General features: G+C 64.9%; 46 protein-coding genes and 3 tRNA genes (2 of these 49 cut by a window edge). 10 read left to right on the forward strand and 39 right to left on the reverse strand.

The annotated features are described in order from the left end of the window. The 6 genes from HLH29_RS08540 to glmU all read right to left on the reverse strand — a co-directional run. Positions 1–30: the 5' end (the start) of a thiamine phosphate synthase gene (locus HLH29_RS08540; RefSeq protein ID WP_182965787.1), read on the reverse strand. The gene continues 603 nt to the left of window position 1, outside the view; 30 of the gene's 633 nt are visible here — the first part of the coding sequence; its start codon is at positions 28–30; its stop codon lies beyond the left edge, outside the window. Continuing rightward, complete coding sequence (locus HLH29_RS08545) at positions 27–797, reverse strand: thiazole synthase (protein WP_182965788.1); 771 nt, start codon at positions 795–797, stop codon at positions 27–29. Before HLH29_RS08545 ends, HLH29_RS08540 begins: the two co-directional genes overlap by 4 nt. 4 nt (positions 798–801) lie before the next feature. Continuing rightward, positions 802–999 carry a sulfur carrier protein ThiS gene (thiS, locus tag HLH29_RS08550; RefSeq protein ID WP_182965790.1) on the reverse strand — a complete coding sequence of 66 codons (198 nt, stop codon included), beginning with the start codon at positions 997–999 and terminating at the stop codon, positions 802–804. A 48-nt stretch (positions 1,000–1,047) separates the two neighbouring features. After that, a complete protein-coding gene (locus tag HLH29_RS08555; RefSeq protein WP_408871953.1) occupies positions 1,048–2,064 on the reverse strand; it encodes an FAD-dependent oxidoreductase in 1,017 nt (338 codons plus the stop codon). Between the two features lie 119 nt (positions 2,065–2,183). Beyond that, a complete protein-coding gene (glmS, locus tag HLH29_RS08560) occupies positions 2,184–4,007 on the reverse strand; it encodes a glutamine--fructose-6-phosphate transaminase (isomerizing) (protein WP_182965794.1) in 1,824 nt (607 codons plus the stop codon). Next, positions 4,007–5,380 (reverse strand): bifunctional UDP-N-acetylglucosamine diphosphorylase/glucosamine-1-phosphate N-acetyltransferase GlmU, encoded by a 1,374-nt coding sequence (gene glmU / locus HLH29_RS08565; protein ID WP_182965922.1) that lies wholly within the window; start codon positions 5,378–5,380, stop codon positions 4,007–4,009. The genes glmS and glmU overlap by 1 nt, the downstream gene beginning before the upstream one ends. Positions 5,381–5,497: 117 nt before the next feature. Between glmU and gph the strand changes: the two genes are divergently transcribed. After that, entirely contained in the window at positions 5,498–6,178 is a 681-nt protein-coding gene (gene gph, locus HLH29_RS08570; RefSeq protein ID WP_182965796.1) for a phosphoglycolate phosphatase, read from the forward strand. Positions 6,179–6,252: 74 nt separating this feature from the next. Here the strand turns inward: gph and HLH29_RS08575 are convergent, their stop codons facing one another. The 7 genes from HLH29_RS08575 to mutM form a co-directional block, all read right to left on the reverse strand. Continuing rightward, complete coding sequence (locus HLH29_RS08575) at positions 6,253–7,062, reverse strand: DUF3108 domain-containing protein (RefSeq protein WP_182965799.1); 810 nt, start codon at positions 7,060–7,062, stop codon at positions 6,253–6,255. 110 nt (positions 7,063–7,172) lie between these two features. Beyond that, positions 7,173–9,602, reverse strand: a complete 2,430-nt coding sequence (gyrB, locus tag HLH29_RS08580) for a DNA topoisomerase (ATP-hydrolyzing) subunit B (protein ID WP_182965924.1) — start codon at positions 9,600–9,602, stop codon at positions 7,173–7,175. Between the two features lie 86 nt (positions 9,603–9,688). Further along, positions 9,689–10,852, reverse strand: a complete 1,164-nt coding sequence (recF, locus tag HLH29_RS08585) for a DNA replication/repair protein RecF (protein WP_182965801.1) — start codon at positions 10,850–10,852, stop codon at positions 9,689–9,691. Between the two features lie 22 nt (positions 10,853–10,874). Beyond that, the gene (gene dnaN / locus HLH29_RS08590; RefSeq protein WP_182965803.1) at positions 10,875–11,999 is read right to left on the reverse strand and encodes a DNA polymerase III subunit beta; all 1,125 of its coding nucleotides are present in this window, start codon (positions 11,997–11,999) and stop codon (positions 10,875–10,877) included. A gap of 169 nt (positions 12,000–12,168) precedes the next feature. Beyond that, on the reverse strand, positions 12,169–13,614 hold the full coding sequence (gene dnaA / locus HLH29_RS08595) for a chromosomal replication initiator protein DnaA (RefSeq protein WP_182965805.1): 1,446 nt from the start codon (positions 13,612–13,614) through the stop codon (positions 12,169–12,171). 432 nt (positions 13,615–14,046) lie between these two features. Then, the gene (gene rpsT, locus HLH29_RS08600; RefSeq protein WP_114728253.1) at positions 14,047–14,316 is read right to left on the reverse strand and encodes a 30S ribosomal protein S20; all 270 of its coding nucleotides are present in this window, start codon (positions 14,314–14,316) and stop codon (positions 14,047–14,049) included. Positions 14,317–14,457: 141 nt separating this feature from the next. Further along, on the reverse strand, positions 14,458–15,330 hold the full coding sequence (gene mutM / locus HLH29_RS08605) for a bifunctional DNA-formamidopyrimidine glycosylase/DNA-(apurinic or apyrimidinic site) lyase (protein ID WP_182965807.1): 873 nt from the start codon (positions 15,328–15,330) through the stop codon (positions 14,458–14,460). Positions 15,331–15,359: 29 nt separating this feature from the next. Between mutM and HLH29_RS08610 the strand changes: the two genes are divergently transcribed. From HLH29_RS08610 to HLH29_RS08630, 5 genes are read left to right on the forward strand one after another with little or no spacing between them, the layout of a single operon-like run. Further along, positions 15,360–16,154 carry a class I SAM-dependent methyltransferase gene (locus HLH29_RS08610; RefSeq protein WP_182965809.1) on the forward strand — a complete coding sequence of 265 codons (795 nt, stop codon included), beginning with the start codon at positions 15,360–15,362 and terminating at the stop codon, positions 16,152–16,154. A 2-nt stretch (positions 16,155–16,156) separates the two neighbouring features. Further along, a complete protein-coding gene (coaBC, locus tag HLH29_RS08615) occupies positions 16,157–17,413 on the forward strand; it encodes a bifunctional phosphopantothenoylcysteine decarboxylase/phosphopantothenate--cysteine ligase CoaBC (protein WP_182965811.1) in 1,257 nt (418 codons plus the stop codon). Further along, complete coding sequence (gene dut, locus HLH29_RS08620) at positions 17,410–17,868, forward strand: dUTP diphosphatase (RefSeq protein WP_182965813.1); 459 nt, start codon at positions 17,410–17,412, stop codon at positions 17,866–17,868. The genes coaBC and dut overlap by 4 nt, the downstream gene beginning before the upstream one ends. Positions 17,869–17,904: 36 nt before the next feature. Beyond that, positions 17,905–19,632 (forward strand): ABC transporter permease, encoded by a 1,728-nt coding sequence (locus HLH29_RS08625; RefSeq protein WP_182965815.1) that lies wholly within the window; start codon positions 17,905–17,907, stop codon positions 19,630–19,632. A gap of 20 nt (positions 19,633–19,652) precedes the next feature. Beyond that, entirely contained in the window at positions 19,653–20,999 is a 1,347-nt protein-coding gene (locus HLH29_RS08630) for an ABC transporter ATP-binding protein (protein WP_182965817.1), read from the forward strand. Positions 21,000–21,006: 7 nt separating this feature from the next. Here the strand turns inward: HLH29_RS08630 and msrA are convergent, their stop codons facing one another. From msrA to HLH29_RS08655, 5 genes are all read right to left on the reverse strand, one after another. Beyond that, entirely contained in the window at positions 21,007–21,579 is a 573-nt protein-coding gene (gene msrA, locus HLH29_RS08635; protein ID WP_182965819.1) for a peptide-methionine (S)-S-oxide reductase MsrA, read from the reverse strand. 162 nt (positions 21,580–21,741) lie between these two features. Then, a complete protein-coding gene (locus tag HLH29_RS08640; RefSeq protein ID WP_182965821.1) occupies positions 21,742–24,438 on the reverse strand; it encodes a valine--tRNA ligase in 2,697 nt (898 codons plus the stop codon). Between the two features lie 114 nt (positions 24,439–24,552). Beyond that, entirely contained in the window at positions 24,553–24,945 is a 393-nt protein-coding gene (locus tag HLH29_RS08645) for a hypothetical protein (protein WP_182965823.1), read from the reverse strand. A 67-nt stretch (positions 24,946–25,012) separates the two neighbouring features. Further along, positions 25,013–26,446, reverse strand: a complete 1,434-nt coding sequence (locus HLH29_RS08650; RefSeq protein ID WP_182965825.1) for a TolC family outer membrane protein — start codon at positions 26,444–26,446, stop codon at positions 25,013–25,015. Between the two features lie 77 nt (positions 26,447–26,523). Next, positions 26,524–27,204 carry a protein-L-isoaspartate O-methyltransferase family protein gene (locus HLH29_RS08655; RefSeq protein ID WP_182965827.1) on the reverse strand — a complete coding sequence of 227 codons (681 nt, stop codon included), beginning with the start codon at positions 27,202–27,204 and terminating at the stop codon, positions 26,524–26,526. Positions 27,205–27,381: 177 nt separating this feature from the next. On the opposite strand from HLH29_RS08655, the gene HLH29_RS08660 reads away from it, so the two are divergent. Beyond that, positions 27,382–27,455: transfer RNA gene (locus HLH29_RS08660), tRNA-Cys, on the forward strand. Positions 27,456–27,780: 325 nt separating this feature from the next. Here HLH29_RS08660 and HLH29_RS08665 read toward each other — a convergent pair. The 10 genes from HLH29_RS08665 to HLH29_RS08710 form a co-directional block, all read right to left on the reverse strand. After that, entirely contained in the window at positions 27,781–28,428 is a 648-nt protein-coding gene (locus HLH29_RS08665; RefSeq protein ID WP_182965829.1) for an SGNH/GDSL hydrolase family protein, read from the reverse strand. A 93-nt stretch (positions 28,429–28,521) separates the two neighbouring features. Then, positions 28,522–28,959, reverse strand: a complete 438-nt coding sequence (gene bcsD / locus HLH29_RS08670) for a cellulose biosynthesis protein BcsD (RefSeq protein ID WP_182965831.1) — start codon at positions 28,957–28,959, stop codon at positions 28,522–28,524. Beyond that, entirely contained in the window at positions 28,956–32,558 is a 3,603-nt protein-coding gene (locus HLH29_RS08675) for a cellulose synthase subunit BcsC-related outer membrane protein (protein ID WP_182965833.1), read from the reverse strand. Before HLH29_RS08675 ends, bcsD begins: the two co-directional genes overlap by 4 nt. 167 nt (positions 32,559–32,725) lie before the next feature. Then, positions 32,726–37,360, reverse strand: a complete 4,635-nt coding sequence (gene bcsA / locus HLH29_RS08680; RefSeq protein WP_182965835.1) for a UDP-forming cellulose synthase catalytic subunit — start codon at positions 37,358–37,360, stop codon at positions 32,726–32,728. Positions 37,361–37,365: 5 nt separating this feature from the next. Next, positions 37,366–38,118 carry a cellulose biosynthesis protein BcsQ gene (bcsQ, locus tag HLH29_RS08685; RefSeq protein ID WP_246374025.1) on the reverse strand — a complete coding sequence of 251 codons (753 nt, stop codon included), beginning with the start codon at positions 38,116–38,118 and terminating at the stop codon, positions 37,366–37,368. Between the two features lie 61 nt (positions 38,119–38,179). Further along, on the reverse strand, positions 38,180–38,740 hold the full coding sequence (locus tag HLH29_RS08690; RefSeq protein ID WP_182965839.1) for a hypothetical protein: 561 nt from the start codon (positions 38,738–38,740) through the stop codon (positions 38,180–38,182). 483 nt (positions 38,741–39,223) lie between these two features. Continuing rightward, positions 39,224–40,294 carry a glycosyl hydrolase family 8 gene (locus tag HLH29_RS08695; RefSeq protein WP_182965841.1) on the reverse strand — a complete coding sequence of 357 codons (1,071 nt, stop codon included), beginning with the start codon at positions 40,292–40,294 and terminating at the stop codon, positions 39,224–39,226. Between the two features lie 180 nt (positions 40,295–40,474). Next, positions 40,475–41,605, reverse strand: a complete 1,131-nt coding sequence (locus HLH29_RS08700; RefSeq protein WP_338030206.1) for an acyltransferase family protein — start codon at positions 41,603–41,605, stop codon at positions 40,475–40,477. Positions 41,606–41,710: 105 nt separating this feature from the next. Continuing rightward, a tRNA-Glu gene (locus HLH29_RS08705) sits at positions 41,711–41,786 on the reverse strand. Between the two features lie 107 nt (positions 41,787–41,893). Beyond that, positions 41,894–42,223 (reverse strand): hypothetical protein, encoded by a 330-nt coding sequence (locus tag HLH29_RS08710; protein ID WP_338030209.1) that lies wholly within the window; start codon positions 42,221–42,223, stop codon positions 41,894–41,896. A gap of 132 nt (positions 42,224–42,355) precedes the next feature. On the opposite strand from HLH29_RS08710, the gene HLH29_RS08715 reads away from it, so the two are divergent. Together HLH29_RS08715 and rpoH are read left to right on the forward strand one after the other, a co-directional pair. Continuing rightward, positions 42,356–43,324, forward strand: coding sequence for an RluA family pseudouridine synthase (locus HLH29_RS08715; protein ID WP_182965845.1), 969 nt, complete (start codon positions 42,356–42,358; stop codon positions 43,322–43,324). A gap of 250 nt (positions 43,325–43,574) precedes the next feature. Continuing rightward, the gene (gene rpoH, locus HLH29_RS08720; protein ID WP_182965846.1) at positions 43,575–44,462 is read left to right on the forward strand and encodes an RNA polymerase sigma factor RpoH; all 888 of its coding nucleotides are present in this window, start codon (positions 43,575–43,577) and stop codon (positions 44,460–44,462) included. Between the two features lie 63 nt (positions 44,463–44,525). Here rpoH and HLH29_RS08725 read toward each other — a convergent pair whose 3' ends face one another. The 5 genes from HLH29_RS08725 to argC form a co-directional block, all read right to left on the reverse strand. Beyond that, complete coding sequence (locus tag HLH29_RS08725) at positions 44,526–45,815, reverse strand: adenylosuccinate synthase (RefSeq protein WP_182965847.1); 1,290 nt, start codon at positions 45,813–45,815, stop codon at positions 44,526–44,528. An 87-nt stretch (positions 45,816–45,902) separates the two neighbouring features. Then, the gene (locus tag HLH29_RS08730; RefSeq protein WP_182965849.1) at positions 45,903–47,048 is read right to left on the reverse strand and encodes an ATP phosphoribosyltransferase regulatory subunit; all 1,146 of its coding nucleotides are present in this window, start codon (positions 47,046–47,048) and stop codon (positions 45,903–45,905) included. A 58-nt stretch (positions 47,049–47,106) separates the two neighbouring features. Beyond that, positions 47,107–48,288, reverse strand: coding sequence for a phosphoserine transaminase (locus tag HLH29_RS08735; protein WP_182965928.1), 1,182 nt, complete (start codon positions 48,286–48,288; stop codon positions 47,107–47,109). 17 nt (positions 48,289–48,305) lie between these two features. After that, positions 48,306–48,389: transfer RNA gene (locus tag HLH29_RS08740), tRNA-Leu, on the reverse strand. Positions 48,390–48,450: 61 nt separating this feature from the next. Next, a complete protein-coding gene (gene argC, locus HLH29_RS08745) occupies positions 48,451–49,395 on the reverse strand; it encodes an N-acetyl-gamma-glutamyl-phosphate reductase (protein WP_182965851.1) in 945 nt (314 codons plus the stop codon). Between the two features lie 315 nt (positions 49,396–49,710). Here argC and mazG point away from each other — a divergent pair, with 315 nt between their 5' ends. Continuing rightward, on the forward strand, positions 49,711–50,499 hold the full coding sequence (gene mazG, locus HLH29_RS08750) for a nucleoside triphosphate pyrophosphohydrolase (protein ID WP_182965853.1): 789 nt from the start codon (positions 49,711–49,713) through the stop codon (positions 50,497–50,499). 173 nt (positions 50,500–50,672) lie between these two features. Here mazG and HLH29_RS08755 read toward each other — a convergent pair whose 3' ends face one another. The 6 genes from HLH29_RS08755 to ntrC all read right to left on the reverse strand — a co-directional run. After that, complete coding sequence (locus HLH29_RS08755; protein ID WP_182965855.1) at positions 50,673–51,509, reverse strand: inositol monophosphatase family protein; 837 nt, start codon at positions 51,507–51,509, stop codon at positions 50,673–50,675. A 42-nt stretch (positions 51,510–51,551) separates the two neighbouring features. Further along, on the reverse strand, positions 51,552–52,838 hold the full coding sequence (gene hflX / locus HLH29_RS08760) for a GTPase HflX (RefSeq protein WP_338030207.1): 1,287 nt from the start codon (positions 52,836–52,838) through the stop codon (positions 51,552–51,554). 7 nt (positions 52,839–52,845) lie between these two features. Beyond that, positions 52,846–53,142, reverse strand: coding sequence for an RNA chaperone Hfq (gene hfq, locus HLH29_RS08765; RefSeq protein ID WP_182965857.1), 297 nt, complete (start codon positions 53,140–53,142; stop codon positions 52,846–52,848). Positions 53,143–53,255: 113 nt separating this feature from the next. Beyond that, entirely contained in the window at positions 53,256–54,647 is a 1,392-nt protein-coding gene (gene ntrX, locus HLH29_RS08770) for a nitrogen assimilation response regulator NtrX (RefSeq protein WP_182965859.1), read from the reverse strand. Beyond that, positions 54,637–56,853: a sensor histidine kinase NtrY-like gene (locus HLH29_RS08775; protein WP_182965932.1), complete on the reverse strand. Its 2,217-nt coding sequence runs from the start codon at positions 56,851–56,853 to the stop codon at positions 54,637–54,639. The genes ntrX and HLH29_RS08775 overlap by 11 nt, the downstream gene beginning before the upstream one ends. 94 nt (positions 56,854–56,947) lie before the next feature. Further along, positions 56,948–57,671, reverse strand: partial view of a nitrogen regulation protein NR(I) gene (gene ntrC, locus HLH29_RS08780; protein WP_182965861.1) — the end only. The gene runs 725 nt beyond the window's last position; the window shows 724 of its 1,449 coding nt (coding positions 726–1,449); the start codon falls outside the window, past its right edge — the gene reads right to left on this strand; the stop codon is at positions 56,948–56,950.

The following is a 57,671-nucleotide window of genomic DNA, read 5'->3' on the forward strand; positions in this document are numbered from 1 at the left end:
GACCGGATAGATCCGCGACGGCAGGGTCATGCCAGCACCGCCCGGCCGAGGACGGGGGTGGATGGCACGGCCATGTCGCGCTGTTCCATCGGGTCGGCGGTGCGGGCGATCAGCCCGGCCTCGACCGCCAGGCGAAACGCCGTCGCCATCCGGGCCGGATCGCCCGCCTGCGCCACGGCGGTATTGATCAGCACCGCGTCATAGCCCAGTTCCATCGCCTGCGCCGCGTGGGACGGCAGGCCGATCCCGGCATCCACCACCAGCGGCACATCGGGAAAATGCGCCCGCAATGCCCGCAGGCCGAACACATTGTTCAGCCCCTTGCCGGACCCGATCGGGGCCCCCCAGGGCATCAGCACCTGGCAGCCCGCCCGCAACAGCCGCTCGGCCCCGACCAGATCCTCGGTCATGTAGGGAAAGACCTTGAACCCGTCCTCGCTCAGGATTCGGGCCGCCTCGACCAGCGCGAACATGTCGGGCTGCAGCGTGTCCGATTCCCCGATGACCTCCAGCTTGATCCAGTCGGTCTCGAAGACCTCGCGCGCCATGTGGGCGGTCGTCACCGCCTCCTTCACCGTATGGCAGCCGGCCGTATTGGGCAGCACGGGCACGCCGAGGTCACGAATCAGCGACCAGAAGGCCTGTCCGGCGCGGCTTCCGACCGACTCGCGCCGCAGCGACACCGTTACCACCCCCGCCCGGGCGGCCCGCACGGAATCGGCCAGGATTTCGGGCGACGGATACTGGGCAGTGCCCAGCATCAGCCGGGATGACAGTTCGCTACCATAGAACAGCATGGGTCTATCCCCCCTGCATCGGCGCCAGGATCTCGACCCGCGCCCCCTCGTCCAGCGTCAATGAACCGCGCCGCGATGCCGGCACGAACGCACCATTCACCGCCGTCGCCACCCTGGCGTCGCCATAGCCCAGTTCGTCCAGCAGGCCGGCCAGGGTCGCCGTCTCGATATCGCGAGGCTCCTCGTTCACCAGTATCCTCATGTCATTCCTCCCTGCCCCCGCATAACGCACATCGCTCCGTCCGGAACGTCAGGCGGCAGAGGCACCGAACACGATGTCGCCCACCCGCCGCGCCCGCGAGGGCGACAGCAGGAAACCATGGCGATACATGCCGTTCACATAGACCGTGCGCCCCTCGACGGTCACGGCCGGCACATTGTCCGGATAGGCGGGCCGCACGCCAACCCCGGTCTCGACGATTTCGGCTTCCCCGAAGGCCGGATGCAGCACATAGGCTGCAGTCAGCAGTTCCACCATCGAGCGCAGGGTCATGCTGGCGAGACTTTCACTCTCGACCATCGTCGCCCCCACCATGAACAGATGGTCCGCCCGTGGCACGATGTAAACCGGAATACGCGGATGCAGCATGCGGACGGGGCGATGCAGCGTCACCTCGTGGCAGCGCAGCAGCACCATTTCGCCCCGCACGCCGCGCAGTCCGGTCAACCGCTTTTCGGCGGCGATCCCGGTGCAATCCACCACCCAGTCGGGCCGCGCCCCATGCCACGGATCACCGGCCATGCGATCGGCCGGCGCGTTGAGCTGAACCGTGCCCCCCAGCGCAATCAACCGCTCGCGCAACGCCGCCAGGGCCTTGCGGGGGTCGAGATGCCCCTCCTCGGGAAAGAACAGCCCCTTGTCGAACCGGCCGGCCAGATCAGGTTCCAGTTCGGCGATACGATCGCCATCCACCAGATCGAAATGGCTGGTCCGCCGGGAAAATCTCGTAATATCAGCAACGTCGCGCGGCGGCGCCAGGACCAGCGTGCCATTGCGCGCCACGTCCGGCACATGGGCGGCCCACCACTCGACCGATTCGATCGAATCGCGCGTCACCTCGGGCGGCGCGGATTCGGCCTCGCACCACGGCGCGAGCATGCCGCCCGCCATCCACGATGCCCCAGCCCCCTCGCGTCCGCCGATCTCCAGCAACACCACGTCGGCGCCACGTTCGGCCAGCGTCACCGCGCTGGTCAGGCCCGCAACGCCGGCCCCCCGCACCAGAACCCGCGGCCGCGCACCGGTTGCCACCTTCGTCATGGACATCGCTCCCTTCCCACCACCGGGCAGGCCCGGCGTATAGCCGGCGAGAGGATGTTGCCTCCAGCGACCGAAGACAACACCCCGGGGGGACAGGCCAGAGCCGCCCCCCCCGGGGCAATCGACTATTCGACGGTGACCGACTTGGCCAGGTTGCGCGGCTGGTCCACATCCGTCCCCTTCAGCAGGGCCACTTCATAGGCCAGCATCTGCACCGGAATGGTCTGCAGCACCGGGGCGGTGAATTCGCCCACCGTCGGCAGCGCAACCACGATTTCGGCCAGACCGCGCAGGCGCGGCGCCCCCTGCGTGTCGGTGAAGACCAGCAGACGGCCACCCCGCGCACGCGCTTCCTGCAGGTTGGAGAGCGTCTTCTCGAACAGCCGGCCCGAGGGCAGCGTGGCCACGATCGGCACCGTGCTGTCGATCAGCGAGATGGGGCCATGCTTCATCTCGCCCGCCGCATAGGCCTCGGCATGGATATACGAGACCTCCTTCAGCTTCAGCGCCCCTTCCATGGCCACCGGAAAGGCCGATCCACGCCCCAGATACAGCACGTCGCGGGCCTCGGCGACGACCGCCGCCATCGCGCGGATGGCGGGCGCCTGGTCGAACACCTCGTTCGCACGGCTGGGCAGGTCCAGCAGTTCGGCCACCAGTTCCTGCTCCTGCGCCAGCGACAGCGTGCCGCGTGCCCGCCCGATCGCGATCGTCAGGCACGCCAGCACCGAAAGCTGCGCGGTGAAGGCCTTGGTGCTGGCCACGGAGATTTCAGGCCCGGCGACAGTGCCCAGCACGACATCGCTCTCGCGCGCCATCGTGCTCTGCTCGACGTTCAGGACCGACAGGATATGCTGCCCGCGCGCCCGCATGCCGCGCAACGCGGCCAGCGTATCCGCCGTCTCGCCCGACTGCGAGATCAGCAGGCCAAGCCCGCCCGGCGTCAGCGGCGGATCGCGATAACGCAGCTCACTGGCCACATCGATATCGACCGGCAGGCCCGCCACTGCCTCCAGCCAGTAACGGCCGATCAGCCCGGCATAGAAGGCCGAACCGCAGGCCGTCACCGCCGCACGGGGCAGCGACGCCAGGTCGAACGGCAGGTCCGGCATCACAACCTGCCGCGTTGCCGGGTCGATCAGCCGCTGCAAGGTCTGCCCGATCACCACCGGGTGCTCGTGCAGTTCCTTGTCCATATAGTGGCGATAGCCATCCTTGCCGACCGAACCGGCGATCAGCGCCGTGGTGCGCACCGCGCGTTCCACCCGCTCGCCCGAGGCATCGAAGAATTCCGCGCCCTCCGGCGTCACCATCACCCAGTCGCCATCGTCCAGATAGGCGATGCGGCGCGTCAGCGGCGCAAGGGCCAGGCTGTCGGAACCGAGGAACATCTCGTTCTCGCCGTAGCCCACCACCAGCGGCGCCCCATGCCGCGCGCCGATCAGCAGGTCGTCATGCCCGGCGAAGATCATCGCCAGCGCATAGGCCCCTTCCAGCCGGCGTAGCGTGGCGAACGCCGCCTCGCGCGGCGAGAGGCCGCGCGACAGATGGAAATCGACCAGTTGCGCCACGGTCTCGCTGTCGGTCTCGGTCACGAAGACGTGGCCCGCCTGCTCCAGCTCCCGCCGCAACGCCTCGAAATTCTCGATGATGCCGTTATGCACCACCGACACGCGCGGCGTGCCGTGCGGATGGGCATTGTTCTCGGTCGGCGCGCCATGGGTGGCCCAGCGCGTATGGCCAATGCCCGTCACCCCGGCCAGCGGCGCGCGTGCCAGCACGGACGCCAGATTGTCCAGCTTACCGGCCGCCCGGCGCCGTTCGATCCGCCCATCCACGAGCGTCGCGATGCCGGCGGAATCATATCCGCGATATTCCAGCCGCCGCAGGGCGTCGAAGATGATCGGTGTAGCGTCCCTGCCGCCGACGACGCCGACTATGCCACACATCACCCCTGCTCCTTCTTCCTGCGCAGGGCGTCGCGCAGCGCCGCCCCCCGTCCGTCCTTGTTTTCCTGCCGCGCGCGCCCGAATGCCAGCGCGCCGGCCTCCACATTCTCGGTAATAACGCTGCCCGCCGCGATCAGTGCCCCATCGCCGATCGCCACCGGCGCAACCAGGATCGCGTCCGACCCGATGAAGCAATCCGCGCCGATCTCGGTACGATGCTTGAACACACCGTCATAATTGCAGGTGATCGTTCCGGCCCCGACATTGGTGCCGGCGCCGATCGCCGCATCCCCCAGATAGGCCAGATGGTTGGCCTTCGCCCCGGCACCAAGGGTCGTGCCCTTCAGCTCGACGAAATTGCCCACATGGGCCGCCGCCCCGACATCGCTGCCCGGCCGCAGCCGCGCATAGGGCCCGATCAGCGCCCCCGGCCCGACCACGCAGCCTTCCAGATGGCTGAAGGCACGGATTTCCGCCCCACGAAGCACGCGCACCCCCGGCCCGAACACCACATGGGGCTGAACCAGCACATCGGTCTCGAAAACCGTATCGACCGAGAGAAAGACCGTCTCCGGCGTCACCAGCGTCACACCGGCATCCATCGCCGCCGCGCGCAGCCGCTTCTGGACGCAGGCTTCGGCCTCGGCCAGTTCGGCGCGGGAATTGATGCCGCGCAACTCGTCCTCAGGGGCCTCCACCGTGCGGACCTGCTGCCCTTCGGCCACGGCCAGGGCCACCACGTCGCCCAGATAATATTCGCCCTGCGCATTGTCGTTGCGCACCATGGACAGCCAGCGCCGGAAGCTGCCGGCCTCGGCGCACAGCACGCCGGCATTGCACAAGCCGATCGCCCGTTCCTGCTCGCTCGCGTCCGCCCATTCCACGATCCGCCGCACCAGCCCGTCCTCGCTGACGATCCGGCCGTAACGGCCCGGGTCACGGGGCCGCATCGCCATCAGCGCCAGCCCGACGCCGGGGGTTGCCCGGCAGGCCACCAGGTTGCGCATGCTCTCGGGCGTGATCAGCGGATTGTCGCCATACAGCACCGCGACATCGCCGTCGCCGAACAGATCGGCCGCCTGGGCCGCGGCATGGGCGGTGCCCAGCCGGTCGGCCTGCACGACGACCTGATGCGGCGCGGCAAGGGCCGCGACCTGCTCCATGCCCGGCCCGACGACGACCACGATCCGGTCGAACACCATGGCCGCGTGATCCAGCAGGTAGCGCAGCATCGGCCGGCCGGCGAGCGGGTGCATCACCTTCGGCTGGTCGGATTTCATGCGCGTTCCCATCCCCGCCGCCAGGATGACGGCCGTGGCGGGACGACGGGCGGCGGGGTCCGCTGGCGTCGCGGACTGAGGCTGGGCATTCATGCCATGCGGGTAGCGGGCGGGCATCGGCCCTGTCAAATGAAGGGGTGATCGCAGGCCATCACTTAGGTTTACGAATTACTGCATCCAGGCCGACAGGACCGCTTCCAGGAGAAGCCCATGCCATCTGAGACCCTCCCCCGCCTCGCCATTTTCGACATGGACGGCACGCTGCTGGACAGCCTGCCGGACCTCGCCGCCAGCGCCGACCGGCTGCTGAAAGGCTACGGCCTGCCCGGCATCGCGCCGGAACTGGTGCGCGCCATGGTGGGCGACGGCGTGGCCGCGCTGGTGCGCCGCCTGCTGGCGCATGCCGGCCCCGAGGCGTCCGCGATCGACACACATCAGGCCGTGGAGCGCTACATGGCCGATTACACGCCCCGTTCCACCGAGCAGTCCCGTCTTTTCCCCGGCACGGATTACGCGCTGAACACGCTGCGGGCGCAGGGCTGGCGGCTGGCGATCTGCACCAACAAGCCGGTCGCCGCCGCCACGCGCATCATCGACGCGCTGGGGCTGGCGGGCATCTTCGATACGATCGGCGGTGGAGACAGTTTCCCCGCCCGCAAGCCCAACCCCATCCACCTGCTCGGCACCATCCAGCAGGCACATGGAACGCCCATGCGCGCCGTCATGGTCGGCGATCATCACAATGATATCGCGGCGGCCGAAGGGGCCGGCGTCCGCGCGATCTTCGCCCGCTGGGGCTATGGCCGCCCGGACATGGAAGCCGGCGCGACGGCGGGAGGCGATTCGATCACCGAAATCCCGCATCTGGCCGACCAGCTTATCCCGGCATGAGAACCTGTCCGTAAATGCGCGCTGGCGGCGAGCCGACGCGCGCTTCCGGCCAGGTTCCGGAGTGCAGCTTAGCCCTACGCGGTATCCGGCAGCAGCAGCACCGTCAGGTGCCCGAGCTTCGGATGGTCGAAGGCGATGCGTACGATCGTCAGCCCGTCGCCCGGCACGTCCTGAAACCAGACCGAGCCGTTGATCGGCTTGCGTGCCGCCGAATCCGGCCCATCGGTCTTGCGGAACCCGGCGATCTGCACGTCGCTGAAATCACAGCGCAAGGCCGCCCCCCGATAGGGCTGATGGGAATCGCTCGCCATGTCCTGCGTGCCGACCGTGTGGGCATCCATCCGCAGCAGGCGCGCCCCGTCGAACACGGTGGCCGATCCGTCACATTGATGATGGCTCCGCACCGTCTGCTGCAGCCGCATCAGCGCACTGAGCGAATCCATCGCCGGCGCCAGATCGGTGGCGGGAATCGGGTCACGACTGGGCTCCGGTGGAGTCTGGAGGGCGATGTGCGTTTGCCCGCCAGTGTAATCGAGCACGACATGCCGGTCCGCCCCGCGCGAATAGCCCGCGCTGTCATAGGTCAGCGGCCGCACCCCATCGGGCACGAACTGCCCCGTCGCCTGGGACGTGATGTTCATGCGCACCAGCAGCCCCAGCAGGCCCCCGCTGCGGATCGTCGACCGCACGGCATAACCGTCCGGCGTCACCGCATAGCGCGCGGCAATCGTCAGCGCGCGGAACCCGTGATTATAGACGCCATAGACATGCACGATCTGTGCGGGATCGTTCGCCGCCCGCGCCGCGGGCGCCCACACGCCAAGCATGGCCGCCAGCACCAGCGCGGGAAATCCCAATGCCGGGAATCGACGTGACAGACGCATCACTGCTCTCCACGAAACGAGGAAAAGGGAAGCCGGCCGATGGCCGTGGAGCCTGACTGAACGTGGGCTGGCGAGCGAACCCGCCGCCAACCCCCATTCCAGCCAGGTTCTCAGACGTCCAGGTTCGCAACCTTGAGCGCATTGCCGACGATGAAATCGCGGCGCGGCTCGACGACATCGCCCATCAGGGTCGAGAACACCTGCTCGGCATTCTCGACATCCCCGACCTTCACCTGCAGCAGCGTGCGCATGGCCGGGTCCAGCGTCGTCTCCCAGAGCTGGGCATCGTTCATCTCGCCCAGTCCCTTGAAGCGGTTGATCGACAGGCCGCGACGGCCCTGGGCCAGAATCCGTTCGTACAACGAGGCCGGGCCGGCGGCGGGACGCATCGTCCCATCCAGGGTCAGCTCGACCGGGGCTGCGAAATCGCCCCCCAGCCGCTCCGCGCGATCGGCCAGCCAGCGGACCTCCGCACTGCGCAGCGCCGCCGGGTCCAGACGATAGACCTCGCCCACGCCCCGGACGCTACGCGCCATCTCCAGCCCGGATTCGGCCGCGGCTGCAACCTTCCAGCCCCGCTCGTTCGGCTGCGACACCGTGTCGAGACGTGCCTGCAGATCGGCAACCCGGCCCTGCACCACCTGCGTGTCGGCACTCAGCGCACCGGTCACCGCCGCCTGTTCCAGAATCCAGATCGGCGCACGAACCGACAGGCGCTGAATCGCACGCGTCACATCGCGGATGAACATCACCTCGGCCGCCAGCGCCTCGCCCTGGAGCACGCGCCCGTCGGCATAGCGCATCGATGCGTTGGCCAGCGCCTTGTCCAGCAGATACTGCTCCAGCGCCGCATCGTCCTTCAGATAGCGTTCGTCATTGCCCCGCTTGGCGCGATAGAGCGGCGGCTGGGCGATATACAGGTGCCCGCGCTCGATCAGTTCGGGCATCTGGCGGAAGAAGAAGGTCAGCAACAGCGTGCGGATATGCGAGCCGTCGACATCGGCGTCGGTCATGATGACGACGCGGTGATAGCGCAGCTTGTTGATCGAGAACCCGCCCTGATCGACTTCGCCGCGACCGATGCCGGTGCCCAGCGCAGTGATCAGCGTGCCGACTTCGGCCGAACCCAGCATGCGGTCGAAGCGCGCACGCTCCACGTTCAGGATCTTGCCCTTCAGCGGCAGGATCGCCTGGAAGCGCCGGTCACGTCCCTGCTTGGCGGTGCCACCCGCCGAGTCACCCTCGACGATGAACAGTTCCGACTTTGCCGGATCGCGCTCCTGGCAATCCGCCAGCTTGCCCGGCAGCGACGACACATCCAGCACGCCCTTGCGCCGCGTCAGCTCGCGCGCGCGCCGCGCCGCCTCGCGCGCCGCCGCCGCGTCCATCACCTTCGCAACGATGCCACGGGCTTCTTTCGGATGGGTCTCGAACCAGTGGGCGATCATGTCGGCCGCCGCCGCATGCACCACCGGCTGCACTTCGGAGGAAACCAGCTTGTCCTTGGTCTGCGACGAGAATTTCGGGTCCGGCACCTTGACCGACAGCACGGCCGTCATGCCTTCGCGCATGTCCTCGCCCACCAGCGACTGGCTGTCCTTCTTGCTGGCGTTGCTCTCGGCATATTTGCCCACCACGCGGGTCAGCGCCTGCCGGAAACCGGCGAGATGCGAGCCGCCATCGCGCTGCGGGATATTGTTGGTGAAGCACAGCATGGTCTCGTGGAAACTGTCGTTCCACGACAGGGCGAATTCGACCTTGATACCGTTCTCTTCGTTCTGCAGGCTGCCCGTGATCGGCGGATCGACAATCGAGGTCTTGCCCCGATCCAGCCACGACACGAAGGCGGCCAGACCGCCCTCATAATGGAAATTCTCCTCGCGCGTCGGCGTATGCCGCTCGTCGCGCAGGATGATCTCAAGGCCGGAATTGAGGAAGGCGAGTTCGCGCATCCGCCGTTCCAGGATGGCGAAATCGAACTCGGTGATCTTGAAGGTCCCGACGCTGGGCTTGAACGTGACCTGGGTGCCGCGCGGCTCGGCACTCGGCCCGATGATGGCCAGCGGGGCATCGCGCTCGCCATGCTGGAAGCGGATCATGTGCTCCTGCCCGTTGCGCCAGATCCGTACATCCATCCACTCGGACAGGGCGTTCACCACCGCGGCGCCCACGCCGTGCAGGCCGCCCGACACCTTGTAGGAATTCTGGTTGAACTTGCCGCCGGCATGCAGCTTGGTCAGCACCACTTCGGCCGCGCTGATCCCTTCCTCGATATGCATATCGGTCGGAATGCCGCGTCCGTTGTCGCGCACTGTCACGCTGCCATCGCCATTCAGCGTCACGATGCAGTTGGTGGCGAATCCGGCCTGTGCCTCATCGACCGCGTTGTCGATGATCTCGAAGGCCATATGATGCAGGCCGGACCCGTCATCGGTATCGCCGATATACATGCCAGGCCGCTTGCGGACGGCATCCAGTCCCTTCAGGACGGAAATGGAAGCGGCGTCATAGTCCGAATCGTCGGGCAAGGTCCCGCTCATGTCCGCATCGGATTTCTGAACGGGATTGGATTGATCGGACATACCGGGCAGATGCTCCAGACAGGGATCGTGGTCGAACGCCGCGATCATACAGGCTTCGGGTCCATCGAACCAGCATCGGCCAGGGGAATTCCCCCACTGGGCCGAAGCATTCCGTCCGACAGCGTGCAGAACGCCGCGCGATCGCGCAGCGGGTGAAACAGGTCGGCATCGGTGCCGGTCATCAGCACCGTGCCGTCAAATCCCTCAAGACTGCGAAACAGCGCCTCCCGCCGCCGCTCGTCCAGATGCACCAGCGGTTCGTCCAACAGGATCACCGGCGCCTCGCCCCGATGCCGCGTCATCAGCGCCGCATGGGCCAGCACCACGCCCAGCAGCAGCGCCTTCTGCTGGCCGGTGCTGGCCTGCGCCGCCGGCCGGCCGCTGACCCGGTCCGACAGCGCCATGTCGGCCCGATGCGCGCCCATGCCCGCACCGCCGCGCGCCGCATCCGCCGCCCGCCCTGCCGCCAGCCGGTCGCGCAGCCAATCCTCCACCGCCAGTGCCGGGCGGGTGCGCAGATGCTCCGCAATCGGGCACAAGAGTTCGAGCCGCGCGGAGGGAAAACCCTCGGGCGCCCCCATCGCCCCCTCGTCATTCAGCCGGTCCGTCAGCACCAGCCGCGCCGCCGTGGCCGCGACGGCATGCCGCGCCATCGAATCCTCAAGCGCCGCCAGCCACCCCGCATCGGCACGCCCGCCGGCCAGCAGCCGGTTGCGCTGGGTCACCGACTGGTCATGGGCCGCCAGCTCCCGCGCATGTCCAGGCTCCAGCGCCAGCACCAGCCGATCCAGAAACCGCCTGCGCCCGGGCAGCCCGTCTTGGAACAGCCGGTCCATCTGCGGCGTCAGCCAGACGGCGGAGAGGGAATCGGCCAGCGCCCCCCGGCCGCGCACGGCCTCGCCATCGCGCCGGAAAGCCCGGCGCTCGGGCCGCGTCGGGTCACTGCCGGTGGACAGGTCGGACGGCATGCCATCCGGAGCGATGAAGCGTGCGGCCACACCCCATAATTGCGTCCCGTACCGCGCCATCTCGGCGCCGCGCGCACCGCGCAGCCCCCGTCCCGGCACCAGAAGGGACAGCGCTTCCAGCAGATTGGTCTTGCCGGTACCATTCTCGCCGGTGATGACATTGACCGGCGCGTCCGGCCGCCAGACCAGACGCGCATAGTTCCTGAAATCCGTCAGCGCCAGCCGCTCGAGGCGCGCCATGATGCGGCCAGCGCCTCCGCGATCAGACCCGCATCGGCATCAGCACGTAAAGCGCCGACGGGCTGGCGACATCACGCACGATGGTCGGGGCGGAACTGTCGGAAAAGGCGAATTCCACGTCGCGCTCGATCTGATCGGTGATGTCGTTCAGATAGCGGGCCTGAAAGCCGATCTCCATCGGTTCGGCGTCGTAGGTCACGTGGTTTTCGTCCAGTTCCTCCTTCGCCGTTCCCTGGTCGGGGCTGACGGCCGAAAGCGTCAGGAGGTTGCGGCCGATCGACAGCTTGACGGGGCGCGAGCGTTCCTGGCTGATCGCGGCGACACGCGCCACGGCATCGGAGAAATCCTTCTTGCCCACACGCAGGATACGGTCGTTGCCGCGCGGGATGACGCGATCATATTCCGGGAAGGTGCCGTCGATCAGCTTCGAAGTCAGCGTGACAGGCCCGACCGAGAACTGGATGCGGGTATCGGACAGGCCCACCACCACGTCTTCCGCCCCCTCGTCGAGCAGCTTGCGCAACTCGGCGATGGTCTTGCGCGGCACGATCACGCCCGGCATCTCTTCGGCCCCCGACGGAACCTCGGTCTCGACCCGCGCCAGACGGTGGCCGTCGGTCGCCACCGCGCGCAGCATCGGCCCGGTATCCCCAGCCGCGACATGCAGATAGATGCCGTTGAGGTAGTAGCGCGTCTCCTCGGTCGAGATCGCGAAACGCGTGCGGTCGATCAGCCCGCGCAGCACGGCCGCCGGCACCGTGAAATGGTTGGGCAGCGTGCCCGCCGTCATCGACGGGAAATCGTCCACATCCAGCACATTCAGGCTGGTGGTATAGCGCCCCGCCCGCAGGGCCAGCGGCGCATCGCCACCCGCGTGATCCAGCTCGACCGCCACCCCGTCGGGCAGCTTGCGGACGATCTCGTGCAGCACGGCGGCGGGCGCGGTCACCGCACCATTGCGGGCGGTCTCGGCGCCGATTTCCTCGACCACCGCGATTTCCATGTCGGTCGCCGTCAGCGTCAGCCGACCATCCGCGACATTGATCAGGACGTTGGCGAGAATCGGAATGGTGTTCCGCTTCTCGGCGACGCTCTGGATATGCGCCAGAGCCTTCAGCAACGTCGCGCGGTCAGCCTTCAGCTTCATAGGTACAGACTCTCCTTGCCCGGCGTTCGCCACCGGGATCATGGCCGCCCCGGCCATACGCCCGGACCGCCAGATATGACCTTCGGTCCCGTGATTCTAGCAGCCCGCGCAGGGGGCGCAAAGGCCCACTGGGCTGCAACGGCATACAGGCCGGTTTGAAACCCGCCCCTCAGCTTTCCAGCATGCGGCGCAGCAGTTCAACGTCTTCGGCAAACGCGCTGTCCCGCTCCATCAGTTCGGTGACCCGCGCCACGGCATGCATGACGGTCGTATGATCGCGGTTGCCGAACTTGCGCCCGATCTCCGGCAGGGACCGGCTGGTCAGCTGCTTGGCCAGATACATGGCGACCTGCCGGGGGCGCGCCACCGCGCGCGCACGCCGGGCCGAGGACATATCGGTCAGCCGGATATTCCAATGCTCGGCCACCTTGCGCTGAATTTCCTCGATCGTCACCCGCCGGTCATGCGCCTTGAGGATATCGTGCAGAACGTCCTGCGTCGCTTCCAGCGTCACCGGACGGCCGAACAGGTTGGCATGGGCGATCAGGCGGTTCAGCGCGCCTTCCAGCTCACGCACATTCGACGTGATCTTGTGCGCCAGGAATTCCAGCACCTTGGCCGGCACCGGCACACCCGACGCCGCCGCCTTGGATTCCAGGATCGAGATCCGCAATTCGAAGGTCGTGGCATGGATATCGGCCACCATGCCGCAGCCCAGACGCGTACGCAGCCGGTCTTCCAGCCCCGACAGGTCGGACGGCGACTTGTCGGCAGACACGACGATCTGCCGCCCGGCGTCGACCAGCGCATTGAACGTATGGAAGAATTCTTCCTGCGTGTTGTCCTTGCCGATCAGGAACTGCAGATCGTCGATCATCAGCACATCGACCGACCGCAACTGCTCCTTGAACTCCATCGTGGATTGCGAGCGGATCGCGGCGATGAAACGGTACATGAACTTCTCGGCCGACATATAGGCGACCGAGACCTTGCCGCCCCGCGTCAGTTCCGAGCCGATGGCATGCATCAGATGCGTCTTGCCCAGGCCCACGCCACCGTACAGGAACAGCGGATTGAAGCCGGGGCTGGAGGGCCGCTCCGCCACCCGGCGGGCGCAGGCATAGGCAAATTCGTTGGGCTTGCCGACCACGAACGTATCGAAGGTGAAGCGCGGGTCCAACGGCGCGGCCAGGTCGTGACGGCTCAGTTCGCTCCGCGCCTCGGCCACCCGCTCGTCCACCGCGCCGGCGGCGGGCGCGGCATCGGCCGAACCGACCTCGTCACCCGCCGCACCCTCGGGCTCGGCGACCGGATCGGGCCGCCCCACCTGCAATTCCACGCGGCGGATCGACGGCAGCTCGGCATTCCACAGCGCGCTCAGCCGGTCGCCATACTGCGTGCGCACCCAGTCGCGCAGGAAACGTGTGGGCAGATTGAGCGTGATCTCGTCGCCATCGACCGGGCCGATGCTGATCTGTTTCAGCCAGGTACGATACTCGACCTCGCCAACCTCGGCCTGCAGGCGTGAACAGATCCGCGACCAGTGGATGTCCAGAACGTTCCGGACCGAGCGGGCTTCCGCGACGGCATCATATCCACTCAGTTCGCCCGTCATGCTCAATCCCGGCCCCCCTGGAGACGGTAACCTCCCCGCGATGCGGAAAGATCCATCCCTACGTTTTCCGCCCCCCTCATACCGAACGCCCGCGCAATCCACCCGCCACCAGCCGTCACGCAAGGAGAACACGCCTCCCCTTGCCCGACACCGAAAAAGGCGCGGCCACTGTGTCCTGCTCAGTCGTCACGAAATGAAGAAGCCGAAGATAGGTCACCGACCCGACCGAGGCAACGGAAAACTGGGGCGGCGAGGCGGGAAAATCCGGCGCCAAGCGCAACACGACCAGTCACCACAACCTGAAGCAGTCAGGCGGAACCCGCACAATAAAAGCAAAGGCCGCCCCTCTCCTTGAACGAGAGAAACGACCTTCTGCCTAGTTCTGTACGTCTATTTGCCGGCCTTGAAGCAATACCGGCCGGCGCCGGCCGGTCAGGCGGCGACGAGGGCCTTGATGCGGGCCGACAGACGCGAAATCTTGCGGGAAACGGTGTTGGCGTGAATCACACCCTTGCCCGAGGCGCGCTGCATTTCCGGCTGGGCCGCGCGCAGGGCGCTGGTCGCCTCTTCCTTGTTGCCCGAGGCAATCGCCGCCTCGACCTTCTTCACGAAGGTGCGCATGCGCGAGACGCGCGCCGTGTTGCGCGCGTTGCGGCGCTCGTTCTGACGGATGCGCTTACGCGCGGAAGCAGTGTTCGCCATGGTTCTCAGTTCAAAAAAATATGGTTACGAGGTCCGTCGCCAGCAGGCCTCGGACATCCAGATCAGGGTGGCGATCTAGTCCAAGCCTTCCACCCCCGTCAAGACAACTCTTCCGCACGGCTGGAAATACCGCCATGCCGATCAACCGGCCGCCGTCGGCGCGCCGGCCGGAAGGACCTGGCGCAGAGGGCAGAAGAAGGTCGAGCGCCCCGCCTGCTCGATCCGCACCACGCCGCCGCAGGCCTTGCCGCCGGGGCAATCCGGGCACCCCTGCCCCGCACGGCCATAGACACGCCAGGCATGCTGGAAATAGCCCAGTTCCCCATCCGGCTGGGCATAGTCGCGCAGGCTTGATCCACCGGCCGCGATCGCTTCCTCCAGCACCGCGCGGATCGCCTCGACCAGGCGCGCCTCCTCGGGCCCATCCAGCCCGCAGGCCATCCGGGCCGGATGGATCGCGGCACGGAACAGGGCCTCGGACGCGTAGATGTTACCAATCCCCGCCACCACCGACTGATCCATCAGCGCCGCCTTGATCGAGGTCCGCCGCCGCGCGAGGGCATGATGCAGCCAGTCCTGCGAAAATCCGTTCCCCAGCGGCTCGGGACCGAGTCGGGCCAGCAGGCGGTGCTTTTCCTCATCCACTGTGGGCATCAGGTCCACGGTACCGAAGCGCCTGGGGTCGATCAGGCCGAAATGCGTGCCGTCCGTGGTTTCGAACGACAGATGCTCATGCCGGTCGGGCTTCGGCGCCTGGCCGGGCAGCGACAGCAGCACCCGCCCGGACATGCCCAGATGCAGCAGCATGGTCTCACCCCGGTCCAGCCGCATCAGGATATATTTCCCACGGCGGGCAAAACCGCTGATCCGCGCGCCTTTCAGCCGGCTGGCCAGGTCGGCCGGAAAGGGCGTGCGCATACCGTCCCGACGCACCGCCACCCGGGCGATCGTCTTTCCGTCGAGATGCAACCGCATCCCACGCATCACTGTTTCGACTTCAGGGAGTTCCGGCATGAGTGGATCTGAGGTTATATCCCTGAACCATGACCGACAATACCACGCCCTCCGCCATCGACGCCGCCGCCGTCGCCCCCCCCTCCGGCGCGGAGACGACCGATTTCGGCTTCCGCGACGTGCCCCTGGCCGAGAAGAAGCCGATGGTGCGCGCCGTGTTCGACAGTGTCGCCACCCGCTACGACATCATGAACGACGTGATGTCGCTGGGCATCCACCGGGCCTGGAAGAAAATCTTCGTGACCGAACTGGGCGCCCATCCGGACCTCACGCTGCTGGACCTGGCGGGCGGCACGGGCGACATCTCGTTCGGCTGGCTGCGCGCCGGCGGCGGCCGGGCCATCCTGTCCGACATCAATGCCAGCATGCTGTCCGTCGGGCGCGGACGGGCGCTGGAGCGCGGGCTGATTTCCAGCCTGAATTTCGCGGTGATGGATGCCGAGGCCATTCCCCTGCCCGACCGCTCGGTCGACCGGGTGTCGATCGCCTTCGGCCTGCGCAACTGCACCGACAAGGACGCCGTCCTGCGCGAGGCACGGCGCGTGCTGCGTCCCGGCGGGCGTTTCCTGTGCCTCGAATTCTCCCGCGTGCAGGTCGCGGCCCTGTCGCCGATCTATGACGCCTGGTCATTCCATGTCCTGCCGCGCATGGGCGCGGCCATCGCCGGCGACCGCGAGAGCTACCAGTATCTGGCCGAGAGCATCCGCATGTTCCCCGACCAGGAGACCCTGGCCACTATGATGCGCAATGCCGGACTGGAACATGTGACGGTCCGCAACCTCTCGGGCGGCATCGCGGCCATCCATTCCGGCTGGCGGATCTGACGATGCAAGCCGCCCCCACCCCGGTCGGCGGCCGCACGGTCCTGCTGATCGTCTGCGGGGGAATCGCCGCCTACAAGACGCTCGAACTCATCCGCCTGCTCACGAGGGCGGGCCTGCGTGTCCGCACGGTGCTGACGGCGGCAGGCAAACAGTTCGTCACCCCGCTCAGCCTCCAGGCCCTGACCGGCGAGAAAGTGTATGAAGACCTGTTCTCGCTGACCGACGAGAACGAGATGGGCCATATCGCGCTCTCGCGCTCCGGCGACCTGCTGGTGGTCTGCCCGGCCACGGCCGACATCATGGCCCGCATGGCCGCCGGACTGGCCGACGACCTGGCCAGCACGCTGCTGCTGGCCACCGACAAGCCGGTCCTGATCGCCCCCGCGATGAATGTCCGCATGTGGGACCACGCCGCCACCCAGGCCAATCTGGCCACCCTGCGCGCGCGCGGCGTCATGGTGGTCGGCCCCGAAATCGGGCTGATGGCCTGCAACGAGACCGGCCCCGGCCGCCTGGCCGAACCACCCGCCATTGCCGAGGCGATTTTCCGCCACCTCGCCGAACCGGCCATCCCTGGCCCGCTCGCCGGCCGCCACGCGCTGGTCACCGCCGGCCCGACCCACGAGCCGATCGACCCGGTGCGCTACCTCGCCAACCGCTCCTCCGGCCGCCAGGGTTACGAAGTCGCCCAGGCGCTCGCCGCCCTCGGCGCGCGCGTCACCCTGGTCAGCGGACCGGTCGACCTGCCTCCGCCCACAGGCGTCACCCTGCACCGGGTCGAAACGGCCAGGCAGATGCTGGCGGCCTGCCGCGACGCCCTGCCCTGCGACATCGCCGTCTGCGCCGCCGCCGTCGCCGACTGGCACGTGGCGGCGGAAGCGACGCGCAAGATCAAGAAGACGGCCGGCGCCCTGCCCCCGGCACTGACGCTGGTGCCCAACCCCGATATCCTGGCCGACCTGTCCACCCCCGGCCCCAACCGCCCGGCACTGGTGGTCGGCTTCGCCGCCGAAACCGATACGGTCGAGCAGCACGCGGCGGCCAAGCGACTTGCCAAGGGCTGCGACTGGATCGTCGCCAATGACGTGCGGCCGGAAACCGGCATCATGGGCGGCATGGAAAACGAGATCATCCTGATCACCGGCGACGGCGCCGAACAGTGGCCCCGCATGGGCAAGCAGGACGTGGCCACCCATCTGGCCGAGCGCATCGCCGCCTTCTTCACCCCCGATTTCTCTTCTGGCCGGAGTATTTCATGACCGCCCCCATCGTTTCCGTCGCCGTCCGCCGCCTGCCCCACGCGGCCGACCTGCCCCTGCCCGGCTACGCCACCGCGGGCGCCGCCGGCATGGACCTGCTGGCGGCGGTAAAGGAACCGGTCGAACTGGCACCCGGCGCCCGCATGCTGGTGCCCACCGGCCTGTGCGTCGCCCTGCCCCCCGGTTATGAATTGCAGATCCGCCCCCGCTCCGGCCTGGCGCTGAAGCACGGCATCACCCTGCCCAACACGCCCGGCACGATCGACGAGGATTATCGCGGCGAAATCGGAATCATCCTGCTGAACACGGGTGACGCCCCGCTGGCGATCACGCGTGGCATGCGCATCGCCCAGGCCGTGCTGGCCCCGGTGGTCCGCGTCGCGTGGCAGGAGGCCGAGAGCCTGGACGAGACCACCCGCGCGTCAGGCGGCTTCGGCAGCACCGGCACCGCCTGACGGGCCGGAGGCATTGGGCAGACAGGAAAGAGGGTCATGACGGCGCGTTGGCTTCCCGCCTTTTTATCCCGCGACAGCCGGCCCAACCTGTTCGATCTGGCCGCCCTGCTGTGCATGCTGGGGCTGGCCGTGCTGCTGGCCACGGCCGGGCGCCACATGCTGGCGCCCATCACGGCGCCGAATGCCGCCGCGATCCATCTCGATCCCGCATGGCTGCCCGGCTACGCCGTGCGCACGACCATGCGCATGTTCGCGGCCCTGGGCGCGTCGCTGCTGTTCACCTTCACCTATGCGGTCTGGGCCGCCAAGAGCCGCCGCGCCGCGCTGATCCTGGTGCCGGTGCTGGACGTGCTGCAATCGGTGCCGATCCTGGGGTTCCTCACCTTCACGGTCGTCTTCTTCATGGGCCTGTTCCCCGGGCGCATCCTGGGGGCCGAACTGGCGGCGATCTTCACCATCTTCACCAGCCAGGCCTGGAACATGGCCTTCAGCATGTACCAGTCGCTGCGCGCCGTGCCGCCGGACCTGGAAGAGGTCGCGCGCGGCTTCGGCCTGACGGCATGGCAGAAATTCTGGCGGCTGGACGTGCCCTTCGCCGTGCCCGGCCTGGTGTGGAACGCCATGGTCTCGATGTCCGGCGGCTGGTTCATGGTGGTCTATTCCGAGACGATCACAGTCGGAAACACCGATATCCTGCTTCCCGGCATCGGCTCCTATGTCGGCACCGCCATCGCGCAGCGCGATCTGTGGGCGGTTCTCTACGCCATCCTGACGATGCTGGTGGTGATCCTGGCCTATGACCAACTGCTCTTCCGGCCGCTGGTCGCCTGGTCCGCGCGCTTCGGCACCGCATCGTCCGATAGCGCGCCCACGTCCGATCCCTGGATGCTGGTGCTGCTGCGCCGCACGGCCCTGCTACGCCGCATGACCGATGCCATCGGCGAGGGCCTGACCGCCATCGGCGGCCTGCCCCTCGGCCGCCGCCCGCACGAGGCACGGCGCGGTATCGTCGTGCCGTCTCGCCTGCTCGATCTGGGATGGAGCGCCCTGCTCGCCGGGCTGAGCCTGCTCGCCCTGTGGCAGGTATGGATCTACGCCCGCGCCACTTTCTCGCTGCCCGAACTGCTGCATGTCGTCGGGCTGGGCGGGCTGACGCTGCTGCGGGTGGTCGCCATGGTGCTGCTGGCCTCGCTGGTCTGGGTACCGGCGGGCATCTGGCTGGGGCTCGATCCCACCCGCGCCCGGCGCACGCAGTTCGTCGCCCAGTTCATGGCCGCATTCCCGGCCAATCTCTTCTTCCCGATCTTCGTGGTGCTGATCGTCCATTTCCGCCTCAGCAGCGATCTCTGGCTGACCCCGCTGATGATCCTGGGCACCCAGTGGTATATCCTGTTCAACGTCGTGGCCGCCGCATCCTCCTTTCCCGCCGACCTGCTGGAGGTCGCGCGCAGCCTGCAGGTGCGCGGCCCGCTCTGGTGGCTGCGGGTCGCCCTGCCGGGCATCCTGCCGCACTACATCACGGGGGCCATCACCGCCTCCGGCGGCGCCTGGAACGCCGCCATCGCCGCCGAGGTCGCAAGCTGGGGCGACGACCATCTGGCCGCCCACGGGCTGGGCGCCTATATCGCCCGCGCCACGGTCGCGGGCGACACCGCCCATGTCGGGCTGGGCATGACGGTCATGGCGACGTCCGTTCTGCTGTTCAATCGCGCGGTGTGGCGCCCGCTGGCCGATTACGCCCGCCGCCACTTCGCCTTCGTCTGATCACCGCTCGGGACCGCGCCATGACCCTCTCGCCTTCCTCCCAGATCGAAGATCAGGAAGAGCTGATCCGCGTCACCGGCTGCCGCCAGGCCTACCACAAGGGCGCCGCCGCCGACCTGGTGGTGCTGGACGACGTGAACCTGACCCTGCGCTCGGGCGAGATCGTCGGCCTGCTGGGCCGGTCGGGGTCGGGCAAATCGACGCTGCTGCGCATCGTGGCCGGCCTGCTGCCCCCCACCGAGGGCAGCATCCTGTGGAAGGGCAACCCGGTCTCGGGACCGGTGCCCGGCATTGCGATGGTATTCCAGTCCTTCGCCCTGTTCCCCTGGCTGAGCGTGCAGAAGAATGTGGAACTGGGGCTGGAGGCCAAGGGCATCGCCGCCGCCGAGCGCGACCGTCTGGCCGAGGATGCGATCGACCTGATCGGCCTGGGCGGCTACGAAAACGCCTATCCCAAGGAATTGTCGGGCGGCATGCGCCAGCGCGTGGGGCTGGCGCGGGCGCTGGTGGTCCAGCCCGACCTGCTGCTGATGGACGAGCCCTTCTCGGCGCTGGACGTGCTGACGGCGGAAAACCTCCGCACCGACCTGATCGAGCTGTGGGCCGAGCGCAAGCTGCCGGTCAAATCCATGCTGCTGGTCACCCACAATATCGAGGAAGCGGTGCTGATGTGCGACCGCATCCTGGTCTTTTCCTCCAATCCGGGCCGCGTGGCGCACGAACTCGCCGTTCCCTTCGCCCACCCCCGCAACCGCGAGGACCCGGCCTTCCGTCAACTGGTCGACCAGATCTACGCGCTGATGACCCGCCGGGCGCCGATCGTGTCCGAGGCCGAACTCCCCCTTGGCGAGGCCGCGCCACAGGCGGCGGCCCCGGTCCAGGTCGCCCTGCCCGAACTGCCGATGAATACGATGGTGGGGATGATGGAAACCCTGGCCGCCGATCCGCTGGACGGGCGCGCCGACCTGCCGCTCCTCGCTTCACGCCTGCAACTGGCGCTTGACGATCTGTTCCCACTGGGTGAATCGCTGCAATTGCTGGAATTCGCCGAACTGGAGGATGGCGACATCCTGCTGACGACCGAAGGCGCCCGCTTCGTCCAGAGCAGCCACGACGAACGGCGGCAGATCCTCTGGCACAGCCTGCTGCACAACGTCCCGCTGGTGCGTGTGATCCGCTCGGTGCTGGACGAACGGCCGAACCACCGCGCCAGTGCCGAGCGGTTCCGCGAGGAACTGGAAGACAGCATGTCGCCCGACTATGCCAAGCAGACCCTGCAAACCCTGATCGGCTGGGCCCGCTACGCCGAACTGTTCGATTACGACGAGGAAGCGGACCAGCTCTTTCTGGACGACGAGACCGAATGATCCCCCGTTACTGGCGGGCCAGCGCCAGCCGGTCATAGAAAACCCGCCGCACCTTCGCCACCTTGGGCGCGATCACCGCCGCGCAATAGCCGCGCTCCGGGTGCTTGGCGAAATAATCGTGGTGATAGGCCTCAGCCTCGTAGAACTGCGTCAGCTTCTGGATCTCGGTCACGATCGGATCGGGCCACACTTGCGCCGCCGTGATCTCGTCCCGCACCTCACGCGCCACCCGCTCCTGCTCCGGCGTCGCGTAGAAGATGACCGAGCGATATTGCGTGCCGACATCCTCCCCCTGCCGATTCAGGGTCGTCGGATCGTGTATCGTGAAGAAGATCCGCAACAGATCGGCATAGGACAGCACGTTCGGGTCAAACGTCACGCTGACAAGTTCGGCATGACCGGTCCGGCCGGTGCATACCTGCTCGTAGCTCGGGTTCGCGACATCACCACCGGCATAGCCGGGCATCACGTCCTCGATCCCCGCCAGTTCGCGCAAGGCGGCTTCGGTACACCAGAAGCAGCCACCCGCCAGATAGGCGGTCTGCCAGGATGGGTCACGCCCCTTCGTTCCGTTCGTCATCTCATCTCTCCTGCCGCGGATTCGCACCGCACCGTTCGAAGATGTGATGCTCCGACAGGGATTGAAAGAGAAGCGATCGTGATGGAGGGAACGTGACCACCCGCGGAGCCTGACCGAACATGCACGCCGGACGCCAATCCGACGCGTGTTTCGGTCTGCCCCTCAGGCGAGGTATCCCAGCGCCGCCTCCACACGCACGCGCTCATCCCGGAACTGCGCCAGCCGCTCGCGATTTTCCTCGACAACCTCAGGCTTGGCACGGGCGACGAAATCCGCATTACCCAGCTTGCGCTCGACCTTCACGATCTCCCCATCCAGCCGGCCGCGCTCCTTCTCCAGCCGCTGCCGCTCCTGATCCAGATCGATGATGCCCGCCAGCGGAATCACCAGCGTCGCCTCGTCCACCACAAGCTGGGCGGCGCCACGCGGCATCTCGCCGGTCAGCGGCTCGACCGCCGATACGCGCGCCATGCGGCCGATCGCCTCCGCCCAGCGGGTCGCCCGCTCGATAGTCCGGGCATCGGCATCGCGCAGCAGCACCGGCGCCAGGCGCGAGGGCGGCACGTTCATTTCCGCCCGCACGGTCCGGATCGCGGAGATGAAGCGGATCACCCAGTCCAGTTCCGCCACCGCCTCGGCCGCATCCGCCGGGCGCTCGGGCACCGGCCAGGGCGCCGTCATCAGGCTGCCACGCGCACCGAAGCCGAACTGCACCCACAATTCGTCGGTCACAAAGGGCATCACCGGCTGCAACAGGCGCAGGATCAGCCCCAGAACATGCGCCGCCACCGCACGGATCTCGGCCGCCAGGGCCTCATCCGCGCCGGTGAAGACCGGCTTGGCGAATTCCAGGAACCAGTCGCAGAAGCAGTTCCAGACGAACCGGTAGCAGACGGCGGCATATTCGTCGAAACGATAGGCCTCCAGCGCCGCATCGGCATCGGCCGCCGCACGGGCGGCTTCATCCAGCAGCCAGCGGCCCAGCGGCGAGGTCACGCTCTCGGGCCGGAAATCCGCAACCGGGGCCACGCCATTCATCTCGCAGAAGCGCGCGGCATTCCAGATCTTGGTCACGAACGACCGGTATTCCTCGATCCGCTTCTGGCCCAGCTTGACGTCACGCCCCAGCCCGGTCAGCGCGCACACGGTAAAGCGCATGGCATCGGCACCGTACTGCTCGATCATGTCGAGCGGATCGATGCCATTGCCCTTGCTCTTGGACATTTTCTGGCCGCGCTCATCGCGCACCAGCCCATGGATGAACACGGTGCGGAACGGCACATCCTTCATGAAATGCAGGCCCATCATCATCATCCGGGCCACCCAGAAGAAGATGATGTCGAAGCCCGTCACCAGCACGTCGGTCGGGTAGTAGCGCGCCAGATCCGCCGTCTTCTCCGGCCAGCCAAGCGTCGAGAACGGCCATAGCGCGGACGAGAACCAGGTATCCAGCACATCCTCGTCGCGGGTCAGCACCTCGTCCTGCCCGTAATGCGCGCGGGCCTCGGCCTGGGCCTGAACCTCGTCATGCGCCACGAAGACATGCCCATCCGGCCCGTACCAGGCCGGAATGCGATGCCCCCACCAGAGCTGGCGGCTGATGCACCAGGGCTGGATATCGCGCATCCAGGCGAAGAACGTGTTCTCCCACTGCTGCGGCACGAAGCGCACCTGCCCCGTCTCCACCGCCGCGATGGCCGGTCCGGCCAGGGTCGCGGCATCGCAATACCATTGGGTGGTCAGGCGCGGCTCGACCACCGCGCCGCTGCGCTCGGCATGCGGCACCTGGTTGCGGTGCGGCTCGATCTTCTCCAGCCAGCCCAGCCGCTCCAGCTCCGCCACTACGGCCTTGCGCGCCTCGTCACGGCCCAGGCCTTCCAGCCCGCGCGTGAAGGCCGGGTCCGCCAGCCCCTCCACCGCGTGCAGATCGTCGGCAATCTCCGCCAGCGTCACCCGCGCGTCCTCGTCCAGCACGCTGGGCATCGCCAGGCTGTGCCGGCGCCCGACCTCGAAATCGTTGAAATCATGCGCAGGCGTGATCTTGACCGCGCCGCTGCCCTTCTCGGGGTCGGAATAGCTATCGGCGACGATGGGAATCCGCCGCCCGGTCAGCGGCAGGACGACCGACCGGCCAATCAGGTCGGTATAGCGTTCATCCTCCGGATGCACGGCCACCGCCATGTCACCCAGCAGCGTCTCGGGGCGCGTGGTCGCAACCGTAATGGTCCGCCCTTCCGCATCGTCGGCGACCGGATAGCGGATATACCACAGGTTACCCTGCATCTCGCGGTTATCGACTTCGAGGTCCGAAATCGCCGAACGGAAGGCCGGGTCCCAGTTCACCAGCCGCCGGTCGCGATAGATCAGCCCCTCGCGATACAGGGTGACGAACACCTCCAGCACCGCCTTGGAGAGACCCTCATCCATGGTGAAGCGCTCGCGCGGCCAGTCGAGCGACGCGCCCAGGCGACGAAGCTGGGTGGTAATGCCACCGCCGGATTCGCCCTTCCACTGCCACACACGCTGTTCGAAGGCCTCGCGCCCCAGCGCCTGCCGGCTGGTGCCCTCCTTCTGCAAGGTGCGCTCCACCACCATCTGGGTGGCGATGCCGGCATGGTCGGTGCCCGGCTGCCACAGCGTGTCACGGCCCTGCATCCGCCGCCAGCGGATCAGCGTGTCCTGCAACGTCATGGTCAGCGCATGGCCCACATGCAGCGTGCCAGTGACGTTGGGCGGCGGAATCATGATCGTATAAGGCTGCGCGCTGCTGCCCGGCACGGCCGAGAACGCGCCTTCACGCTCCCATTCCGCATAGAGGGCGGGTTCGATCTCGCCGGGCGAGAAAGACTTGTTCAGCATCGCAAAACCAGACCTGAGCATGAAGGAAAATCGGCCGGACAGGGCAAACCCCTCCGGTCCGCCGCTTATAGCGAACTTCGTCCCGAAAGAAACGCCGGGCCGGCGGGAATGGCCTCAGCGGGTCATCAGGGGACTCGATCCTTCATACGCCTCGCCGAACGGCGCCAGGTAGGTCCCCGTTACCGGATCATGATGCGGGTCTGGCCCCCCACCGCCCCCCAGACGGAATTTGCCCAGCGGACCGAGCGGAATGTCGAAACCATCGTCCCCCGCCGGCTTGCGGACCCGATGGTCCGGCACCGGCGCCGCTGCGTAAACCGTCCGCTTGCCCACGACGTCCAGCCGTTCTCCCCCGCCATCCGGCAACGTCGTGGCCGTAACGGACGATGAAGCCGGCACGGCCTGCGACGGAATGGCGACATAGATATTGGTATCGAAGGGACGATGGGCGGGCCGCGCGGCAACCGCACTTGGGGCCGCCGGCATCACGAGCACCAGCAAGACCATGCTTCGGCACGCCATCCTGGCCATTTCGCCCCCTGGTCACCGTTGCCCGGCAGTGGCCGGAATGACATCAGCGCCCCGGCTGGTTCTCCGCCTGGTCGCTGATCCCCCATAGCCGGTCCTTGACCGCCTTGTAATAGGCGGTCTCGTCATAGCGCGGCACATCCAGCTTCAGATCCTGCGCCGTCAGCCGGCCGATGGCGGCCGCCACCCCATAGGATGCGGTCACAAGGTTGCTCAGGCTCTGCACCAGCGCCACCTGTGCCTGAAGCAGGGTCTGCTGCTGCTGCAACACTTCCAGCGTCGTGCTGGTGCCGACGATCGCCTGGCGTTCGACACCATCCAGGGCGACGATGTTCGATTCAATGGCGATCCGGTTGCTCTTGATCGCCGCCGTATAGGCCACCAGCTGCTGCCAGTTCGACGAGGCAAGCTGCATCGCCGCGCGGCGCGCGATATCCACCGCGCGATGCGCCTCGGATACCTGCTGGCGCGCCTGCCGCACGGCGGCATATTCCGACCCGCCCTGATAGAGCGGGAACTGGATGTTCACCGTCGCATATTTGTCGTCCATCAGAGAGCGGCCACTGCTCTGGTTGAGCCCGTGCTCGTAGCTCGCCTCGGCCGAGATCTGGGGCATGATCGCGGCCATGGCCACGCCGACCGCGTCCTTCTGCGATGCCTCGGTAAACAGGGCACCGATGACGTTCGGATTGTTCTGCACCGCCTGGGCGATCGCCTCGTTCTGCGAATGCGCCGGCAGCACCAGTGGCTGCGGCGGTACCAGATTGGGCGGCGGCGACATGCCGATGACCTGGGCATAGGTCGCCTGGGCCGTCTGCAACGTGCCTTCGGCCTCCTGGCGGGAGGCGCGGGCGCTGGCCAGCGCGGCCTCGGCCTGGGCCACATCGGTCCGCGTAATCTCGCCGACCCGGAATCGCTCCGAGGTCGCACGCAGCTGTTCCTGCAGCACTTTTTCGTTATTGATATTGAGCTGCAGCAGCTGCTCATTCTCGATCACGCCGACATAGGCGCTGACCACGTCGCTGAAGACCTGCTGTTCGGTCGCGATCAGTTGCGCCCGCTCGGCCATCACGGCATTGACCGCCTTATGGGTGCTGGCCGTGGTCCGCCCGCCGGAATAGAGCGGCTGCGAGATCGTGACCCCGGCCGTATAGCCGGGGACATCATATTTGCGGCTGTAACCGGCATAGCCGTTCTGCGCGGCCATGGTGCTGACGCCGGAAAAATAGGTCATGCCGGCATTGCTGGTCACGGTGGGCCGCCAGCCGGCCAACGCAGTGGGCACCTGCTCGTCGGTCGCGCGCAGGGTCGCGCGCTCCTTCTGCAAGGTGGGGTTGGTCAGGTAGGCCGCGGCCAGGGCCTCCTGCAATGTATGAGGGACGAAGGTCGGCGACCCGCTGCCGTCATAGCGCTGCGCCCACGCGGCCGAACTGCACAATAGGGCAGCCATCCCAGCCCCAATTCCGCACCCGCGCTTCATTCGTCTCTCCCCGGAAATGCTACCCGGGGTTGGGTATCGCATTTCCAGGTAAAGAATATATCAAACGGTATCAGGCTTCAGAACGCAAAGGCCGGCGCCGGTTCCAGTTCGGGCAGCAGCGGCAGCGCGACATCGAACACAGGCCGCGTCGCCAGCCCGGTCGCGGAGGCTTCCCCGATGCTGGCCGCCGCCACGCCACCTTCGGGCCAGATCACACAGACAATCCTGCCATGCGGCGCAAGCTGATCTACCAGGGCCGATGGCACCGCACGCACGGCACCGTCGATCAGGATCAGGTCGAACGGCGAATCGCCCGCCGCGCCCGCCGCCAGCTTGCCGTCCCGCCACACCACGTCCGGCGCCTCGGCAGCACAGAATGCTTTACCGATCGCGCTCAGGGCCGCATCCGACTCCAGCGCCACGACCTTCAGGCCCAGACGCGCCAGCAGGGCCGCGATGTATCCGGTCCCCGCCCCCACCACCAGCGCGCGCTGCCCGGCCACGGGCTCGGCGATCTGGACCATGCGGCCGGCAATGCGCGGCTCGGTCAGCACCCGGCCGTGGCCCAACTCCAGGCTCTGGTCGGCATAGGCGATGGTCCGCAGCGAAGCCGGGACACAGGATTCGCGCGGCAGCACACGCATGGCGGCGACGATTCGCGGATCATTGATCTGCACGGGACGGATCTGGGCATCCACCATCCGCTGCCGCGCGGCATCGTAATCGAGGATGGCATCTCCAGGCGCGGACTGGTTCATGGCGTTCCCTTCGCAACGTAACCCACGGCACGGGCCCCATCTTCGGTGGTTCCCTGGGGCATTTCCCTAGCCTGAGCCCGTTTTATGTCCCCGTGCGCCATCTGCCTAGCAGGCCCCCTGCACACAACGGCTTGACCAACACCGCAAGAGCGTGGATATAGCCAACGCACCATGTCGGGTCCGGTGGCAGAATGGTGATGCAGCGGACTGCAAATCCGCGTATGTGGGTTCGATTCCCGCCCGGACCTCCACCCGACAAGTTCATCGTCATGATTTTCAGCAGACGAATGCTAAGGTCTTGATATGACGTCAGATAACGCCTCAGATAGACTGATCGTCGCCATCCGGTGTCATGGGAGGGCGAAATAGCCGCCACCGCCGCGTTATCGTTCTTGGGCAACGGGCTGGCCGGATATCAAGAATACAATGTTATCTTATGCCCGCGTGGAGCACGTAATGGGCCGCCCCAGGGAAGACGCTCCGAGTGATTACCGTTCGGTGTGAACAACGGATCGCAACGAAATGCCACGAGGCCTTGCACTATCTGCAAGGCCTCGTGGCATGGCGGGGGCTGGATCAGGATTTATGAACTAATAGCGGTATGATCTGGGCTGACAGGGCGGCGCTCCATTTCTGATATTCGGCGGTTGTCAGATGGATACCGTCTTCAGTTTCAACGTGCCCGCGAGACATCAGGGTTGTCGAATCAATGTAATGACAAGGCTGAACGTCTTTTTTCAAAAGAGCAGCCAATTGAAGCGTCCGCTCGTCGGTCTTGCCGTAACGGGGGTTATACGCCCCCCAAGTCGGCCCGACCCATATGCAGTTGGTTGAACCGACCTGATCGACCAATGCATGGACCTGATCGTCAATCCAATTGGTCGGCATATCCTTCTGCCCATACCCGGCCATCGCGTCGCCAAAGACGACGATCACCGCATTGGGATGCCATTTTTCCAGCAGGGCCGGAATATTGGGCGGCACATCCCCGGGCTGCATCGACAGGGTAATGGGCTCGACGCCAACCCGCATGGTGGATCCACACGTGTTGGTCGGTTTTTCATCCACCCAGTCCTCCGGCTTCGAAGAACAGAGGCCATAGCTGATGACCTTGGCCCCCTGGCGCGTCAGTTCGTCCGGAAGCGTGGCCAGAAGCGTGTTTTTAAACGTCACGTGGCTATCGCCAACCAGCAGAATGGTCAAACCAAGAAGAAGCGGCGCCAAAGAAACTTTCCTTCACAAGGTCAATGACAGAAAGGTGGGCGCACCGATCCGTTTCCATATCTTATGGCGCAGCCGTCACCGTACTGCGAAGGATTATTTTTGCGCCATTCCATATTCGAGAACAATAGTTCCGTCGCTGCAATCCTGACCGGCATCCCACGAAATCACGCAACCAGGCGTTGCATCGGGCTGTCGTCCAATCCATGTTTCATATAGCCCGGCAAGGCACGCCAGAAGCCAGGTCCCGGCGGGCGCACCCAATCCACCAACCTTGGGCAGCCCTACATGACGGATCAGCAGCCGCCGACTGTCCCGATCCATGTGCAGCGAGGCCGTGCCCCACTGTATCAGCGCTAACGCGGCGTTCAACTCAAGTTCCAATGCCTCGATCGTCGCGCAGGGGGGAAGCAACAGCCGTTCGGCCATCCGGGTACCGACAACACGCAGGAAGCGGTCACGCGCCGCCTCCCCCACCTGCTCGTCGAAACTACCCGCAAATGTCCGAAGAAATAACACGTCAGAAAACATCATGGCGTCCCAAGCAGAGAGTAATGAAGCGAAAGGCCGGCGGTCGTCTCGTTCCACGGCCCCGCCTTCTGATACTGAAAATCGCCGGAAACGCGCAGCGCCGACGTCACCTGATAAGACAGGTGACCGCTCGCACCGCCGACCAAACCGGAATCGGATGCGCCCCCTGCTACGGCCGCAGTCGGATCAGCAATATCCAACTGCTCCTGCAACTCAGGTCTGGTCGGATAGAACAACGAGGAACGCGAACTATAGGACTGATAACCGATCGAACCATTAACATTCCACAGCCAATTTCCGGAGTGGCCCGAATAGCGCACCGGCACCAGCAGCGCGAAATAAGACTGTGGAGAGAAATATCCACCATTGCCGAGACTGAACAGATACTGGTTGTTGTTATATTTAAACCAGGTCAGGTCCACGCCCAGCCGAACCTCGTTTGTCGTATCCTTGAAAACCGAAACGCTGCCACCGGCGCCAGATTCATATTCCTCATTGTCCTGGACGTTATGCCCCTGGATATAGGCGAAGCCTCCACGAACATAGAAATTGAGCAGCGGATCCCCGTATTCCAATTGCCCGTTCAAACGATTGCGGACCACCCCTCCCCAATTGCTGCCCGTCAAACCATCATGCAGGCCGGCATAGGCCAGCACGCTATCGGTCACTGCCCGCCGGTCGGCGGCAACCCGAATACGCAGCTGGTTAGTGATCTGCGGGCTGACCTCCACCCCGGCCAGTACATTCGTCTCACGGAAACCCAGGGGAGACGATCCAACGTCCACCTTCAGCCATTTCCATGCATAGGCCAGATTTGTTCCCACGCCGACAGCGTGGAAGCGGTTGGCCACGGCGCCATATTCCTTCGTTAGCGCCGCAGTCCCGATTTCACGCAGCCCCTCCACGTAATCCATGCTGCCAACACCCGATGCCAGAACGGTCGGCGTCACATTCAGCGACATCCGCCCTGTGCCAAGCGCAAAGGAGCCTGTGATCGGCAGATCACCCTCGGTCAACTGGTTCAGGCCCGTGCCGGAACGTCCCCGAAAGATCGGTCCAGCATCAACGAAGGGAGCGAATTCCTGCGTTGTGCTCGCGATATCGCTATCAATGTTACGCAGGATTGGATCCTGCGTTCCGACTCCGCCATCTGTCTTGGCCTGTGCCGTGTTGCGGAAGGGATTGATCCGGGCACTCTCGCCGTCGATCAACACGCCGCCATCGCGTCCGCCTCCCGCCCGCTCCTGATTGCCGATTTGCTGCATTCTCAGATCACGGGCTCTGGCAAGGTCGCTGAGGCTGGCAGTCCAGTTACCGCCCGCACGATGAAGCGTCGCTGAAGCCAGCCAGGTACGCGGATCGGCGGGCGCCTCCTCCGTCATGAAGCGAAGCTGCTCTTCAGCCAATGCGAAGTCATCGTTCTGCAACGCCAGCCGCACCACTGCCAGCCGGGCATCCAGATCGTTAGGATATCGCGTGATGACCGCACGGGCGATCGACAGCGCCTTACGCGTCTGGTTCGCCGACTGATAGAGGCGCGCCAACGCCAGCCGCGCCGCCGGATCAGGCTGGTCGGTCGTCAGGGCCGGTGCCAACGCGTCATACGCATCGGCACGGCGCCCTTCGGCATTCAGGCGATCGGCCGTCATGATCGCAAGCCCTGCCTGGATATTCCGCAGCGCAACGCTGTCATCCGAGGTCAGGCTGGAACCTTCTATCCTTTCAAGGAGATAGCGCGCGCGCTCCGGTTCCTGCATGCGCATGAACAAACCAGCATAGGCAATCCGCTGGCGGACTGTCAGCGAACCTGCGTTCATGAAAGTCTGCAAGACAGCGCTCGCTCCTTTTGGATCGTCGCGATCCAGCAGAGCAGTGGCGATCATCCGGCCTCGCTCGCCATCAGGATCATTGCCGCGGCGCGCGATCTGCATGAAATACAATCGGGCCTCTTCCGCATCCGGTGGCGCGTCCTGGACCAGTTGCAGTTCCTCAACCCTGTCCGCGATGCGCCGAATATCGGGCGTACGGCTCCCGCGCGGCAGCCGCTGCAGCAATTGTCGCGCGGCAGAAAAGTCATTCGCCTGGTTGGCAAAATAGATCCCGGCCTGCAATTCCGCCACGGACGCCGCTCTACCTAGCGACAAGAGCGGAGCCATCACCTCTCGCGCTTCGGTCCGCTGGTCGGCCTGCAGAAGAGCCTGCGCCAAGCGGAGGCGCAGCCAGGGATCATTCCCCCGGTCCTCCAGCCCCTGCCGCAACAGGGAAATACGGTCGTCAAGCGTCGTCGCCCGTTCCGCCTGCGCGATCAGCTCGTTCCCCGCCATCTGCTGTTCGAATGCCGGTGACAGACGCCGTATCCGGGCGATCAGCATATCGGCTTCCTGCGTGCGGCCGGATTCGCGCAGGATCTGGTATAAACCTTCCAGCGCCACCACGTTGTCAGGCTCGGTGCGTATCGCCTGACGATATGACGCTTCAGCCTCTGCCGTCCGGCCGCGCCGCCGTGCGATTTCGCCTCGCAGCGCCACCAGCATGGTTTGTGATGGATCGACTTGCAGGGCGGCGTCGACTGCCCGGCCTGCGGCATCATACTGCCCCTGCTCCATCAGGCGGCGCACCTGCTCGTATGAGCCGGAAACCTTTGTGGCATTCAGCGCGCTTTGCCACCTTGCCGCCGAAGAGGGATCGGCTTGCATTGCCTTTTCCAGCAGATCCCGGGCTTGCGCCATCTGCCCCTGGCGCATACGCACCAATCCCAGTCCGCCCAAAGCATCAGCATCGTTCGGCGCCTGGGCTAGAGCATTGCTGAAATGCTTGTCGGCGTCCGTGATTTCACTGGTGGACAGGTCCTGATAGGCTTGAGTGCGCTCCAGCACCGCATGTTCGGATTCGGCAGCCGATGCCCGCTGCCGCAGACGGCTGATTTCATTATCGCTGGGATTCACCTTCAGCCAAGCATCGAAATAAGGGGTGCTTTCCGGCACCTCGGGCAGCCAATGCAACGCCTCCCGCCAGTCTCGCCGCACGGCCGCGAGATCATCCGCGGAGAGACTGGATATCGATGCCAGCTTCGTTAAGCGCGTCAGCCCGTCCTGACGGGTGGCGGGGAGCCATGTCAAAGCCTGCGCATAGGCGAGTTGGGCAGCCATATCGTTCGGGTTGGCCGCAACCAGCGCACGAAGCCCCTCGCGCCCCCGATCACGATACCCCACGGCTCCAGCGAGGGTCTGATAATATTCCACGGCATATTGCGGAGGCGGCCCGTTAGGAAACAGGCGCCGGTAGCCAGCCGCAGCCGCAGCCGTTCGTCCTGCCTGTGCCAGGGCACGGATCGCGGGTAATTCACCCTGCGACGTATCTTGCAAATGGAGCGCCTGATCGAGCCGTATGGTTTCCGGCGCGTCCGGAGCCAATGTCCGAAGGGAAGCCGCGACGCGTAGCGCCCCGCCAAGATCCCCCTGCCGTAGAGCCCACTGGCCGGTCAACGCCAGAACGCGAGGATCATTGGGGGCGATTTGCTTGACCTGGCTCAGCGCATCCTGCGCGTTGCCGTAACGCCCCTGATCATACCAATATTGCGCCCGCTGGATCAGCAACGGCACCAACGACCCGGCGGAAGCGCCTGCAGCGGCCGAGCTTGCGGCCGGCGGCGGCGGGAGCTCGCCCCCTTGCCCCGCATTCTGAGCCTGGGCGTGAACCGGCACGGACACAACCGTCCCGCCGCCTATCAGCAGCAGCCCCAGGCGAACAGTTAGACGACCGCTAACCGTCATGCATTCTTCCCGCTGCCACTTGCATCCAGATAGGCCTGCCGCCGCGCCGCGCGCAACGATAATCCCTTATGCAGTGACAGACCGACGACCAGCGAACCCGCGATAGAGAGAAGGATCACGCGCAAAGGGTGCTCGCGCAGGAACCAGTCGGACCATAGCCACCAGGGCAATGAACCGATCGTGTAGGTCTTGCCACTGCGTGAAGCGATGATCTTTTGCCCATTGACGACGGTAAGGTCACCCTGCACCCCTTTTTGCAGGGTGGTATCCCGTATCGTATGAATCAGGTCCTCCAACCCTTGCGGCGTACCACCCAGCATCATTACGACAGACCGATTGGCCGCAAAGGGCGACTGGGCGCCGATCAGCGCGCCACCTCCGCCCAATGATGCTGATCCCTCCAGCGCCGCCGTATCGGGCTGGGACGATTTGCTTTCGGGAAAAGCATAGCGAATGCCGTCCAGGAGAGAACGTTCCGCAAGGCGTAGCTGGCCGTTTTCGAGCCGATATGGTGTACCCGCCAAAATGGATGACACAATATCGCTGCCCGGCAGCGTAGCCATGACGATCAGATCGTCATCCTGCACCGCCTCCAGGCCATTCGGTCCCACGATCGTTATCCCTTCGGTCGGATACCAGGTGAAGGAACCGAACATGCCCATCAAGTCCAGATAGGCGGTCAGGAATGCGGTCCCAGGCCGGGAAGGCAATACGATCGCTGTCTGCGATAGATCGGCCATGCGGGTAAAGGGAAAGCCACTATTCGCGAAATAGGCCAGATTGGGCATCGTCGCCAAATGATAGGCCCGCCGGAAATCCAGAGTTGAATCCGGATCGATTCCAACGGTCAGATCTTGCGGAATCGCACTGCAGTCCCGCCGCGCCAACGGGCGTCCGTCAAAATAGAACTTCAACTGATTCTGGCCATAAACGCTCCACAGCGGCAGGTTCACCTTATCCCTATGGATCTGTGAAGCATGTGGCAGAAACCGGCTGATCCAGCTCGGCAGACGATCCGGCAAAGCCCAGGAATAGCTGCGCAGATAAACGTCGTTCAGGCTTACATCCACTCGGGACTGGGCCATGTCGATTATGCTGCCCAGCGGCGTCCGAATCTGGAAATCGGCCTCGAAGGATCTGCCGCGCCATGTATAGAGATCCGGGGAGATCCGGAAAGGTATCGCCAGCGTACCCGGAACATAACCATGGCCCTGCAGGTTGCCAAGGTTGACCAGCTCGCCAAACCGGACCAACCGATCAGTCGGCAGGAAAGCTGGCGCGTCGTATGGTTTCCGATGGGACAAGGTGACAGGGGCAACCGTCAGGCTCGATACATCGCCAAATGTGTTGGACATGAAGGCAAGCCCGCGCGCCGCGGTCAGCAGTTCTGCTTCATTCCTTCCGCTCACCACCAGGATTGTACCGAACGGGTCGCTCGGATTGGCAATTTCCGCCACCGTGGGGCCAACAACATTTACGGCTTTGGCTATTACGGGCGGCAGGCGGTTGAGCACACCGATCGCCACCGCATTTCCCCCCAGCGGAACCTCCTCCGAAACCGGAAAGGTGACATGATGGAAGTCCACGATCCTGCCGAACCAGGACGAAACCACGGATGCCGCTTTCAACACCGCAATGTCCTGCTGCGACGACGTATCGAGCTTTGCGGGCATGATGACAGGAACAACGGCGCGCTCGTTCATCGCCGTATCGAGAAACGGCGCAGGCAGAGCGGACAGGATGCGCCGCGCGGGCAAAGGAGCTGTCGTAATGCTGATGGTAGACTGCCCCGAAATCTCACCCCATAGAGCAGGGCTGATTTCGTTACCGCACGTTTCCGAATACTGGCCTGCAAAGGTAAAGTTGAGCGTATTCTTGCCCATGAAAAAGGCCGGATTAACCGCAAAAGTCAGCGGCCCGAATTCCGGATGATCGCGATTGACAGGAATCGTTCCAACATACTGATCATTTAGTCGGATCGTAATACTGCTACTCTGCGGCAGCAAGGAAGGCGACAAAGAACCGCTGAACGTGACATGAGCGTCGGTCACAAGCTGGCTGGGCGGCAGGCCGAAATCGAGGCCCTGGATCGAGGCAAAAGGCGTCATGCGCAGGGACGCGGGAGCGCCCAGTTCCTGCAGGGTCCATGTCCGCGTAGACGTGCCGGGAAGTTCCACATTTCCGACGGCAGTGGACGCTGTGGCAGTCGGTCCGGGGTTACCCATGATCAGCGGAGCCCCACCAGCCGAAGGACTTGCGGCATGCTCTCCCGCATTCGGCAAGGGCAGCGTGTCGTCTCCACCTCCCGTCGCAGGCGCGTCCAAAGACGGAGGAGAAGCCTGAGCCCCGCTGATGCTTAAACCAAGGGCGAGCAAGCCGATCATCGTAATGTTAGTCTTACGCGGTCTCAGGCTTACGGCGCGCCGCTCACTTCTGCCCACGGCCTGGCTGGCGCGCAGGCGCGCCGCAATCGCTTCCCTATGGCGCTGGGCGCTCGCCGGCTTGTCACGTCGAACGCTCAGGTTGCGAATGGAACTGACTGCAAGCCACAGACTACGGAGCGGACGGTCGGGGGGATAGTCGGACCAGTTAACCCATGCATCGGCGCGTCCGAAGGCGAAGCGGATGCTCCGTGCTTCATCACGAAGCGTAGCGGGTTGCCATTCCAAGCTCATCACTCCGTCGCGCACTGTCGCAACCCGGGCTGGAATAGGCCCCTCATGTAATTCGACGTGCACTTTTAGTTCTGCACCAGTTCTAAACGACTTCACATCCGCAGGATCCAGATGCACTCGGCATCCTCCGCGCGAGAGATCAACCGTCATCCCCCTGACAAGCCGCCCGTCATCACCGCCTATCGTCACGGGGAGCACGGCATGAATGCGCGCGTTGCGGCGTAACTGGCGCGTCTCATGCCCCACGGTGATAGCAGCAAGCACGATTATCGTACTGACTGAAATCCACAGTTCGTTCATCCACAATGCATTGAACGTTATGGTGTCATTATGCATCAGGACCAAGCGTAGGAGTCCCCATGCCAGACCGGCCACCAGGGCCGTACAAAGGAGGATATTCGGGTAAAGCGCCCGCCAATCCGTATATGCACTCTGGAGCGTTCCACCCTTCTCGGTCACATTGAACTTACCGTGCCTGGGAAACAGCAAGGTAATAATGGTCACTCGCACGAGAAAGAGCGCAAGCACCGTTTCGTAAATCTCGCTCCAGAACGAATAGCGCCAGTTCTTCTGCACGCGCGCCGACGTCCCGATCGAATGAAAAAAATGCGGGAAAGCATAGGCCAGAAACGCCTCGGGTGATGCAGCGATCAGGGTCTGGTTGAACAGCAGATAGGCGAGCGGGGAGACCAGAAAGATCAGACGCGGAATAGCGAACAGAAATCCAGCCATGGCAGAAAAATAACATAGCCGTTGAGCAATCTTCAGACCGGGTCCGAACAATGGATTATCCAGCCGCAGAATCTGCAACATTCCACGCGCCCACCGCATGCGCTGGCCGATATGCAGAATGAGCCGTTCGGTTGCCAGACCCGCGGCAAGTGGCATGGTCAGAAATGCCGTGGACCATCCCCGGCGCTGTAGTTTCAGCGCCGTATGGCAATCCTCGGTTACCGTTTCAGTCGCGATCCCGCCAATCTGCTCCAACGCGGTGCGCCGCAGCACGGCACAGGATCCACAAAAAAAAGTTGCATTCCAAAAATCATTTCCATTCTGCAACAGACCATAAAATATGTTGCCTTCAGGCGGCACGTTCTGTCCGTTGGCGAGATTCCGCTGGAACGGATCCGGGGAATAGAAATGATGCGGCGTCTGCATCATGGCCAGGGTCGGATCGACTATAAGCCATCCTATCGTCGCCTGCAGAAACGCCCGCACAGGTACATGGTCGCAATCGAAGATGGCAATATATTCACCACTTGTCTGCGTCATCGCATAATTCAGGTTGCCGGCCTTGGCATGTATATTATTGGGTCGGGAAATATAGCCCACCCCGACCTCGCGCGCGAATTCAAGAAAATTGTCACGATGTCCATCATCCAGGATGTACACGTTCAATTTGTCCGCCGGCCAATCCATTCCTATACAGGCCAGTACGGTAGCACGGACGATATCCAGATCCTCATTATATGTCGGAACATAGACATCGACTATGGGCCAGCATGCCAAATCGGCAGGCATCGGTACCGGCTTGCGGTTGAGCGGCCGTATCGTCTGGAAATAACTGAGCAGCAGCATCATCAGAGCGTAAAGTTCCGCGCCGCACAGAGTCAGAACCAGAATCATCTGGAACAGAGAACTGAATGCGAGCGTTTCCGTCAGTCTCCATGTGAGATAGCGCGCGGAGACGACGAGCGACATGACCTGCAAAAACAGCGTCGCCTCGCGGCCCGGAAAACGACTGACCAAGAAGAACAACGCAATGCCCGCCACCGCGACAATCAATTGCGCGTCGTCGGACAGCAGTGCCATGCTGGCCATTGCCAGACAAGCCCCGCCCAGCACCACGAAGCTACCAAGAATGGCGTGGCTATATCGTCCTTCTATGACAGGTTGACAGGCCCGGCCGATCGCATCCATCCGCGCGCGAGCACCCGAAAGAATGCCGCTCACCATGCTTATCAACTCCTCACCAGGGCGGTCAGACGATGCGAGATCAAGGTCAGATCATGATTGGCCTGCGACCGCGGGGCATAAGCGGCCAGTGACTTCTGTGCAGCCAGCGCCTCGCCGACATGCTCATCCCGATGTACCACCCCCACCAGCCGGTTACCCATCCGTGCACTTAGATTGCGCACGATCGTCGGCCCCAGGCGGGTCATCGGATCGAATTGGTTGATAACAAAACATTGGCGCCCACCGTGCCCCAGCCCGTACGCTCTGCCGGACTCGATGTCTGTAAATAGCGCCATCGAAGCCGCGTCCGCCGCCAGCACCGTCAACAGCAGGTCAATGCGCGGCAGAAGCGCCCGCAATGCAGCAGAAGGGCCCGGTTCCGTATCAACAATAACCAGAGCGTGAGGATCGGCTGCGATCTGGCGCAGGGGCTCAGCCAACAGCTCCGGAAAATTCTCCAGTTCCGCCGAGGCATGAAGCGAAGTCGCCATATCCATTGTGCCGTATGGCAGCACCATGACGCCCTCTGCCGTGTCCTGCAGAGCATGCTGCCACAATTGCGGCTGACGCAGCATCTGCATGAAACCCCGCCCCTCTCCCAGCGGCACACCCAAATGAAGCCGGAGCATATTCTGGGGATCCAAATCCACCGCGATGATGCGATGGGAGCGCAGACGAGCCAAATTAACCGCCAGATTGGCGGCTATCGTGCTTTTACCCACGCCGCCCTTCGGCGAAACGCAACAGATCAGGGGCATCGAAAGGCGTCAGTCACAGCATGGCCGATCATGAAAAAATCTATCTGTCCCGAATTATCTGTCAGCGGAATATATCATGCAGGCCCGATCCTGCCTGACGGCCCGTGGCTACGCCGCCAAGCACCCTAAACATGTCGGCCAATCGCATACGACGCGCCTCCGATGCCGACATGGGAACAGACGCTATACCCACCTGCGGGGCCGCACGAAAGGCTGCAAAATCATCACCAGATTCCTGCCGGGCGGCCGAAGGCACTTTACCTGAGTCCATCGGCGCAGCAGAGGGCGAAGGCGTCGTGAAAGCGCCGCCAAACAACGAGAATGGCGCGGAAGATGGCCGAGGCGCGGACCGTCCGGAAAGACCATCGACGGCAACACGGCTGGCCGGGGAAAAGGCCATGGGCGCGCCTTGCTCTTCCGACACAACCTTGTCAGTCACACCGGAGGCCATCGAACGGCCGGGAATCCGATCCATATTATCAAACGACCAATATGGCAGCCCCGGTGAATCGACTGCGGCCCGCAACCCGGGAATATCGACACCGTCATCCCTATGCCCCTCCCGAACCTTGGGCATGGCATCGGCAATCAGAGGGAATTCAGGCCCTGCGTCACTAGTCATCCCACCCTCTCCCAGCTTCGCTACAATGGGGCAAACCCGACTATCTCATGCTTATGAAATTTCGTCACGTCGCCGATCAAGACATTTCTATACCAAGAAAATCAAATGGCGCGCACCAAAATTCATCAAAAAAGAAAGAATTAGACAATAAAGCCGAAGCAGACGCTTCACAGAAAACGCAAAAAAATTATCCGTTTTGAATGCAACAAAAAAATTGTTCGCCAGCATGGCACGAAGATTGGCAACCGTACCCGAGAAAGCTGAATGCCCGCATGCTTCAGCCGACAGGCTGTCCGCCCGGATCACCTCGGTCTGCTACAAAATATTTCAGAACAAACAGAGGATACGCCATGTGAGAAAGGTAAACCGCGCTTGACCCTACCCTCATAACGATCACAGATTTTGAATACCCGTCGCTGAAAATCGCTCAGAGCCTGTTTGCAAATGCGCGCAGGCGGCGATCCGCATTTCCCGACACCCCCTTCAGAACGCGCCCTTCTGCTGAACGACACCATATGCCAAGCCGCCCAAAATCAGCGAAGATAACAGCGTCAGCGAAGCCGAATAGTAGTTCGAACTCGCAGCCAAGGCAGGGAAAGGCACATTTCCGGCACCGGGCATATCCAAAAGACCACTAGCGATTCCAACCGCATAGAAACCTAGTGGCGCATTATAGGGCGCAGTCATACCACTACGCAGATCCACCCAGGCCGGCATTCCCCCCTCCCCCCAGGCATTCCAGTAGCGCATAAACCCGCTTCTTAAATCCGCGTCCAATAATCCGGCCCATTGCAAATAAAGCGGCACACGCACTGCATCATAGGAGAAACGCGCCGGATGACCGCGGGCAATCGTGACGACTTCACTCGTCACCTGCATCCAATCCGGCGGCAGGTTCCAGCGCCCAAACCGCCCCTGCCGAAGCAGATCCAGCCCATCATGGATAACCCGCTGCCAGATATCATGATCATCCAGATCCGACGCAGCCATCAACGAGGGCATGATATAATAAGAAGGGTTTATAACCACATGATTCGACGACGAAAATCCATAAAGCCCGGGCAGAAGCAGCATGCGATGCCCGACCGTGACCACGACCTGCGCCCGCAGCGCAGCATAGATCGCTCGAGCGGATTCGATCAGGTCGGAACGCCCCCAACGCCGGCCCGCCAACACCAGTGCCAGGGCGATCAGCAGATCACCATCCGTGGCATTGTTCTGGTCCGGAACATGAGGCGAAGCATCAGGCAGATAATGCCATGCATGCAATGCATCATCCGGACGCTTCAAAGTCTGCTCAGTCCACACGAACATACGGTCGAAAGTGGCACGGTCGTCAAAGGCCTGAGCGAACAGCAGTCCATATCCCTGCCCTTCGCTGTGGGACTGCATACCATTGCCATTGTCAGTAACCCGGCCGTCCGATGCAACAAAGCGCTGACAATACAACGACCAGTCATCCGGCGTCGCTGCCCGGCCCGCACTGCCGAGAGGAAGACTCAGCCCACCGGCAATCGTCTGAAACAAGCGGCGCCGGACGAGGGAAAGGGTCATGTTTTGAGGCCATATGATCGCAGAATGACACGGTTAAGCTATATACAAACCTCGGCAGTGCCTACCCAACCCTGAAAGAGATTTTACAGTCCACGCCATAAAAGAAAATTTCCCGCGCGCCCGGGCCGCCTGCACACCATTCAAATAATGATAAAAAACACCGCCAGCGGCCAAACGATCTCACCGAATACGTGAAACCGCCGATACGATGAACAGTCCGAAAGCAATAAGCACACTATTTCCCACCAACATTACGAGCTTACGCAGCCTCGTTTCGGGAGAGGCGCGCTTCTCATATACCAGCCCTACGCGCTCGATACAGACATAACTGAAAAAACTTGCAACCAGCGACAGGATCAGCACACCGGCCATCACCCATCCATGCACATAAAAAGCCGTTACATAATTAGCCAAAACAATAACCGGCCAATGCCATAGATAGACGGAATAGGACATCACACCGAGCGGAGATAGAATTGGCAAGGCATGACGCGAGACCAAGGTCTGAGGCATGACGATTAACGCCGCGGTCGCCACACAGGGCAATATCGACAGAGGAGATGGGCAAGCAAAGCTGATGGAATAGAATATCCCCGCCAGAACGATCGTCAGGCAAGCCGCGGCAGCGACCAGATTTGCGACAAGGGAAGACAAACGCAACGGCGGCAAAAGCCAGATCATCGTTCCAAGCAGGAACTGCCACATCCGGTCGAAAATATTATAATATGCCGTTCCGCCCCCATGCAGATGCTCAGCCACGTCAAAAATGAGGGACAGAATAAAAATACCCACGATTGCCCAGCCACGATGCCTTACATATGGCAGGAAAAGCGCCATCAGAAATATAATGGCGTAAAACTGCATCTCCAGCGACAAAGACCAGGTATGCAGGAACGGGTAAGCAATACTCTGCCCCTCAAAATACCCAACATGCCTGGCCGCAAAAATATTTGACAAATATACAAGCGCATAAGCGCCATTGAGCGCAATGTCAGCACGATCGCTAGGCAGAACCCACCACAACATTGCTGCAGAAACCACAACAATCATACCAAGCAGAGCGGGCAACAGGCGATAGACACGCCGGCAAATAAAATCGACAGGCCGAAAGGGCACCTGAAACAGGGCTGAACGCCCCATGAAATATCCAGAAATTACGATAAAAACGTCAACGCCGACAAAACCGCCGCGCAGCCATCCCGCATGAAACAGGACCACCAGCAAAACAGCCAGCCCACGTAGCCCATCGACGTCCCGTCGACGATCTACAGGAAAGAGAGCGGAAAAGACTGGCAGTATCCTGAAGTGCACATTCGCACCATGAGCGTGAGACTGTATTTATCAAGGATATTACAAATATCCAACAATAGGACCGGAGCCGGCCAGCAGCCCGATCTTATTTCTTTGCCATGAGAATGGCGTCCCGTACGGGATTCGAACCCGTGTTACCGCCGTGAAAGGGCGGTGTCCTAGGCCTCTAGACGAACGGGACGTTGGACGAGGCAGCTTCTATGACATCGCGAGAGGGGACGCAACCCACCCGATACATGAAAATTGGCTTGCGGTGCTTTTTTTCCAAGATCGAAGCTTTTCAGGCGATTACGGAGCGGGCGCGCCCTGCCCGGCGGCCGCATTCAGGACCAGGCGCGCGATGATTCGCCGATGCTGGACGTCCCACAGCAGCACCCGGTCCGGACCGCCCCCGGCCAGCGCGACTGCCAGCAGCCCCCCATCCTGCCGAACCATGCCGGTAACATGCGTGCCGGCAGGCTCGCCCAGCTCCAGTTCGCCATAATCGCCCGCCGGCAACGCCACCGGCTCGGCGGCAGGCCGTGCAATCGCCGCCGGCCGCGGATGCGCGATTCGATGGACCAGCACACCGACCAGCACCAGCGAGCCCGCCGCCAGCAGCACGCCCATGCCGATCACGGCCGCCAACAGCCCTCTGGAGACCGTCGGAGCAGATCCCGTCTCCCTCACGCCCTGTCCATTCATGATTGTCCTGATCCATCCTGGCCCGGCATGATGTTCCGACCGGGCGATTTCCGTTAAGAGCCGTACATGACCGACGACACGCCCCCCATCCGCCTCACCGCGACCGAAGAGCATGCCGGCCAGCGGACCGACCGCTTCCTTGCCGACGCGCTCGATACGCTGTCACGTTCGCGCGTCAAGGCCCTGATGGAGGCCGGCCACGTTCTGCGCGACGGCCAGATCCTGCGCGAGCCCGCCGATCCGGTGCGGCCCGGCCTGTGTTATGAAATCAGGGTGCCCCCGGCAATCCCCGCCACACCCCAGGCCCAGAGCATTCCCTTCACCATCCTGTACGAGGATGCCCACCTGATCGTGCTCGACAAACCCGCCGGGCTGGTGGTCCATCCGGCACCTGGCAACGAGGATGGCACGCTGGTCAACGCCCTGCTGGCCCATTGCGGCGACAGCCTGACGGGAATCGGCGGTGAACGGCGGCCGGGCATCGTGCACCGACTGGACAAGGACACGTCGGGGGTCATGGTCGTCGCCAAGACCGAACAGGCCCACACGGCACTGTCCGACGCCTTCGCGACGCGCAATATCGACCGCACCTATCTTGCCCTGGCATGGGGATTGATGACCCCTGCCAGCGGCGGGTTCGAAGGCGCGATCGGCCGTGACAAGCGCGACCGCAAGCGCATGGCCGTGGTGACACATGGCGGCAAGGCGGCGCTGACACATTACCGCACCCTCGCCACCCATCATGGCGGCCTCAGCCTGGTGGAATGCCGGCTGGCGACCGGCCGCACACATCAGATCCGCGTGCATTTCTCCCATGGCGGCCACCCGCTGGTCGGCGATCCGGTCTATCTGCGCCGCATCCCCGCAGCCGCGCGCACCCTGCCGGACGACGCACGGCGCGCCGCGCTGGATTTCCCGCGCCAGGCCCTGCATGCTGCGCGGCTGGGCTTCACCCACCCGGGCACGGGCGAAGCGATGCTCTTCGAAACCGCCCCGCCTGACGATTTCAAGGCGCTTCTGGCAAAGATTGCTTAGTTTTAAGGCAATAATCGTGGAGCTTCCTTGACGCTCCCAGACCTGACCGATAGGCTCGAACAATACTCCAGCGGGTGACGCTACCGCCGGAATGGACGTCCCGTGGTGGCGCAGCCCTCTGAGGGGGTGCCCCGCGGGGACGTGAAGTCCATCCACGCGTCATACGGGCAGCCCATGCAACCCTCTCACCAGATGTGCCTTTAGGACATCAGCGGGGCATGGCCTCCCTCAGGGAAAAGGAGTCCGACCAATGGTCTCTTCCGTTCTCAATGTTGGTCCTGAGACCAACCTTTCAAGGTACCTCCAGGATATCCGCAAGTTTCCGATGCTCTCGCCGGAAGACGAGCAGCGTTTGTCGCGGAGCTGGCGGGACAAGGGCGACAGCAAGGCCGCGCATGCGCTGGTCACGTCGCACCTGCGGCTGGTCGCCAAGATCGCGATGGGATATCGCGGCTATGGCCTGCCGCTGGGCGAATTGATCAGCGAGGGCAATATTGGGATGATGCAGGCGGTCCGCCGCTTCGACCCCGATCGCGGCTTCCGGCTGGCAACCTATGCGATGTGGTGGATTCGCGCCGCTATCCAGGAATATATCCTGCATAGCTGGTCGCTGGTGAAGATGGGCACCACCGCCGCCCAGAAGAAGCTGTTCTTCAACCTGCGGCGCCTGAAAGGCCAGATGCAGGCCATCGATGATGGCGACCTGCAGCCCGAACAGGTGAACCAGATCGCCAAGTCGCTGGGCGTGCCGGAACAGGACGTCATCAACATGAACCGCCGCCTGTCGGCGCCCGATCACAGCCTGAACGCCCCGCTCCGCGCCGACAGCGAAGGCGAATGGCAGGACTGGCTGGTGGACGAGCACGACAACCAGGAAGAAACGCTGGCGGAAAGCGAGGAATTCAGCGGCCGCAAGGCCCTGCTGGACAACGCGCTGAAGACACTGAACGAGCGCGAGCGCCACATCCTGACCGAACGCCGGCTGAAGGACGAACCCTCGACGCTGGAAGATCTGTCGCACACCTACAACATCTCGCGCGAGCGGGTGCGACAGATCGAGGTCCGGGCCTTCGAGAAGGTCCAGGCCGCGATGAAGGCCGAAGTCGAGGCGCATCGCGGTGCCAGCATGGCCGACTGACCGGCCATACGACCCAACGAAAAAAGGGCCGGACCATCAGGTCCGGCCCTTTTCATATGGACCTCAGCCCTCGAACGGGTCGCGCATCAGGATGGTGTCGTCGCGCTCGGGGCTGGTGGAGAGCAACGTCACCGGCGCCTCGACCAGTTCCTCGATCCGACGGACATATTTGATCGCCTGCGCCGGCAGGTCGGCCCACGAGCGCGCGCCTCGGGTGCTGTCGGTCCAGCCTTCCATCGTCTCATAGACCGGCCTGACACGGGCCTGTGCCGCCGGGGCCGACGGAAAGCTGCGGATTTCCTTGCCGTCCAGTTCATAGCCGACGCAGACCTTGATCTCGGGCAGCCCGTCCAGCACGTCCAGCTTAGTCAGCGCCAGACCGTTGATGCCGCCAACGCGCACCGCACGGCGCACCAGCATGGCATCGAACCAGCCGCAACGGCGCGGACGCCCCGTCACCGTGCCGAATTCATGCCCGCGCGTGCCCAAAGTACGCCCCATCTCGTCATGCAGCTCGCTGGGGAACGGCCCCTCGCCCACGCGGGTCGAATAGGCCTTGGCAATGCCCAGCACGAAACCGACGGTGCCCGGCCCGACACCGCTGCCGGTCGCCGCATTGGCCGCGATGGTGTTGGAGCTGGTCACGAACGGATAGGTCCCGTGATCGACATCCAGCATGACGGCCTGCGCACCTTCGAACAGGATGCGGCGCCCGGCCCGGCGCGCGTCGTCCAGCAGGTCCCACACCGTGTCCATATAGGGCAGCACGCGCGGGGCCAGCGCGTTCATATGCTCCAGCAGCTCCGCCTTGGTGAAGGTCGGCGCGCCCAGGCCGGCCAGCAGCGTGTTATGGTGCAGCAGCAGCTCGTCCAGCTTCCAGTCCAGCGTTTCGGGCTCGGCCAGATCGCACAGGCGGATGGCCCGGCGGGCCACCTTGTCCTCGTAGGCCGGGCCGATGCCACGGCCGGTGGTGCCGATCTTGCGGTCGCCGCGGGCTTCCTCGCGGGCGCGGTCGATCGCACCATGCACCGGCAGGATCAGCGGCACGTTCTCGGCAATCCGCAGGGTCTTCGGCGTCACCTCCAGCCCCTGCGCCGTCACGCGGTCGATTTCCTTCAGCAGGGCTTCGGGATCGACGACGACGCCATTGCCGATCACGCCCATCTTGCCACGGACCAGGCCGGAGGGCAGCAGCGACAGCTTGTAGGTCTGGTTACCGACCACCAGCGTATGGCCGGCATTGTGCCCACCCTGGAAACGGACGACGATATCCGCGCGGCTGGCAAGCCAGTCGACGATCTTGCCCTTTCCCTCGTCACCCCACTGGGCGCCGATCACGGTGACGTTGGACATCAGAAGCTCCTCAGAAAAACGGTCCGGCCGGAACGCAGCACAAAAGGGGCGACACTGGCCGCCCAGCCGCCCGGCTTAACAGGCGCGTCAGTTCAGCGCCACCACTCCATCGCCGGCTACGATCATATCGCATTCCAGGCGCCTTGCCTCAGCCACGCTGTCCGCAACGGGCGCCAGCCCATCGACGGTCGCATATCCCTCGGTCCGCAGCCGTCTGCCCAGTGCGGGATCACTGCCCACGGGCAGGAACACGCGCACACGCCCTGCCCTGGCAGGCGCCGCACGCAGCAGGGCCTCGGGGCGCAGGGTCAAGCCGCAGGCCGGCTCGTCATTATTGGACACATAGCGCCCGCCACGGCCCAGCTCTTCATGCTGGCCACGGGCATACACTGTCACGCAGACGCCGGTATGATAGTGCAGGCCCCGGAATTCGACCGGATCGATGGTCACGCGAATGTCCGGCACCCGCGCCTTGATCGCGGCAAAGGTGGCGGCCAGACGTTCGCTCAGCACCCGCACCGGTTCGGGCAGGACCAGCCCGCCCAGGACCGAGAGTGCACGCTCGGCCGGTCCGGCCGCATGCAGCAATTCGGTCAGCACGGGCGCCAGCCCGCCGGCCAGCTTCGCCACCGCCGCCGCATCCTTGCGGTCCAGCGCGCGCATCAGCGCCTGCCGCTCGGCCGGGGTAAAGCCGACCTCCGCAATCAGCGCCGGCGCCAGCGGCGGCATCGTCAGGTCGAACGACACACCGGGCACCCCAAGCACCGCCAGCGCCTCGGCACCCAGCGCCACCACTTCGGCATCGGCTTCGGGCGTGTCGGGACCGATCAGCTCGATACCGGCCTGGGAAATCTGCCGGTCGCTCTCCCGCGCCCCGCCACTCGCCTGCACGCACAGCCCGGTATAGGACAGGCGCAGCGGGCGCGGCGCGTCGGCCAGCCGGGTCGCGGCAATGCGGGCGATCTGCGGCGTGATATCGGGGCGCAGCGCCATCATGCGCCGCGTGTCCGGGTCCATCAGACGGAACGCCTGCTCGGCCACCGCCGCCCCGGACCCGCTCAGCAGCGTGTCCTCGAATTCCAGCAAGGGCGGCTTCACCCGGCTGTAGCCGTGCGAGGCGAAGACCCGCATCAGGCTTTCCATGCCGGCGGCCTCGGCCTCGGCATCGGAAGGCAGCAGATCGACAAAGCCTGCGGGCAGCAGGGCGGGATTGGGAGGCGGATCGTCCGTCATGCGCGCGCCTATACCATCCTTGCGGTCATTCGTCAGCCCACGCGCGGGCAGGAACGTATCAGGCGAACTCCGCGCGCACTTCGGATTCGGCCCAGTCCAGCCACGGCGTCAGCGCGCGCAGATCATCCGCCTCCACTGTCGCACCACCCCACAGCCGCAGGCCCGGCGGCGCATCGCGATAGCTACCGATATCCAGCGCCACGCCCTCCGCCTCCAGCAGACTGACGATCCGCTTGGCCGCCTTGGCCTGCGTCGCCGCATCCAGCGCCACGAACCAGGGCGCCACGATGGTCAGGCAGATCGCGGTGCTGGACCGTTCGGCCGGATCGGCGGCCAGGAACGCAGCCCAGCCGGAGCGCGCCACCCAGTCGGCCACCACCGCCAGATTGGCCTGGCTGCGGGCAATCAGGGCCGGCAGGCCACCGATCGCCTCGGCCCAGCGCAACCCGTCCAGCGCGTCCTCGACACAGAGCATGGAGGGCGTGTTGATCGTATCGCCCTTGAAAATACCCTCGATCAGTCGCCCCTTCGCCGTCAGGCGAAAGATCTTCGGCAGCGCGCGCGGCGCCGATGCCTCTTCCAGCCGGCGCACCGCACGCGGCGACAGGGCCAGCATGCCGTGCGCGGCCTCGCCGCCCAGCACCTTCTGCCAGGACCAGGTCACGACATCCAGCCGATCCCAGGGCAGATCCATCGCGAACGCAGCCGAGGTCGCGTCGCAGATCACCAGCCCGTCGCGCTCCGTGGGGATCGCTGCCCCGTCGGGAATGCGCACGCCCGACGTCGTGCCATTCCACGCCAGCACCACGTCATGCGCCCAGTCGACCTGCGCCAGGTCCGGCAGACAGCCATAATCGGCCTTCAGCACCCGCGCGGCCGGCGCGTGCAACTGGTTGACGATATCGTCGGCCCAGGTCGCCGAAAAACTCTCGAACGCCAGCACGTCGACCGGGCGTTCGCCGACCAGCGACCACAACACCATCTCCACCGCGCCGGTATCCGACGCCGGCACGATCCCCAGCTTCCAGTCTTCGGGCAGGCCCAGGATGGCACGCGAGCGGGTAATGACCTCGTTCAGCCGGGCCCGCCCTTCGGGCGCGCGATGCGAGCGACCCAGCAGCGCGCCGGACAGCACGTCCAGCGACCATCCCGGACGCTTGGCGCAAGGGCCGGAGGAAAAACAGGGATTGGCGGGGCGCACGCCCGGCTTCGCGATCGCGTCGGGAGAGAGAGCAGACATCATCCTGTCCGGAGAAATGGTACGAGAGAGGGGACTCGAACCCCTATGCCTTGCGGCGGTCGATTTTGAGCCGACTACGTCTACCGTTCCGTCACTCTCGCCTGCGGGCCTGCTTATCAGCAAAACGGGCCGAGAGGCAATCGCACAACCGGAACCCGACGATCATCCGGCCCGCGGTGCCGGCGGTGCCAGGCCCAGCATCAGGGCGATATTCTGGATCGCGGCGCCCGAGGCGCCCTTCCCCAGATTGTCCAGCCGCGCGGTCAGCACCGCCTGTCGCCGCGATTCGTTGGCATGGACCCGCAATTCCATCAGGTCGGTCCCCGCCAGCGTTTCGGCGGACAGGCCCGGCACGGAATCGGCCACACTGATCCGGTCAGAACCGGCATAGAAATCGGCCAGCACCGCCCGCAGATCGCCCCCCGTCGCCGGCCGGGCCAGCAGGTCCAGATGCAGCGGCACCGAGACGATCATGCCCTGCGGGAAATGCCCGACCGAGGGCACGAAGACAGGCGGACGCGTCAGCCCCGCATAGCGGGTGATCTCGGGCAGATGCTTGTGTTCCAGCCCCAGCCCGTACAGTTCGAAGGCCGGCCCGCCTTCCCGCTCGTGCGCCTCGATCATCGCGCGGCCGCCGCCGCTATAGCCACTGACCGCGTTGATCGTCAGCGGCGCATCCGGCGCGAGCAGCCCGGCCTGAACCAGCGGCCGCAGCAGCGCGATCGCCCCGGTCGGATAGCAGCCAGGGTTCGAAACCCGCGCCGCCGCCGCGACCTGCGCCGCGAATCCGTCCCCCATTTCCGGAAAACCGTAAACCCAGTCCGGATCGACGCGAAAAGCCGTGCTGGCGTCCAGAAGCCGGGGCGCCCGGCCACCGGCAGCCGCGATCTCCGCCGCCATCGACGCCGCCTCGCGCGACGCCGCATCGGGCAGGCACAGCACCACCAGATCGACCGATTCCATCATCGCGCGGCGGGCAGCGGCATCCTTGCGGTGTTCCGACGCGATCGAACGCACCGTCACCGGCAGCGCATCCAGGCGCTGACGAATGCCCAGCCCCGTCGTGCCAGCCTCGCCGTCAATGAAAACCGTCGCCTGTTCGCTCATGGTACCCCCTGGTCCTGGGCGCGGGACTATAATCCCTGTCCGACCCGCCATCCAGAGAGGCTGTTTCAAAAGCCCCGCTGGCGGCGGCCTGACGGCGGTTTCCTGCGCTTCGGTGCTCACGGCCATCAAGGCCGCTCCACTCCGATGCTCAGAAACTACCGCCAGACGCATGGCTGGCGCCACGCTTCCACTCACCATCGGAACTTTTGAAATAGCCTCCCAGAGCATCCGCACATCGCGCCACGCTGGACGAGCCCGCGGCGCCGGTGCAGACATGGGGCGATCCCGCCGCCCCATGCACGGAGCCCCCCCCGGATGCAAGACGCCGCCCAGGCCCTCTCGCGCCTTCTCGACATCATGGCCCGCTTGCGCGACCCCGTCAGCGGCTGCCCCTGGGACCGCGAGCAGGATTTCGCCTCCATCGCTCCCTATGCGATCGAGGAAGCCTACGAGGTCGAGGACACGATCGCCCGGCAGGACTGGGCCGCCCTCCCCGACGAGCTGGGCGACCTGCTACTCCAGGTCGTCTATCACGCCCGCATGGGCGAAGAGGCCGGCTGGTTCGATTTCGCGACCGTCGCCGGCATGATCGGCGACAAGATGGTCCGCCGCCATCCCCATGTCTTCGGCGACGCCGCACCGGCCCCCGGCCAGTGGGAGGACGGCAAGGAGCGGGAACGCCTCGCCCGGCGCGAGAGCGGCACCCTGGCCGGCATCCCCACCGCATTGCCCGCCCTGCTGCGCGCACGCAAATTGTCGGCCCGCGCCGCCCGCGTCGGCTTCGACTGGCCCGATGCCAGGGACGTCGCCGAAAAAGTGGATGAGGAAATCGCGGAACTGAAGGTCGAACTGGAAACGGGCGACCGCGAACGAATCGCCGACGAACTGGGCGACGTGCTGTTCACGCTCGCCACCCTGGCCCGCAAGCTGGATCTGGACCCCGAAGCCTGCCTGCGCCAGGCCAACGCCAAATTCACCCGCCGCTTCACCGGGGTCGAACACCATCTGGCCGAACGCGGCCTGACACCGGCCGACAGCACGCTGGCGGACATGGAAGCCGCCTGGCAGGCGGTCAAACGGCAGGAACGCGACGACGACGCATAAGCGAGACGCAGAGGCTGTTTCAGAAGCTCCGATGGTGCGTGGAAGCGTGGCGTCAGCCATGCGTCTGGCGGTGGTTTTTGAGCATCGGAGCGGAGCGGCCTTGATGGCCGAGAGCACCGAAGCGCAGGAAACCGCCGTCAGGCCGCCACCAGCGGAGCTCCTGAAGCAGCCTCTCAGCCCGGGTCCAGCAGCAGGTCACGCAGATCCTGCCAGCTCGCCCGGTCGGGGGCGTAGAGCAGCCCCCCGGCGCGATCGGTCAACCGATAGGGCTCTCCGTCGAAATGGGCGCAATAACCGCCGGTCTCGTGATGGATCAGCCAGCCGGCCAGATGGTCCCACGGCATGGTGCGGTTGAAGAGCAGGAAATGGCATTTCCCGTCCACCAGCATCAGATATTCATGCGCGGCACAGCGAAAATCCCACGATCCCATCACGCGCGGCAGATTGCGGGCCACCAGGTCGCGAATCGGCGGGGGCAGGTAGCGCCACGAGGCATTACCGGTCATTTCGGCCGCTGGCACGGGCCGCGCGCAACATAGCGGGCGCTCGGCATCGTCTGGCCCGACCTGCCATGCCCCCTCGCCCCGCACCGCCAGCGCCGCGACATTGCAGATCGGGTCGAGAATCGCCGCCCCCACAACCTCGCCCCGACGCAGGATCGCGACCATGACGCCGAACAGCGGCACACCCGCCGCATAATTCGCCGTACCGTCGATCGGATCGATGACATAGGCGAGGTCCGCACTCTCGATCGCGTCCAGCAGGCCGGGCCGGGCACAGACGGCTTCCTCGCCGATCACCACCGCGCCGGGCGAAAGACGCAGGAAGGCCTCGGTCATGTCATGCTCGGCCGCTTCGTCGGCCACGGTCACCACGTCCAGCTTGCTGGTCTTGCACCGGATGGCGTCCGCATCCAGCCGGCGGAAGGATGGCATGATCCGATCCGCCGCCGCCTGCCGCATGATGTCCAGAACCGTACGCATATGCGCGCGCGAAACCGCGACCGTCATGACATCATTCTCCCTTCCCGCCCATCCGGCGCGGGCGGGCGCCTACCGCTCGCGACTGGCCAGTTGCTGTTCGAACCGCGCGCGATCGGCCGGCAACAGCCGCACCGTCACCACGATAGCCTGCTCGCCATCATCGCGCGACGTCACTTCGCCATGAGCATACAGCCACGCCAGCAGCGCGCCGTCCTTCACCGGAATGGTGTACTGGACAATCTCCATCGCCTCGGTCAGGCGCTGGTCGATCGCCGCCAGCAATTCGGGCAGCCCGTCGCCGGTAATCGCCGAAATCGCGACACTGCCCGCCCGGGGCGGCACCGCATCGCGGCCGCCCAGCAGGTCGGCCTTGTTCTGCACCTCGATCACCCGCCGGCGCCAGTCGCTCTCCAGCGTTCCGCTGGTCGCCATGCCCTCCAGCACCTCCTCGACATCGGCGCGCTGCGCCGTAGTGTCGGGGTGGGAGATATCGCGCACATGCAGGATGATGTCGGCCTCGGCAACCTCCTCCAGCGTGGCGCGGAAGGCGGCAATCAGTTCCGTCGGCAGGTCGCTGATGAAGCCCACCGTGTCGGACAGGATGATCCGCCGGCCCGATGGTAGGCGAATGCCGCGCATCGTCGGGTCCAGCGTCGCGAACAGCTGGTCCTGCGCATAAACGGTTGCCCCGGTCAGGGCATTGAAAAGGGTCGATTTTCCGGCATTGGTATAGCCGACCAGCGCCACGACGGGAAACGGCACCCGCCGCCGCGCCGCACGATGCAGTCCGCGCGTGCGCCGCACCTGCTCCAGCTCGCGCTTCAACCGCACGATGCGGTCGCCGATCATGCGGCGATCGGCCTCGATCTGGGTCTCACCCGGCCCGCCGAGGAAGCCGAAGCCGCCGCGCTGCCGCTCCAGATGGGTCCAGGTCCGGACCAGACGGCTGCGCTGATATTCCAGATGCGCGAGTTCGACCTGGAGCGAACCCTCCTTGGTGGCGGCGCGCTCGCCGAAAATATCCAGGATCAGGGCCGTACGGTCGATGACCTTGCAGCCCAGGGCCTTTTCCAGATTCCGCTGCTGCACGGGCGTCAGGCGCGTATCCACCACCACAACGGCAACACGATCCTCCTGCACCGCCTGGCGCAGCGATTCCACCTGCCCGCTTCCCAGCAGCGTGGCCGGCCGGCGGGCGCGCAGCAGAAGCACGGCCTGCCGCACGATCACCAGCCCGATCGACGCCGCCAGGCCCACGGCTTCTTCCAGCCGGGCTTCAGCGGCGCGAACCTCGTCCTGACGGTCCGGCCGCTCCCATGGCAGGATGACGGCCGCCCGCGTGGGCGACTGCGCCACGGAAACCTCAGACGAGATCGGAATCCCCCGCCAGATCCTTGTCCGACGGCTCCGCCGAGGCGCCCTCGGGGCGCGAGGGGTCGAACAGCACCACCGGCGTCGCCGGCATCACGGTGCTGATGGCGTGCTTGTAGACAAGCTGCGTGTGCCCATCACGGCGCAGGAGCACGGAAAAATTGTCGAACCAGGTGATGATGCCCTGCAACTTGACACCATTGACCAGAAACACCGTGACCGGCGTCTTGGAGCGCCTGACATGGTTGAGAAAAACATCCTGAACGTTCTGCGTAGGGTCTTTTGCCACGGTTGGGCCTTACTTGCTCTGTCGGCGAAGACGAACGCCGCGCAAGCTGCTCCGTTCCCCGCCAATAATTCGGTTGGCTCTCTCTAGCAGGCCCTTCCCCGAGGGGCAAAACCTCATCCCGCTCCCCGCTCGTCGGACGTCACGCCCAACTGCTTCAGCTTGCGGTGCAGCGCACTGCGCTCCATGCCCACAAAGCCGGCGGTGCGGCTGATATTGCCGCCGAATCGCAGCAATTGCGCCTGCAGATACTGGGTCTCGAACAGGTCGCGCGCCTCGCGCAGCGGCAGACCCATCACATCGGCGGCGGGGTCGAACTTCAGCAGGGTCGGCGCTCCCTGCCCCACCGACGGCGGCAGCATCTCGGCGCGGATCGGATCAGTGCCGTTCCCCGGCATCATGATCAGCAGCCGTTCCATCAGGTTGCGCAGCTCGCGCGAATTGCCGGGCCAGTCATAGCTCTGCAGGGCCGCGATCGCGTCGCCCGACAGGTCGCGCAACGGCAGGCCGGCATTCTCCGCCGCCCGGTGCAAAAACATCCGCGCCAGGCCAGGAATATCCTCCCGCCGTTCCCGCAGGCTGGGCACGCGCAGCGGCACCACCGCCAGCCGGTAATACAGATCCTCGCGGAAGCGCCCGGCGGCGATCGCCTCCTGCAGGTCGCGGTTGGTCGCCGCCAGCACGCGGACATCGACCTTTACCCGCGTGGCGCCCCCCACACGCTCGAAACTCTGGTCCTGCAACGCGCGGACGATCTTGCCCTGGGTCTCGATCGGCATGTCCGCCACTTCGTCCAGCAGCAGCGTGCCCCCATGGGCGCGCTCCAGCACGCCGGTGCGCCGCCCGCTGCCATCCGCGGCGCCCTCGATGCCGAACAGCTCCTCCTCGAACCGGCCCGGCGCCAGCGTGGCGCAGTTCAGGGCGACGAACGGCCCTTCGGCACGGCGCGACCGGGCATGGATCATCCGCGCCGCAACCTCCTTGCCCGCGCCGGCGGCGCCGGAAATCAGCACCCGCGACCCGCTGGGGGCCACGCGCTCGATCTGGTTGCGCACGGCGGCAATGGCCGGGCTGTCGCCGAACAGCATGGCGTCCGGTCCCGCGCGCAGGCGCAGTTCCGCATTCTCCCGCGCCAGGCGCGAGGCCTCGAGCGCACGCCTGACGACCAGCAGCAGCCGATCGGACTGGAAAGGCTTTTCGATAAAATCGTAGGCGCCATGCTGCAGCGCGGCCACAGCCGTCTCGATGGTGCCATGGCCGGAAATCATGATGGTCGGGACAACCGGTTCCTCGCCCTGGATCGCCTGCAGGATGCCCAGCCCGTCCAGGCGCGACCCCTGGAGCCAGACATCCAGGATCACCAGCGACGGCCTGCGCGCCCTGAACGCGCTGATCGCGGAATCCGAATCTCCCGCCAGCCGGGTCTCATAGCCCTCATCCCGAAGAATGCCCTCGATGAGCAGCCGGATATCCGGTTCGTCATCAACGATCAGGATTTCATGCGCCATGCTCGTCCTTTACTGGCAGTATCAAGACCGAAACAGCTCCCCGTCCATCCTGCCTGTCTTCCAGACGGATGCTTCCCCCGTGATCTTCCAGAATTTTCTTGACGATCGCCAGCCCCAGCCCGGTTCCCTTCGGCTTGTGGGTCACATAGGGCTCGGTCAGTCGCTGCCTGTCTTCTTCAGGCAGACCGATCCCATCGTCGACAACCGCGATATGGGCGGCCGTTCCTTCGATACGCAAGACAATCCGGACAGTGCCGACCGGTCCGGTCGGGCGATCGGCAGCATCACCATCTTTCGGAAGCATTGCAATGGCATCGGCGGCATTTTGCAGCAAATTGGTCAACGCCTGCCCGACCAGCCGCCGGTCGCACGACACGATCGGCCCATGGTCGGGCAGATCGGTGTCGTAACGGATCTCGGGATGGGCGGTGCGTTGCAGGATCAGCGCCTCGCGCACGATTCGCGACAGGTCCTCGGGCCGGATGATCGGTTGCGGCATCCGCGCGAACGCCGAGAATTCATCCACCATGCGCCCGATATCGCCGACATGCCGCACGATCGTATCCGCGCACTGGCTGAACGTCTCGGGGTCGGAGGTGATTTCGCGCAGGAAGCGGCGCTTCAGCCGTTCGGCCGCAAGCTGGATCGGCGTGAGCGGATTCTTGATCTCATGCGCGATCCGCCGGGCAATGTCGGCCCACGCCGCCTTGCGCTGAGCCGCCTGCAAGGCCGTGATGTCATCGAACGTCACCACATACCGATCAGGCGCCCCGCCGCTGATCTCGCCGCCGATACGGACCAGCAGCGTACAGGCCTTCGTGCCCGACCCGACGTGAATCTCGCCCGTCCACACCCGGTCGGGGGCACTGGCCGCCTCCTTCAGCATCGGGCCGAACTCGGGCACGACATCGACCAGTTGCCGCCCGACGGCGGCCGGCAGGTCCTTTTGCAGCAGAACGCCGGCGGCGCGATTCGGCAGCTCGATCACCTGCTGGGCATCCAGGCCGATCACCCCGGCGGACACGCCCGACAGCACGGCTTCGGTAAACCGGCGGCGCTCATTGATCTGGCTGTAGGCGATCATCAGTTCGGAGCGCTGGCTGGAAAGCTGGTCGGTCATGCGGTTGAAGGCGCGCGACAGGCTCGATACCTCGTCATCCCGCTCGCCCTCCGGCACCCGCACCTTCAGGTCGCCATCGCTGATGCGCTCCGACGCCAGGATCAGCAGCCCCAGCGGCCGCACGATCTGGTTGGCCAGCACCAGCCCCACCAGCACGGCGGCGAAGAGAACCAGCAACCCCACCAGCGCGAAGATCAGCACGAAGGTGAACTGGATCTTGGAGCGGTTCCGGTTCAGCCGCTGATAATCCGCCACCACCATTTCGGTCTTGTGCATATGGTCGAGGATCGACGGATCGACGGGGCGGGTAATCACCAGCATCAGCGCCGGCGTGTCGCCCAGCGAAATCACCGCCCGCACCGTCTTCTCGTCCGGCGAATCGAGAATCGCGATCTCGTTGGTGCGCGCCATCATGGTGGCCGAGGGCGGCGGCAGAGCCTGCATGTCGCCCGGCCGGCTCATCAGCCCCCCTTTGGCGACCACGGTGTTGGTCAGCGGGTCATAGATCACCGCTTCGTTCAGCCCGCGCAGGGTCGCCTGCGAATCCAGCACCTGGTCCAGCGCCTCGGGGTCATGCATCAGGTCCGACCCGGACCCTTCCAGGCTGTTCGCAGCCCCGGCCAGGTAATTGGCCAGCGAGAACGCCTCGGTCCGGATATTGGCGTTATGTTCCTGCAGATATCCGCGCGAGGCCTGCAATGCCTCGTTCAGCGCCGTGTTGACCCGATCGCTGAACCAGATCTGGATGCCATAATGAAAGAAAACGGCGGCAAACGTGCCGACGACCACCGTCGGCGCCACCGCGACGATGCCGAACAGCGTCACCAGGCGCACATGCAGCCGCGCCCCGGCCAGGCCAAGGCGCCGATCGGCCATCACCCGCCCCAGCCGTTCCGCCAGCGCCAGCGCCAGCAGCAGCAGGACCAGGAAGTTCAGGATAAAGATCAGGGCCTGGATGCGCGGATAATGCGTCACCGACATGCCGCCCGACAGCACGACGAAAGTGGCGACGCCGAAACATAGCGCCAGCGCCACCAGGGCAATGGCGACATTGCGCCGCGCCAGCAGCCCGAACAGCCCGCGCATCAACCCCACCCCCGACACCAGCCGCCGGATATTGAAACCGTGCCTTGGGGTCAGCACCCGATTGTCGCCCGACGCATCAAAAGACTCATGGACGTCAGTTTACGCCGCGTACGACAGGAATTTCCAGATCCCGGATCTTCTTGCGCAGGGTATTGCGGTTCAGGCCCAGCATCGCCGCGGCCTTGATCTGGTTGCCCCTCGTGGCGGCCAGCGTCATCTGGATCAGCGGCCGCTCGACCTCAGCAATCACGCGATCATAGATATCGTGCAGCGGCATGCCGTCCTGCCCCGCCGCCAGGAAATGCCGGATATGCCGGGCCACCGCGTCGGCCAGCGGTTCCTTGGCCAGGATCTCCGTCGTCTCGGCCTCCTGATCGTGCGATGCCTCCGCCAGTTCCTGATCGACGAGGTCACCGGTAATCGTCTCCTGCGGATACAGGGCCGCCAGACGGCGCATCAGGTTTTCCAGCTCGCGGACATTGCCCGGCCAGCGGCTGGCCTGCAGGCGCTCGAGCGCACCATCGGCCAGCATCTTGGCCGGCAGCCCATCCTCGCGGCACCGGTCCAGGAAATGCCGCGCCAGCAGCGGAATGTCCTCGACCCGTTCGCGCAGCGGCGGCAGGCGGATCGGCACCACGTTCAGGCGATAGAACAGATCCTCGCGGAACGTCCCGTTGCGAATCGACTGGCGCAGGTCGCGATGCGTGGCCGCCACGATCCGGACATTGGCCCGAATCGGCTGCCGACCGCCGACGGTCGTGAACTCGCCTTCCTGCAGCACGCGCAGCAGGCGCGTCTGCGCCTCGGGAGGCATGTCA

The sequence above is a fragment of the Gluconacetobacter tumulicola genome, assembly GCF_014174215.1.
In the GTDB taxonomy this organism is placed as follows: Bacteria; Pseudomonadota; Alphaproteobacteria; order Acetobacterales; family Acetobacteraceae; genus Gluconacetobacter; species Gluconacetobacter tumulicola.

Excerpts from the sequence above, each read along its gene's own strand:
- HLH29_RS08545 (WP_182965788.1), bottom strand. The coding sequence starts at position 797 with ATGCTGTTCTATGGTAGCGAACTGTCATCCCGGCTGATGCTGGGCACT.
- thiS (WP_182965790.1), bottom strand. The coding sequence starts at position 999 with ATGAGGATACTGGTGAACGAGGAGCCTCGCGATATCGAGACGGCGACC.
- HLH29_RS08555 (WP_408871953.1), bottom strand. The coding sequence starts at position 2,064 with ATGTCCATGACGAAGGTGGCAACCGGTGCGCGGCCGCGGGTTCTGGTG.
- glmS (WP_182965794.1), bottom strand. The coding sequence starts at position 4,007 with ATGTGTGGCATAGTCGGCGTCGTCGGCGGCAGGGACGCTACACCGATC.
- glmU (WP_182965922.1), bottom strand. The coding sequence starts at position 5,380 with ATGAATGCCCAGCCTCAGTCCGCGACGCCAGCGGACCCCGCCGCCCGT.
- gph (WP_182965796.1), top strand. The coding sequence starts at position 5,498 with ATGCCATCTGAGACCCTCCCCCGCCTCGCCATTTTCGACATGGACGGC.
- HLH29_RS08575 (WP_182965799.1), bottom strand. The coding sequence starts at position 7,062 with ATGCGTCTGTCACGTCGATTCCCGGCATTGGGATTTCCCGCGCTGGTG.
- gyrB (WP_182965924.1), bottom strand. The coding sequence starts at position 9,602 with ATGAGCGGGACCTTGCCCGACGATTCGGACTATGACGCCGCTTCCATT.
- recF (WP_182965801.1), bottom strand. The coding sequence starts at position 10,852 with ATGGCGCGCCTCGAGCGGCTGGCGCTGACGGATTTCAGGAACTATGCG.
- dnaN (WP_182965803.1), bottom strand. The coding sequence starts at position 11,999 with ATGAAGCTGAAGGCTGACCGCGCGACGTTGCTGAAGGCTCTGGCGCAT.
- dnaA (WP_182965805.1), bottom strand. The coding sequence starts at position 13,614 with ATGACGGGCGAACTGAGTGGATATGATGCCGTCGCGGAAGCCCGCTCG.
- rpsT (WP_114728253.1), bottom strand. The coding sequence starts at position 14,316 with ATGGCGAACACTGCTTCCGCGCGTAAGCGCATCCGTCAGAACGAGCGC.
- mutM (WP_182965807.1), bottom strand. The coding sequence starts at position 15,330 with ATGCCGGAACTCCCTGAAGTCGAAACAGTGATGCGTGGGATGCGGTTG.
- HLH29_RS08610 (WP_182965809.1), top strand. The coding sequence starts at position 15,360 with ATGACCGACAATACCACGCCCTCCGCCATCGACGCCGCCGCCGTCGCC.
- coaBC (WP_182965811.1), top strand. The coding sequence starts at position 16,157 with ATGCAAGCCGCCCCCACCCCGGTCGGCGGCCGCACGGTCCTGCTGATC.
- dut (WP_182965813.1), top strand. The coding sequence starts at position 17,410 with ATGACCGCCCCCATCGTTTCCGTCGCCGTCCGCCGCCTGCCCCACGCG.
- HLH29_RS08625 (WP_182965815.1), top strand. The coding sequence starts at position 17,905 with ATGACGGCGCGTTGGCTTCCCGCCTTTTTATCCCGCGACAGCCGGCCC.
- HLH29_RS08630 (WP_182965817.1), top strand. The coding sequence starts at position 19,653 with ATGACCCTCTCGCCTTCCTCCCAGATCGAAGATCAGGAAGAGCTGATC.
- msrA (WP_182965819.1), bottom strand. The coding sequence starts at position 21,579 with ATGACGAACGGAACGAAGGGGCGTGACCCATCCTGGCAGACCGCCTAT.
- HLH29_RS08640 (WP_182965821.1), bottom strand. The coding sequence starts at position 24,438 with ATGCTGAACAAGTCTTTCTCGCCCGGCGAGATCGAACCCGCCCTCTAT.
- HLH29_RS08645 (WP_182965823.1), bottom strand. The coding sequence starts at position 24,945 with ATGGTCTTGCTGGTGCTCGTGATGCCGGCGGCCCCAAGTGCGGTTGCC.
- HLH29_RS08650 (WP_182965825.1), bottom strand. The coding sequence starts at position 26,446 with ATGAAGCGCGGGTGCGGAATTGGGGCTGGGATGGCTGCCCTATTGTGC.
- HLH29_RS08655 (WP_182965827.1), bottom strand. The coding sequence starts at position 27,204 with ATGAACCAGTCCGCGCCTGGAGATGCCATCCTCGATTACGATGCCGCG.
- bcsD (WP_182965831.1), bottom strand. The coding sequence starts at position 28,959 with ATGATGTTTTCTGACGTGTTATTTCTTCGGACATTTGCGGGTAGTTTC.
- bcsA (WP_182965835.1), bottom strand. The coding sequence starts at position 37,360 with ATGGTGAGCGGCATTCTTTCGGGTGCTCGCGCGCGGATGGATGCGATC.
- bcsQ (WP_246374025.1), bottom strand. The coding sequence starts at position 38,118 with ATGCCCCTGATCTGTTGCGTTTCGCCGAAGGGCGGCGTGGGTAAAAGC.
- HLH29_RS08690 (WP_182965839.1), bottom strand. The coding sequence starts at position 38,740 with ATGACTAGTGACGCAGGGCCTGAATTCCCTCTGATTGCCGATGCCATG.
- HLH29_RS08695 (WP_182965841.1), bottom strand. The coding sequence starts at position 40,294 with ATGACCCTTTCCCTCGTCCGGCGCCGCTTGTTTCAGACGATTGCCGGT.
- HLH29_RS08715 (WP_182965845.1), top strand. The coding sequence starts at position 42,356 with ATGACCGACGACACGCCCCCCATCCGCCTCACCGCGACCGAAGAGCAT.
- rpoH (WP_182965846.1), top strand. The coding sequence starts at position 43,575 with ATGGTCTCTTCCGTTCTCAATGTTGGTCCTGAGACCAACCTTTCAAGG.
- HLH29_RS08725 (WP_182965847.1), bottom strand. The coding sequence starts at position 45,815 with ATGTCCAACGTCACCGTGATCGGCGCCCAGTGGGGTGACGAGGGAAAG.
- HLH29_RS08730 (WP_182965849.1), bottom strand. The coding sequence starts at position 47,048 with ATGACGGACGATCCGCCTCCCAATCCCGCCCTGCTGCCCGCAGGCTTT.
- HLH29_RS08735 (WP_182965928.1), bottom strand. The coding sequence starts at position 48,288 with ATGTCTGCTCTCTCTCCCGACGCGATCGCGAAGCCGGGCGTGCGCCCC.
- argC (WP_182965851.1), bottom strand. The coding sequence starts at position 49,395 with ATGAGCGAACAGGCGACGGTTTTCATTGACGGCGAGGCTGGCACGACG.
- mazG (WP_182965853.1), top strand. The coding sequence starts at position 49,711 with ATGCAAGACGCCGCCCAGGCCCTCTCGCGCCTTCTCGACATCATGGCC.
- HLH29_RS08755 (WP_182965855.1), bottom strand. The coding sequence starts at position 51,509 with ATGACGGTCGCGGTTTCGCGCGCGCATATGCGTACGGTTCTGGACATC.
- ntrX (WP_182965859.1), bottom strand. The coding sequence starts at position 54,647 with ATGGCGCATGAAATCCTGATCGTTGATGACGAACCGGATATCCGGCTG.
- HLH29_RS08775 (WP_182965932.1), bottom strand. The coding sequence starts at position 56,853 with ATGCGCGGGCTGTTCGGGCTGCTGGCGCGGCGCAATGTCGCCATTGCC.